General features: G+C 26.4%; 54 protein-coding genes and 2 tRNA genes (1 of these 56 running past the window's edge). 16 read left to right on the top strand and 40 right to left on the bottom strand.

The window, feature by feature from the left end:
- The 10 genes from ACQW0Y_RS00280 to dnaA form a co-directional block, all read right to left on the bottom strand.
- Positions 1–455: the 5' portion of a dimethylarginine dimethylaminohydrolase family protein gene (locus ACQW0Y_RS00280; protein ID WP_427867207.1), read on the bottom strand. 331 nt of this gene lie to the left of the window's left edge; 455 of the gene's 786 nt are visible here — the first part of the coding sequence; its start codon is at positions 453–455; its stop codon lies off the left edge, out of view.
- A gap of 161 nt (positions 456–616) precedes the next feature.
- A tRNA-Arg gene (locus ACQW0Y_RS00275) sits at positions 617–693 on the bottom strand.
- A 6-nt stretch (positions 694–699) separates the two neighbouring features.
- A tRNA-Cys gene (locus ACQW0Y_RS00270) sits at positions 700–774 on the bottom strand.
- Positions 775–942: 168 nt separating this feature from the next.
- Positions 943–1,722, bottom strand: a complete 780-nt coding sequence (gene rsmA / locus ACQW0Y_RS00265) for a 16S rRNA (adenine(1518)-N(6)/adenine(1519)-N(6))-dimethyltransferase RsmA (RefSeq protein ID WP_427867206.1) — start codon at positions 1,720–1,722, stop codon at positions 943–945.
- Position 1,723: 1 nt separating this feature from the next.
- Positions 1,724–2,494, bottom strand: coding sequence for a TatD family hydrolase (locus ACQW0Y_RS00260; protein ID WP_427867205.1), 771 nt, complete (start codon positions 2,492–2,494; stop codon positions 1,724–1,726).
- Position 2,495: 1 nt separating this feature from the next.
- Positions 2,496–3,200, bottom strand: a complete 705-nt coding sequence (locus tag ACQW0Y_RS00255) for a 5'-methylthioadenosine/S-adenosylhomocysteine nucleosidase (protein WP_427867204.1) — start codon at positions 3,198–3,200, stop codon at positions 2,496–2,498.
- Between the two features lie 73 nt (positions 3,201–3,273).
- Complete coding sequence (gene rpmB, locus ACQW0Y_RS00250) at positions 3,274–3,471, bottom strand: 50S ribosomal protein L28 (RefSeq protein WP_004416298.1); 198 nt, start codon at positions 3,469–3,471, stop codon at positions 3,274–3,276.
- A 66-nt stretch (positions 3,472–3,537) separates the two neighbouring features.
- A complete protein-coding gene (locus ACQW0Y_RS00245; protein ID WP_427867203.1) occupies positions 3,538–3,762 on the bottom strand; it encodes an RNA-binding S4 domain-containing protein in 225 nt (74 codons plus the stop codon).
- On the bottom strand, positions 3,762–4,859 hold the full coding sequence (gene dnaN, locus ACQW0Y_RS00240) for a DNA polymerase III subunit beta (RefSeq protein WP_427867202.1): 1,098 nt from the start codon (positions 4,857–4,859) through the stop codon (positions 3,762–3,764). Before dnaN ends, ACQW0Y_RS00245 begins: the two co-directional genes overlap by 1 nt.
- Before the next feature lie 12 nt (positions 4,860–4,871).
- Positions 4,872–6,233: a chromosomal replication initiator protein DnaA gene (gene dnaA / locus ACQW0Y_RS00235; RefSeq protein WP_427867201.1), complete on the bottom strand. Its 1,362-nt coding sequence runs from the start codon at positions 6,231–6,233 to the stop codon at positions 4,872–4,874.
- Between the two features lie 347 nt (positions 6,234–6,580).
- Here dnaA and rpmH point away from each other — a divergent pair, with 347 nt between their 5' ends.
- Genes rpmH through yidC form a run of 3 tightly spaced genes read left to right on the top strand, consistent with a single transcriptional unit; the run spans position 6,581 to position 9,119 of the window.
- A complete protein-coding gene (gene rpmH, locus ACQW0Y_RS00230) occupies positions 6,581–6,727 on the top strand; it encodes a 50S ribosomal protein L34 (protein WP_004416307.1) in 147 nt (48 codons plus the stop codon).
- Between the two features lie 36 nt (positions 6,728–6,763).
- Entirely contained in the window at positions 6,764–7,096 is a 333-nt protein-coding gene (gene rnpA / locus ACQW0Y_RS00225; protein ID WP_427867200.1) for a ribonuclease P protein component, read from the top strand.
- Complete coding sequence (gene yidC, locus ACQW0Y_RS00220; protein ID WP_427867199.1) at positions 7,080–9,119, top strand: membrane protein insertase YidC; 2,040 nt, start codon at positions 7,080–7,082, stop codon at positions 9,117–9,119. Before rnpA ends, yidC begins: the two co-directional genes overlap by 17 nt.
- Before the next feature lie 27 nt (positions 9,120–9,146).
- Here yidC and ACQW0Y_RS00215 read toward each other — a convergent pair whose 3' ends face one another.
- Positions 9,147–9,551 (bottom strand): hypothetical protein, encoded by a 405-nt coding sequence (locus ACQW0Y_RS00215; RefSeq protein WP_427867198.1) that lies wholly within the window; start codon positions 9,549–9,551, stop codon positions 9,147–9,149.
- Between the two features lie 107 nt (positions 9,552–9,658).
- Here ACQW0Y_RS00215 and ACQW0Y_RS00210 point away from each other — a divergent pair, with 107 nt between their 5' ends.
- Positions 9,659–10,663, top strand: coding sequence for a nicotinate phosphoribosyltransferase (locus tag ACQW0Y_RS00210; RefSeq protein WP_427867197.1), 1,005 nt, complete (start codon positions 9,659–9,661; stop codon positions 10,661–10,663).
- Complete coding sequence (locus tag ACQW0Y_RS00205; protein WP_427867196.1) at positions 10,663–11,304, top strand: hypothetical protein; 642 nt, start codon at positions 10,663–10,665, stop codon at positions 11,302–11,304. The genes ACQW0Y_RS00210 and ACQW0Y_RS00205 overlap by 1 nt, the downstream gene beginning before the upstream one ends.
- 1,009 nt (positions 11,305–12,313) lie before the next feature.
- Here the strand turns inward: ACQW0Y_RS00205 and ACQW0Y_RS00200 are convergent.
- The 6 genes from ACQW0Y_RS00200 to mutM form a co-directional block, all read right to left on the bottom strand.
- On the bottom strand, positions 12,314–12,601 hold the full coding sequence (locus ACQW0Y_RS00200) for a hypothetical protein (RefSeq protein WP_427867195.1): 288 nt from the start codon (positions 12,599–12,601) through the stop codon (positions 12,314–12,316).
- A 206-nt stretch (positions 12,602–12,807) separates the two neighbouring features.
- A complete protein-coding gene (locus tag ACQW0Y_RS00195) occupies positions 12,808–13,248 on the bottom strand; it encodes a hypothetical protein (RefSeq protein ID WP_427867194.1) in 441 nt (146 codons plus the stop codon).
- Between the two features lie 181 nt (positions 13,249–13,429).
- A complete protein-coding gene (locus ACQW0Y_RS00190) occupies positions 13,430–14,422 on the bottom strand; it encodes a DHH family phosphoesterase (protein ID WP_427867193.1) in 993 nt (330 codons plus the stop codon).
- The gene (locus tag ACQW0Y_RS00185; protein ID WP_427867192.1) at positions 14,409–15,386 is read right to left on the bottom strand and encodes a DHH family phosphoesterase; all 978 of its coding nucleotides are present in this window, start codon (positions 15,384–15,386) and stop codon (positions 14,409–14,411) included. Before ACQW0Y_RS00185 ends, ACQW0Y_RS00190 begins: the two co-directional genes overlap by 14 nt.
- A 130-nt stretch (positions 15,387–15,516) precedes the next feature.
- Positions 15,517–15,756: a Smr/MutS family protein gene (locus ACQW0Y_RS00180; RefSeq protein ID WP_427867191.1), complete on the bottom strand. Its 240-nt coding sequence runs from the start codon at positions 15,754–15,756 to the stop codon at positions 15,517–15,519.
- Between the two features lies 1 nt (position 15,757).
- Positions 15,758–16,582: a DNA-formamidopyrimidine glycosylase gene (gene mutM, locus ACQW0Y_RS00175; RefSeq protein WP_427867190.1), complete on the bottom strand. Its 825-nt coding sequence runs from the start codon at positions 16,580–16,582 to the stop codon at positions 15,758–15,760.
- A 47-nt stretch (positions 16,583–16,629) separates the two neighbouring features.
- On the opposite strand from mutM, the gene ACQW0Y_RS00170 reads away from it, so the two are divergent.
- Positions 16,630–17,097: an L-threonylcarbamoyladenylate synthase gene (locus tag ACQW0Y_RS00170; protein ID WP_427867272.1), complete on the top strand. Its 468-nt coding sequence runs from the start codon at positions 16,630–16,632 to the stop codon at positions 17,095–17,097.
- Between the two features lies 1 nt (position 17,098).
- Complete coding sequence (locus ACQW0Y_RS00165; protein ID WP_427867189.1) at positions 17,099–17,563, top strand: RpiB/LacA/LacB family sugar-phosphate isomerase; 465 nt, start codon at positions 17,099–17,101, stop codon at positions 17,561–17,563.
- 37 nt (positions 17,564–17,600) lie between these two features.
- Here ACQW0Y_RS00165 and ACQW0Y_RS00160 read toward each other — a convergent pair whose 3' ends face one another.
- The 4 genes from ACQW0Y_RS00160 to infC all read right to left on the bottom strand — a co-directional run bounded on the left by ACQW0Y_RS00160 (position 17,601) and on the right by infC (position 20,435).
- Positions 17,601–18,998: a YitT family protein gene (locus tag ACQW0Y_RS00160; RefSeq protein ID WP_427867188.1), complete on the bottom strand. Its 1,398-nt coding sequence runs from the start codon at positions 18,996–18,998 to the stop codon at positions 17,601–17,603.
- Between the two features lie 198 nt (positions 18,999–19,196).
- The gene (gene rplT, locus ACQW0Y_RS00155; protein ID WP_004416335.1) at positions 19,197–19,556 is read right to left on the bottom strand and encodes a 50S ribosomal protein L20; all 360 of its coding nucleotides are present in this window, start codon (positions 19,554–19,556) and stop codon (positions 19,197–19,199) included.
- 26 nt (positions 19,557–19,582) lie between these two features.
- Positions 19,583–19,771 (bottom strand): 50S ribosomal protein L35, encoded by a 189-nt coding sequence (gene rpmI, locus ACQW0Y_RS00150; RefSeq protein ID WP_004416337.1) that lies wholly within the window; start codon positions 19,769–19,771, stop codon positions 19,583–19,585.
- A 1-nt stretch (position 19,772) separates the two neighbouring features.
- The gene (infC, locus tag ACQW0Y_RS00145; protein WP_427867187.1) at positions 19,773–20,435 is read right to left on the bottom strand and encodes a translation initiation factor IF-3; all 663 of its coding nucleotides are present in this window, start codon (positions 20,433–20,435) and stop codon (positions 19,773–19,775) included.
- A 459-nt stretch (positions 20,436–20,894) separates the two neighbouring features.
- Here infC and ACQW0Y_RS00140 point away from each other — a divergent pair, with 459 nt between their 5' ends.
- On the top strand, positions 20,895–22,853 hold the full coding sequence (locus ACQW0Y_RS00140; protein WP_427867186.1) for a S41 family peptidase: 1,959 nt from the start codon (positions 20,895–20,897) through the stop codon (positions 22,851–22,853).
- Positions 22,854–22,925: 72 nt separating this feature from the next.
- Here the strand turns inward: ACQW0Y_RS00140 and ACQW0Y_RS00135 are convergent, their stop codons facing one another.
- The 11 genes from ACQW0Y_RS00135 to rsmD all read right to left on the bottom strand — a co-directional run bounded on the left by ACQW0Y_RS00135 (position 22,926) and on the right by rsmD (position 34,403).
- Positions 22,926–23,135: a TM2 domain-containing protein gene (locus ACQW0Y_RS00135; RefSeq protein ID WP_060823431.1), complete on the bottom strand. Its 210-nt coding sequence runs from the start codon at positions 23,133–23,135 to the stop codon at positions 22,926–22,928.
- A 152-nt stretch (positions 23,136–23,287) separates the two neighbouring features.
- Positions 23,288–26,434 (bottom strand): type I restriction endonuclease subunit R, encoded by a 3,147-nt coding sequence (locus ACQW0Y_RS00130; protein WP_427867185.1) that lies wholly within the window; start codon positions 26,432–26,434, stop codon positions 23,288–23,290.
- 30 nt (positions 26,435–26,464) lie between these two features.
- The gene (locus ACQW0Y_RS00125) at positions 26,465–27,058 is read right to left on the bottom strand and encodes a restriction endonuclease subunit S (RefSeq protein ID WP_427867184.1); all 594 of its coding nucleotides are present in this window, start codon (positions 27,056–27,058) and stop codon (positions 26,465–26,467) included.
- Positions 27,033–28,265: a restriction endonuclease subunit S gene (locus ACQW0Y_RS00120; protein WP_427867183.1), complete on the bottom strand. Its 1,233-nt coding sequence runs from the start codon at positions 28,263–28,265 to the stop codon at positions 27,033–27,035. The genes ACQW0Y_RS00125 and ACQW0Y_RS00120 overlap by 26 nt, the downstream gene beginning before the upstream one ends.
- Positions 28,258–29,853 (bottom strand): type I restriction-modification system subunit M, encoded by a 1,596-nt coding sequence (locus ACQW0Y_RS00115; protein WP_427867182.1) that lies wholly within the window; start codon positions 29,851–29,853, stop codon positions 28,258–28,260. The genes ACQW0Y_RS00120 and ACQW0Y_RS00115 overlap by 8 nt, the downstream gene beginning before the upstream one ends.
- A 25-nt stretch (positions 29,854–29,878) precedes the next feature.
- Positions 29,879–30,529, bottom strand: a complete 651-nt coding sequence (locus ACQW0Y_RS00110; protein ID WP_427867181.1) for a ribulose-phosphate 3-epimerase — start codon at positions 30,527–30,529, stop codon at positions 29,879–29,881.
- A gap of 17 nt (positions 30,530–30,546) precedes the next feature.
- Complete coding sequence (gene rsgA / locus ACQW0Y_RS00105; RefSeq protein ID WP_427867180.1) at positions 30,547–31,395, bottom strand: ribosome small subunit-dependent GTPase A; 849 nt, start codon at positions 31,393–31,395, stop codon at positions 30,547–30,549.
- A gap of 10 nt (positions 31,396–31,405) precedes the next feature.
- Positions 31,406–32,410: a serine/threonine protein kinase gene (locus ACQW0Y_RS00100; protein ID WP_427867179.1), complete on the bottom strand. Its 1,005-nt coding sequence runs from the start codon at positions 32,408–32,410 to the stop codon at positions 31,406–31,408.
- Positions 32,411–32,412: 2 nt separating this feature from the next.
- Positions 32,413–33,159, bottom strand: coding sequence for a PP2C family protein-serine/threonine phosphatase (locus ACQW0Y_RS00095; RefSeq protein WP_427867178.1), 747 nt, complete (start codon positions 33,157–33,159; stop codon positions 32,413–32,415).
- 5 nt (positions 33,160–33,164) lie between these two features.
- On the bottom strand, positions 33,165–33,788 hold the full coding sequence (gene gmk / locus ACQW0Y_RS00090) for a guanylate kinase (RefSeq protein WP_427867177.1): 624 nt from the start codon (positions 33,786–33,788) through the stop codon (positions 33,165–33,167).
- Between the two features lie 66 nt (positions 33,789–33,854).
- Positions 33,855–34,403: a 16S rRNA (guanine(966)-N(2))-methyltransferase RsmD gene (gene rsmD / locus ACQW0Y_RS00085; protein WP_427867176.1), complete on the bottom strand. Its 549-nt coding sequence runs from the start codon at positions 34,401–34,403 to the stop codon at positions 33,855–33,857.
- Positions 34,404–34,504: 101 nt separating this feature from the next.
- On the opposite strand from rsmD, the gene ACQW0Y_RS00080 reads away from it, so the two are divergent.
- From ACQW0Y_RS00080 to ACQW0Y_RS00055, 6 genes are all read left to right on the top strand, one after another.
- Positions 34,505–36,574: an MYPU_1760 family metalloprotease gene (locus tag ACQW0Y_RS00080; protein ID WP_427867175.1), complete on the top strand. Its 2,070-nt coding sequence runs from the start codon at positions 34,505–34,507 to the stop codon at positions 36,572–36,574.
- Positions 36,575–36,628: 54 nt separating this feature from the next.
- A complete protein-coding gene (locus tag ACQW0Y_RS00075; protein WP_427867174.1) occupies positions 36,629–37,483 on the top strand; it encodes a methionyl-tRNA formyltransferase in 855 nt (284 codons plus the stop codon).
- Positions 37,473–38,117, top strand: coding sequence for a uracil-DNA glycosylase (locus ACQW0Y_RS00070; RefSeq protein ID WP_427867173.1), 645 nt, complete (start codon positions 37,473–37,475; stop codon positions 38,115–38,117). The genes ACQW0Y_RS00075 and ACQW0Y_RS00070 overlap by 11 nt, the downstream gene beginning before the upstream one ends.
- A 75-nt stretch (positions 38,118–38,192) precedes the next feature.
- Positions 38,193–39,563 (top strand): M17 family metallopeptidase, encoded by a 1,371-nt coding sequence (locus ACQW0Y_RS00065; RefSeq protein ID WP_427867172.1) that lies wholly within the window; start codon positions 38,193–38,195, stop codon positions 39,561–39,563.
- A gap of 20 nt (positions 39,564–39,583) precedes the next feature.
- Positions 39,584–40,960 (top strand): M17 family metallopeptidase, encoded by a 1,377-nt coding sequence (locus ACQW0Y_RS00060; protein ID WP_427867171.1) that lies wholly within the window; start codon positions 39,584–39,586, stop codon positions 40,958–40,960.
- A gap of 108 nt (positions 40,961–41,068) precedes the next feature.
- A complete protein-coding gene (locus ACQW0Y_RS00055) occupies positions 41,069–41,938 on the top strand; it encodes an ECF transporter S component (RefSeq protein ID WP_427867170.1) in 870 nt (289 codons plus the stop codon).
- 38 nt (positions 41,939–41,976) lie between these two features.
- Here ACQW0Y_RS00055 and ACQW0Y_RS00050 read toward each other — a convergent pair whose 3' ends face one another.
- From ACQW0Y_RS00050 to trmB, 3 genes are all read right to left on the bottom strand, one after another.
- Complete coding sequence (locus ACQW0Y_RS00050; protein WP_427867169.1) at positions 41,977–43,971, bottom strand: hypothetical protein; 1,995 nt, start codon at positions 43,969–43,971, stop codon at positions 41,977–41,979.
- A 254-nt stretch (positions 43,972–44,225) separates the two neighbouring features.
- Positions 44,226–46,973, bottom strand: coding sequence for a DNA gyrase subunit A (gene gyrA, locus ACQW0Y_RS00045; protein WP_427867168.1), 2,748 nt, complete (start codon positions 46,971–46,973; stop codon positions 44,226–44,228).
- A gap of 89 nt (positions 46,974–47,062) precedes the next feature.
- Positions 47,063–47,671, bottom strand: coding sequence for a tRNA (guanosine(46)-N7)-methyltransferase TrmB (gene trmB / locus ACQW0Y_RS00040; protein WP_427867167.1), 609 nt, complete (start codon positions 47,669–47,671; stop codon positions 47,063–47,065).
- A gap of 141 nt (positions 47,672–47,812) precedes the next feature.
- Between trmB and ACQW0Y_RS00035 the strand changes: the two genes are divergently transcribed.
- A complete protein-coding gene (locus tag ACQW0Y_RS00035; RefSeq protein WP_427867166.1) occupies positions 47,813–48,427 on the top strand; it encodes a DUF402 domain-containing protein in 615 nt (204 codons plus the stop codon).
- 51 nt (positions 48,428–48,478) lie between these two features.
- On the opposite strand, the gene ACQW0Y_RS00030 is transcribed toward ACQW0Y_RS00035, so the two are convergent.
- From ACQW0Y_RS00030 to ACQW0Y_RS00010, 5 genes are all read right to left on the bottom strand, one after another.
- Positions 48,479–49,813 carry a hypothetical protein gene (locus ACQW0Y_RS00030; RefSeq protein ID WP_427867165.1) on the bottom strand — a complete coding sequence of 445 codons (1,335 nt, stop codon included), beginning with the start codon at positions 49,811–49,813 and terminating at the stop codon, positions 48,479–48,481.
- Between the two features lie 197 nt (positions 49,814–50,010).
- Entirely contained in the window at positions 50,011–52,212 is a 2,202-nt protein-coding gene (gene ftsH / locus ACQW0Y_RS00025; protein WP_427867164.1) for an ATP-dependent zinc metalloprotease FtsH, read from the bottom strand.
- A 69-nt stretch (positions 52,213–52,281) separates the two neighbouring features.
- A complete protein-coding gene (gene tilS / locus ACQW0Y_RS00020) occupies positions 52,282–53,223 on the bottom strand; it encodes a tRNA lysidine(34) synthetase TilS (RefSeq protein WP_427867163.1) in 942 nt (313 codons plus the stop codon).
- The gene (gene pth / locus ACQW0Y_RS00015; RefSeq protein WP_427867162.1) at positions 53,213–53,767 is read right to left on the bottom strand and encodes an aminoacyl-tRNA hydrolase; all 555 of its coding nucleotides are present in this window, start codon (positions 53,765–53,767) and stop codon (positions 53,213–53,215) included. The genes tilS and pth overlap by 11 nt, the downstream gene beginning before the upstream one ends.
- Positions 53,768–53,782: 15 nt before the next feature.
- Positions 53,783–56,062, bottom strand: coding sequence for an ATP-dependent DNA helicase (locus ACQW0Y_RS00010; RefSeq protein ID WP_427867161.1), 2,280 nt, complete (start codon positions 56,060–56,062; stop codon positions 53,783–53,785).
- A gap of 131 nt (positions 56,063–56,193) precedes the next feature.
- On the opposite strand from ACQW0Y_RS00010, the gene serS reads away from it, so the two are divergent.
- A complete protein-coding gene (serS, locus tag ACQW0Y_RS00005; RefSeq protein ID WP_427867160.1) occupies positions 56,194–57,459 on the top strand; it encodes a serine--tRNA ligase in 1,266 nt (421 codons plus the stop codon).
- The last annotated feature ends 212 nt before the right edge of the window (positions 57,460–57,671 follow it).

The following is a 57,671-nucleotide window of genomic DNA, read 5'->3' as shown; positions in this document are numbered from 1 at the left end:
GCTAAAATGTTATGGAATTGACGAATTCCTTCTCTATTTGTTCTTTCTGACATACCTACATAGTATGTGTCGCCAACCATCATAACATCACCACCATCTAATGTTCCTGGTGATTCAATTTTGAATAGATGGTCTTTATCAAAGAATTTTTCTAGATATGGTAACATTTCGTGTTTTTCACCATTACGTGAAGCTGCTCCGGGGTTAGATAAAATTGCAATTTCACCGGTTACAATTACAGCTGTGTCTTCAACAAAGCATGAGTCTGGGAATTGTTCGTTTTTTGGACAAACTGTAACATTAACACCACAGCTCTTTAGTGCTTCGATATATTTATCGTGTTGAACTAATGCTAAATCGTAAATTGGTTTCCCTAGTTCTGGGGCTGATGTGATTCCATCCACCATTGATGATGCTGGAACCTTAACAATAACGTTTTTAAATTTGTTTTTCATTTGTGTCATATTTTATAAATGCTCCTTAAATAATTTTGTGAGTAAAACTTTTAAAAAAGGTTTCCCACATAATTATTTTATTATTTTTTATTAAACCTATAAAATAAAAGGCAAAAAAATAAAAAAACGCAAATGCGTTTTTTCGGTCATTTTTACTGATTTGGCGCGCCCGGCAGGAGTCGAACCCGCAACCTCTTGGGCCGTAACCAAACACTCTGTCCAATTGAGCTACGGGCGCATTTATTGGAGCCACCAACCGGATTCGAACCGGTAATCAAGGTGTTGCAGACCTATGCCTTGGCCGTTTGGCTATGGTGGCAACACTTATTTTTTTATTGCTTAAATATTATAAGCCTTTTTTAAAAAATTTTAATTTTATTTTTTAGAAAAAAAAGTAAATAAAAACACACTTGTGGGTTGTGTGTTAATATATTTTTTGAGAAATATATTCAATATTATAATATATATAAAAATTTATTTTTTTATTTTATGAATTTTTAATGATTTTTGAAAATTCTAAAAACAATTGTTTATATTCCACTATGCTGATGTTCTCTGGTCTTTCTAATAAATTGATGTTTAAATCATTAAAAATTTTGATGATTGTATCTTTATTATAATCGGATAATAAGTTATTAATTAGTGTTTTCCTTTTAAATTGAAAGCACTTTTTAATGAATGAAAGAAAATTTTCTAAGTTAAAATCAAGGTTTTCAAAAAATTCTATTTTAACAACCATTGAATCAACTTTAGGAGCCGGGCTGAAATTTTTTGCCCTTGCGACTAAAACTTTAGAAACCTTTCCGACACTTTGAATTGAAACTGATAATTTGCTATAACTTTTAGTACTATTTAAGGCTATTAATCTTTCACCAACTTCTTTTTGAACCATTATAATAGCCCTTTTGATAAAGTGATGATTTTCTATTAATTTAAAAATAATTGGCGAAGTAATATTATATGGAATATTTCCAACAACCACTCTTTTAGAATCAAAAGCTAAATTTGATTCTAAAAAATCTTGATTAATAAAATTAATGTTTTGTGGTAATTTTTTCTCTATTCAAAGCTTAAAGATTTCCTTATCTAATTCATAAGCATCTAATGTTTTAACTTCATTTATTAATAAATTAGTTATTGCCCCTAATCCTGGACCTATTTCAATAACATTCTCATCTTTTACTTCAGCAGCTTCAACTATCTGCTTTTGAATCTTTTTATTAATTAGGAAGTTTTGCCCAAAACTTTTTTTTGCAATTACTTCCATATTAAATACCAAATACCTTTTTAATGTTTTTTCTTATTTGAGTTACAAATTCTTCCTCACTAAGATTTTTTAAATTAGCAATATATTGATATGTGTATTTTACATATGGACTAATATTTGGTTTGCCACGCATAGGAGTTGGTGCTAAATAAGGAGTATCTGTTTCACAAAGCATTCTTTGAATTGGGATATTTAAAACTGCTTCTTGTAAAGGTTTGGCGTTTTTGAAAGTTACAACTCCAGAAATTGAAAAATAAATATTTTCAAAAGGTAAAACTTTTTTAACAAAATCTGAATCACCACTAAATGAGTGCATAACAATCTTTAAGTCTTTGTATTCTTTTCTTGTAATTATTTCAAAAGCATCATCTAGTGCATCACGAATGTGTAACATTGCAACAATATTATGTTTTTTAGCCACTTCAAGTTGAGCAATAAAACTTTCATATTGAATTTCTTTAGATGGAGAATCATCATAATGATAATCTAATCCAATTTCACCAATTCCAATAACATCTTTTGTAATAATAGATTCTAAAAAGTCGCCATCCTTTTGGCCTGTAGCTAAAGTTGGATGAATTCCAATAATAGGATGCAAGAAATCTTTATCTTTATTACATAATTCTAAAAGTTCAACTGAATCCTCTTTTGAGGTTCCAACAATAAATAATTTTTCCATATCTTGAGTTTTTCAATCTGAAACTATTTGATAAGGATCGTCATAATATTCTTTAAAAGGGTGTGTGTGAATATCGATATATTTTAATTTCATATTATAAACCTCTAATAAGTAATTCTAAAATTTCTGTAACTTTTGATTTTCAAACTTCCTTTTTAGTTAAGTAAAAATTTTCTTTTTCGTTTAATAAATCAGACACAATTTTTAGGCTAGAAATTTCTATTCCTAAGTTATTAGCACAATGAATTAAAGAAGTACTTTCCATATCAAGTAGTGAAATATTATTAAAGTTTGTTTCAATGTTATTAATATCTTTTTGATTAAAAAAACGATCAGCACTTAATATATTCTTTCTTTTTATATTTAACCCTAAATAATTATTAATTTGATTATTTAAAGTTAAGGAAGTTTCAAACTCATATTGGCTATTTGGTAATTGTCCAATTTTATAATTAGGGATTGCTGTTAAATCTACATCATAATAATAGGCTTTATCAATTAAATAAGTTTCACCAATTTTATCTAATTTCAAAGAACCAGCAGGCCCTAAATTAATAATCTTTGAAACAAGAAAATTATTTTCTTTCAAAATTGCAAGCGAATTAGTTAATGAAAAAGCAGCATTGACTTTGCCAACACCTGATATTAAGATTGCAAATCTTTTATTTATTTTTTTGTTTAAATATAAAGATAAAACTATTGAGTTTTTCTCAAAAAGTTTTTGTTCTAATAAATTATTATCTACGTCTAAATCAAATTCTTCAGATTCAGCTAAAACAAATAATGTTAATTCTTCCATTAAAAAATCCTTATTTTATTTTTAATAATAATAAAAAATTCTTGGTAATCCAAGAACTTATTATATATATGAATTAAGCTACTAAACCGTATTTTTTTAAAGTTCTAGCATTTTTTGCTGTAACTCTAACAGTTTTTTTAGCGCCGTTTTCGGTTTTAACAGTTACTTTTTGCAAGTTAAGGTCAAATGTTCTTTTAGATGTGTTTAAAGCGTGTGATCTTTTGTTTCCACTTAATGCTTTTTGACCTGTTAATTGATCTCTTCCTGGCATGTTGTCTCCTTAATTATGTAAATAGTATGTTAATATTTTATATTAATTTAATTTTTTTTTATTTTTTTATTGTTTTTGTTCAGGTGCTTGTTTAATTAAATAAATTTGGTCATCTACTCAAACAGTATCGCCGACACGGATTGTAGCATTTCTACCATTAGCAATTCTATCATTAATTTTAACTGTATGAATGGTTAAAAAATACTTTGCCATTCCTCCAGTTCGACATAAATTAAGTTTCTTTAGAAATTGGCTTAATTTAATTTCATTTCCGTATATTTCAACCTTCATTAGAATCCTCTTTGTGGCGTAATTAAATGAAATAATTTAGGGTTAGAATCAGATGTAATTACAATTCTCATTTTGTCAGATGTGAAAGATAATTTTATATCTTCATCAAAACTTTGGATTGCATCTTTTAAAAATCTTGAGTTTAAAGCGAGTTTTAATTCGCTATCAGTATAACTAAATTTTTGTGTCTTGATTTCTGCATTTGCAATTTCTTCTCTTGTTGATGAAATTGTTAAAACATCTTGAGCAATGTGTAATCTAATTTTATTGTAGTTTTCAGAAATAATAACCGATGCTTTATTTAGTAAATTATTTAATTCTTTTTTAGTAATAATTAACTCATTAGCAAAACTTTTAGGAATAATTTTTGATACATCTAAATATACTTGATCAACAACTTTTGATTCAATGGTTGTACCATCTAAAACAAATAATATTTTTTGATCTGAAACATTTAGAATAACATCGCCGTTAAAATCAAAGTTTAAAACATCCTTTAAGTTTTTAGCTAGGATTGAAATATTAAAGTTAACATTTGAATCAATTTCTAGAATTTCTTCAGCATATCTATATTTATCGGTTGCAACTAGTTTTAATTGATTATTTTGCGCTGATATATTAATACAACATAAAATAATGTTTGTTTCTAAAACTGAAGCAGCAACACCAACATTTCTAACCATGTTTTTTAATTTTTGTCAGTTAATTTTAACTTGTTCACCATAAATTGAAAAATCTGGCATTGGATATTCAAAAACGTTATATAAATTTAAACTAAAGTGATCATTTTCAGTTATTAATTCTAAGGTGTTTTCTTTTGATTTTAAGATAATATCGTTATCTAATTTCTTAACTATGTTTCTAAATAAAGATAAATCAACTAATATTCTTCCTGGCAATAAAATTTCTGCATCTAATGATGTTTCAATATCGTGTTTAATATTAATTGAACCATTTGAACCAATTAAAGTAATTTTATTTCCTTCAGCTATCAATAAAATTCCTTTCAATTCCGGAATAAAGGGGTTAGGTTCAATCGCTTTAGCAACTCTTTCAATTGCATTATCTAATAATAATTTATTAATTTTTAATTCCATATTTTTTCCTTTTTATATTACTTTCTTTAATGTATTTTGAATTTTTTCGATAGCTATTTTTAAAGCAGAATTACTTTGTAAATTAGCATCAACTCAATTTAGTGAAGCGATAACTGTTGAGTGTGCTTGATCACCAACAAGTTTTCCAATCTCCTTAAGTGTAAAATCAAAATTATTTTTTAATAAGTAAATAACAATTTTTCTTGGTATAACAACTTCTTTTACTCTTGTGTTTGATGAAATTTTCTTTTTGTCAATTCCATAATATTTACTTACTGTTTCAATTATTCTTTCCGGGGTAATAGATTCAGTTGCTTTTGTTACATTTTTAAAAATCCCTTTTATTGTTCGAAGATCATAAGTAAAGAAATCATCACCTTCAGCAAATAATTTTATTCTGCTTATTGCTCCTTCTAATGCTCTAATTGAAGAAGAAAAGTTTCTTGCAATATATCTTAATGATTCTTCTTCTCATAAATCAGGATTAATATTATTTTCTTTAAGTTTAAATTTTAATATTGTAATCACATCATCTAATTGAAGGTCGTTAATTTCCATTATTAAGCCACCTTCAAATCTTGTTAAAAACCTTTGTTCAAACCCACCTAATTCATTTGGTTTTTTATCAGCACAAAAGATAATTTGTTTTTCATTTGTTTTCATTGTATTGATAATATTAAATAATACATTTAAAGTACTTTCTTTATTTCCGTATTGTTGGACATCATCAAACATTAAACAATCATATGAAGTAAGTTCATCAACAATTTTGTTTATTTCTTCTTGATTTCTTAATTTTAATTGTTCTACTAGTTTTCTTGTTAAACTGTCTGGATTTATATATAAGCAGGTTTTATTGCCTTTTGTAAACTCATTACCAATAGCATGTAATAAATGTGTTTTTCCTAAACCACTACCTGAATAAATAAATAAAGGATTGTAATTATCGTTATATTGAATACAAATTTGTTTTGCAGCCTTTAATGTAATCTTATTAAAATTACCAATAACATAATTATCAAAAGTTAAATTATTTTTTACATTACTTGCTTTTTGATTGTTAATTATCTTTTCTGCTTCTTCAGTATCAACAATTTTTTGAATTTCAGTAATTGAAGAAATTAACATTAAGACAACTTTTTTATCTAAAACATTGTTAACTGCCCGCTGAATACTTTGATAGAAAATAGTTTTTAAATTCTCAATTAAATACACTGGTGCTAACACATAAGCATGCCCTTCAACAACACAAACTAATTTAAGTTTTGAAAAAAATGTTTCGTATTCCATATTGTAATTAGCTGTATTTTTTAACTCAGTTTGTAACATTTGATTACTTACATTTAAGTCTAATTCTTTTTCTTGATATTTCATATTTTAAAATTATATTTTAAATAGCAATTTTTGTAAAGCAAAATTAATTATTTTTTTCAATTACTGACATTTTAATGACATTAAACTTTTTGTTTTTTTCACTTAATTTAAATTGAAAAAAAATACAAAAAATACTTAATAACATTATTTTTGTAAAAAAGAGTATTAAATGTTTAAAACTCTTATTTTAAAAGTGGAAAACTTTTTAAAAATTAATAGAATTTTGTTTAGTGATTTCTTATATTAACTTTATTAATTTATTAATTAATAATTTGGTTTTTATATTTTTAACTTTTTTGGTAAAATATTAGAAGTATTTTTAAATAAACATTTGAAAAGGAGAGATTATGAAAAGAACATATCAACCTAAAAAACGTAAACACATTAAAGTTCATGGTTTTATGGCTAGAATGCAAACAAAAAATGGCCGTAAAGTTTTAGCTGCAAGACGTGCAAAAGGAAGACGTAGACTAACTGTATCAGATGAAAAATAGTTTGATACTTTTTATTAATTCAAAATAATTAAACATATGAATAAAAAAAATACTGTTAAAAAAAATTGAGAATTCCAACGAATTCTTGGTGGACATAATCAAGTCATTTCACGAAATTTAATTATTTATTTTGCTAAATCTAATTTTTTTAGATGCGGAATTTCAATACCAAAGCAATTTGCTAATGCAGTTGAGAGAAATCACTATCGAAATCAAATTAGATCTATTTTAAGAAAAATGGACATAAGCAAAATAAATTATGACACCGTTTTAATAGCTAGAAAAAACTTTTTTTCTTTATCATGGGATGAAAAAGTTCAAGCTGTTCATAAAATCTATGAAAGGATAACTGATGGCAAAGAGAAATAGTTCTAAACATTACGATTCTTTTAGAATTAATCAAACGCCTGAAAGTAAACAACCTAAAGCTATTTGAAAAAAAATTTGGAAATGAGTAAGAATAGTTTTAATTTTCTTCTTTATTTCAATTGGGCTTGTAGGTTGCGTTCAGTCAATTGCTACTAAATCAGGTACAAAAGTCGGTTCAGGTCAAGAAATATATACAAAAAGCGATTATATTTCTCCTAATGTTGCTACATTGAGATGAAACAAAGAAAGAAACGAATTCTTTGTTCCGAACTTAAATAGCGATGCCGGTGTAGTAGCCAACACATATCTAGGTCTTGAAGATGAAAAACAAATTAAATCTTTAAGAGAACAAGATGCAAAAACTGGAGGACAATACGGAATTTACGGTGGTTCTTCATTTGCTTTACAATTACAAGCTCCAAAAGAAGGAAGTAACACTTTTTCAAACCATTCAAAAGATTGAAAAAATATTTCAAATATTGAAATTAAGGATGAAGATGGACATAGAGGTGTTATTTATGGTAATGGTGCAAACCATATTTACCTAAACTTTGGTAATGACAAGGGTGAAGGTAGAACTAAATTCTATAACCCTGTAAGTAAAATTAATGATGTATATTTACCTTATGCAATTAGTTTTGAAACTTACGAAAAACACACTCCAATTGAAGGTTCAACCGAAAGTAAAATTGAAGTTATAACAGATTTTTCACATATTAAAAATATGGAATTAGCAAAAGTTGAACTTACAGGAATTGCTGGTTCAAATATTTATAACTTATTCTTAGCTGATATTTTTACTTCATTATTAGCAGAAACATTTAAATTATGAGTAAATGATGATAAAAACAGATCTGGTTTTGCTGAAACCTTATCAGCAAAAACTGGAAAATCAATTGCTGAATTAAGACAATTAGATAAATATAGCTTAATAAAAGAATGAAATGACTTTATCATTAGTTATAAAGAACTTATAGGTCCAGGTAAGGGATTAAGTGAAAAAGATGGTGAAAGACTTAACACATTATTCCTTTCAACATCTTCTATGATGAAAAACTATGCTGGAATGGTTTCTTTAAATCAATCACTATTTAAAACTCAAGATAGTAAATTAGGAAAAGAAATTTCAACATATACTTTTTCTTCTATTAACGAAGCGGGTAACTATTCACCAGATAGTTGAAAAAATAGACTAATGTCTGCAGATGCTTTTGTACCTAATAAACCAATTACAACTTACAAAGAACATTGAGAACAAGGTCCATTCTATGGATTCTTCGTATATCCAGTAGCTCAATTTATGAACTCAATTATTAGAGCATTAGGAACCACTGGATGAAGTGTTGTATTAGCTTTAGTTGTAACTGTTATTATTGTTAGATTAATCACATTCTTCCTAACACTAAAAACTGTATTTAGTTCAATTAAAATGGAAGAATTAAACCAAAAGAAAGCTAAAATTGAAGCTAAATATGAAGCTTACAAAGGCGATAAACAAATGAACCAACGTAAGCAAATGGAAATTAGCGAACTATATAAGAAAGAGAAAATTTCTCCTGTTGCACAATTAATTTCTTCATTTATAACATTACCTATTTTAATTGTTGTATTTAGAATTATTTCTACATCGCCTGAAATTAAACAAGCAACATTATATACAATTCAACTTTCAGCAACTTCAATCTTTAGAATTTTCAAAGTCGGAGAACTACAGTACTTACCAATTGTTATTCTCTCGGTAGTAATTCAACTAATTGCGCAGTTTATGCCGAAGATTTTAAGATGACGTAAAAAGAAATCACTTCGTGCTGATGCTTATCAAAGAGCAGCAATGAAAAAGTCAAACAAGAAAGCAATTTTAATTCCTATTATCTTTGCCTTTATAGGTTTATTCTTTAGTGCTGGTTTACAAATTTATTGAATTATAGGTGGTATTTTTACGATAGTTCAACATATTGTTGTTCATTATATCCAAAAAACAAAATGATATAAAAATAAATTACAACCTTTCCTATTTAAATAAGAATTAATAAAAACAACAAGCAAATAATTAGTCTTGTTGTTTTTTGTTTTTCTTTTGTTTCTTGGTTTTTTCAAAATAATTATACATTCTTGTAGCAGAGGCGATTGTGCAATAAAATGAAACAAGGGGAATTATAAAAATAGCAGATAATAAAAAGTAATAATGTAATTTAGAATCATTTATTTCTTTTGCATATTTTAATCCATAGATTGATGTAACAATAATAGAAATAATACTTAAACTAAAAAGAATAGTAATTATAATGTAAGCTGGATTTACTATTCAATTTCCTTTAGCACTTTTATTACTTACATAAATAGCAAGTAAAACTCCAATAAAGGCAACTAATAAAACTAAATAGATCATTCCAACAAAAAATTGTGATTTACATAACTTTTGTGCATTGATTGTTTTCTTTTGCATATTGTCCATTTTAATCCTCTTTAATATTTATTTGCGATAGTTATTAATATATAATTTATATATTATATTACAATTAAATAACTTAACTTAACAATATAAGAAAACAAGAAGGTGTTATGAAATTAAAAGATTATATTTCAATTTATTTTTTTAAAACTAAAAAAATAGCTGAAAAACATCGTCGTAATGAGATTGTAACATTACAATTTTTTCAACGCCATAACAATGTTAAACTTTGCGGAATAAACGAAGTTATTCGCCTTTTATGCAAAAATACTGATACCTCTAAATATAAAATAAGATATTTAGAAGAAGGATCAATTATTCATAATCGTGAAGTAGTTTTAGAGTTAGAGGGACATTATTATGACTTTGGAATTTGAGAAGGAATTATTGATGGAATTTTAGCTCGACAAACTTCAATAGCAACAAATGCATATAACGTTGTAAAAGCAGCAAACGGAAAAAATGTTGTAAGTATGGCTGATCGAGCGGATCATTATATTAATCAATTAAATGATGCTTATGCGCTAAAAGTCGGAGGTATCTATAACCATTCAACTTTGGCATCTTCTAATCATGACAAGGCGCATACCTTTGGAAGTATGCCTCATGCCTTAATTCAAATGTTTGAAGGCGATGTTGTTAAAGCAGTTGAGGCATATCATAAAACCTTTCCAGAAGATGATTTATATGCTTTAGTAGATTTTCATAATGATGTTATATCAGACTCTTTAGCTTGCTTAAAAGTTTTTAAAAATAAATTAAAAGCAGTTAGAATAGACACATCAAAAGCCTTAATAGATAAAATGTTTAGCGAAGGTGAAGCGGAATATGGTGTAACTCAAAATCAAGTAAAAAGATTACGTGAAGCCTTAGATGCTAATGGCGGTAAACATGTAAAAATTACAGTTTCTTCGGGTTTTAATGCAAAAAGAATTAAAGAATTTGAAGATGAAAATACTCCAGTTGATACTTACGGTGTTGGCGCTTCGTTATTAAAAATATGAGTTAATTTTAGTGCTGATGCTACAAAGTTAAATGATAAGTTTATTGCTAAAGAAGGCAGAGGATATTTAAACAACAAAAAATTAAAATTATATAAAGGAGAAATAATCTAATGGATGAAAAAGCAAAAAAGAGTTTTAAAAAAGATACTATTTTTAACATCTTTGGATTTATATTTATTTTTCTTTTCTTAGTTATTGGTGTTATTCTTTTCTTAACGGCGGCTAAGGTTTTTGGAAATATAAATAAAGGCGGAGTAATATCTTCATATATTTTTGGATCAATTTTTATTATTATTTTTATTTTAATAATTGTAAAAATATTTTTAATTATTAAGTCGGAAAATAAATATGCTAAGAAGGCAGTTGATGTTAATAAAATTTTTGCCGAATGTAAGCTTAATGATGAAGAAAGAGAGATTAATAATTTATTTTTAGAAGAATATAGTAAAGAAATTCCAAGCCTAAATATATATTTTGCTGCTTTTGCCGAAATAGAACAAAAACACTATAAAAAAGATGTTGATATTAATTCACCAAAAGTAAGAATGTTAATGCAAAAAATGATCATCGATGGAATTAAAGAATTTGGATATTTTGATTTATACTTAGTCATTGATTTTTCAAAAAGCTTAAATAAGAAATTTGTATGAAAAGGTGATTTTAAGAAGTATAAAACTTATTTTGATTACATAAGACAAATTTATCATACTGCTGACGATTATATTTACGAAAAGAATTTTTTAAAAAAATAATTTTGAAATTTAAAATAATGAAAAAACCGGCCAGGGGTCGGTTTTATTTTGTTTAATGTTTAGGATTTACAAAATATCTTTTAAAAAGGTAAATTTTAAAATTTAGAAAACTTGATTTTAAAAAAAATAATGAAATTAACAATATTAAGGTTTTGATCTTTCATAGAAGATTTGTCACGTGAAAACTAAAACGTAACAGACTATAGATGAGAGGTTTTCTTATTTATTGAATATGTGTATGATAAGAGCTTATGAAAGATATTAGGAGAAAAAACTTATAACATTTATAGATTTAATTTTAATTATTTGGGAATATAACAATATTGAAAGCAAGGAGTGCTAATTATTTATGCAATAGGGAAAAATCTTGCATATTTTACGCAACAATATACCGAGATAGAAAATGGGTATTAATATTATAAAAAATCTATATATAAAGTAAAGGTTGGGGATAATAAAAAATATACAAATTATAAAATTTCATGAAATAAAACTTTGTATTAAAAAAATGCAAAGAAAAGGACAACTTAAACAATTAAATAATATATATAAGAAAATGGTGAATTTAAAAAAATGTTGAAATTAAAAAATTTAGAATTTTATAACTAGGCAGTTTTTTCAAAATGAAATTTTGACTTTAAATGAATATCAACTTTCGTTGTTAAAATCTAATCTTAATATTATATGTGTTATTTTGTTCGCTAACATTAATCAAAATTTGGAAAGAGTTTACATAAATTTAGCTTATCAGTGCTCGCTAAAGAAAACTATATTTTTCTTATCATTGTTAAACTATAATACAAATATTTATAAAAGCGGGGAACAATTATAATATTTAAGCAAACCTCTTTCTCACATTTTATTTTAAAACTAAAATCAAAAAAACCGCAAAAAAGGCTAAAATTTGTTCATTTTTGATGATTTTCAAGGGTTAAACTAAAAAATTAAAAACTAAACCGTTTCTATTTTGGGTTTAGTTTTTTAACTTAAAATATTTTATTCATATTAATTATTTAATTTGAAAGGTTTTCATATTTTGTAAGTCGTTGATTTCTTTTTGATAAGAGACAGTTAGAATTTTGGTAATAAATGAGGAAACTATTAAAATAAATAAAACAATAATTGGAGTTTGAACATCGAAAAATAAAAATAAAACTAACGAAGATATTAAGATTATAAATAATGAATTTATTATTCAAAGAGCTAAATTTAATTTCTCATTTTTTTCTATAGCTATATTTATATTTTTAAAATGTAATAAAGGAAAAACGCTTGCTTTAATTGAATTATTATTCATTTTTAAGTAAGTAAATAAAAGCGATTTTAAAAATACAAAAAGAATACCTGATAATGTAAAAATATTTATACAAATGCTAAAGTAATTATATTCTGTATCGTAAAAATCAGGGTTTGTTTTTCCTATAGTTAAATATAATGAAAGTCAAGTTATAAAAGTAATTACAAACAATAAAAATAAACTTAAGTTAATAACATTAACAATAACTAAAAATAATTTAATCTTATTTTTTTTTTAATAACTAGGCTTAATTGATATAACATTCATAAAGTTAAAATGCACATTGCTATTGCAAATTCTTCCGAATAAAATATTATTTTTCCAGTTAATTGAAAACCAGCGAAAAATAAAACTCAATAACTAGCGACAATAAATAATGAAAATACAAAATTTAAAATTGTTAATTTATGTTTATTTGATAAAAATCAGCTTTTTTTCTTAAAAGAAAAGAACTTTCTTAAATCGTCTTTATTTTGCGTGATTAAAATATTAATTGTCATTCATAATGGTATAGCAAATATTAAGCCAACGTGAGCATAATAACTAAGCATTCCGTGAAAATCTCTAAATACTAACATACTAATGCCGATGATTAAAGATATTAGTACAAATAGATAATAACTTATTTTTTGTTTAGAAATCAGCATATATATCCTTTCTAAAATTTTTTTAGTAATTTAAGCCAATTACTTACTTTTATTTTAGAACAAAATTCTTAAAGGCAAAAAAAAGTCAAAAAATTGGCATTTTTGACGTTTTTTCAAGCAAAAAGGAGAATCTTTTTTTTAAAATAGATTCTCCTTTTTTGGTTAATTATTAATTACTTTTTTAATTATTATCGTAATTTTCTAAAATTGTTATTTCTTTTTCTAAATCAGAAATAATTTGAGGAATTAGATTTTTATCTTGAATTTGCGCACCAGAAGCTCTGTGGTGCCCACCACCACCTCATTTAACAGCAACGTTTCTTACACATGCTCCGGTTGATCTAAATTCACATCTGATTTGGTTTTCTTTTTCTTGTGTAAAAAATACTCAGGCTTTATTATCATCAATTGAAGCTAGTACAAAAGGACGATTTGCTTTTAAAGGATCATTAATACCAAGTTTTATTTGATCTTCTAAAGAAAAGTAAAATGATACAACACCATTCTTAATTTTCATATTTTGTTGAATAAAAGCATTAATACGTATGTCTTCTAAGGATTTTTTAGCCATGTTTTCATGTAATAAATCTTTTTGAGCACCTTTTGATCATAATCAAGCAACTAAAAACATTGTTTTATCATTCGTTAAATTAGTTGTTAATCTTACAGAATCAGTATAAATTCCTAAATATAAATAAGTTGCTGCTTTTTCATTTACCTTTCAATTTAGACCATAGGCAATTTCAGCCACTTGTTGTGCGGCAGCAGGTGAATATCTATCAACTCAAACCAATGAAGCATTTAAATCATCATCGTTTGGGTGGTGATCAATTCTAATTACTTCATCAAAAATATTATTATCTAAATATTCACGACATTCTAATCTTTCTTTGAAATTAGCATCAACAATAATTGCTAATGAATCGTCTAACTTTTTAAGTTCTAGATTATCCATTGGAAAATCTAAATAAGGATAAATACCTTTTGTATCTCCAACTGTATAAACTTTTTTATCTGGAAAATTTTCTTCTATTAAATTTTTCATTCCAAATTGTGAACCTAAACAGTCGCCATCAGGTCTAATGTGATGAAAGATTACAATATTTTTATGACTTTTAATCTTTTCTTCAATTTGTTTAAAAATTTCAAGTCTTTCATTGCTAATTGTTATCATGCTTTAAAACCTCAGCTTTTAAGTCTTCAATTAAGGCTTTCATTTCATGTTTTGAATGACATGTTGCTCCTGAAGCCACTTCGTGTCCACCACCTGGTTTGTAATTAGCACAAATATGATTAATTCAAATACCATTTGATCTTACACGTGCCCTGATATTACCATCTGGTAAATCAATAAATAAAACTCAGATTTTGCAATCACCGATATTTGCTAAAATACCAACATCATTAGCTTCATTATCATTTAGTTTAAATTTCTTTTGAAGTTTCTTTGTAACATGGAAGTATAAAACTTTGCCATCACTTTTGTAGTTTAATAAAACATAAGCAGCAAATCTAACTTTTCTTTCGTCTCTTTTTGAAAGTTCAAAGTTAACATTTCAAACTCTAAAATTATTACCTTTATGTAAATAAGACATTACGTCAAATGTTCTTTGTTGAACATATTCGTATTGGAATCTTCCTGAGTCTGTATTAATACCTAAATATGTATATTTAGCAGCTTTATCAGTAACTACTCATTTTGATTTCATTGCAATATAAGCGATTTGTTCTGCAGCTGCAGCAAAAGTTGCATCTTCTCAAGTATAGTCATAGTTAATATCTGGATCAACAGGGTGATGATCAATTCTTAACATATGAGTAAAGTTATTATCTAGAATGTATTGTGCAAATTGAATTCTATTTGATGAATTAGCATCTACAACAACACCAAGTGAGTTTTCGAAGCATTCTTTTGGAACATCTTCAAATTTATCAAAATCTCATTCAAAGAAAGGAAAAATTCCACCGGTATCTCCAAATACAAAAACTCTTTTTTCAGGATAGTTTGTTCTAATTAATTCTCTTAAACCAAATTGCGAACCTAAACAGTCACCATCAGGTCTAATGTGATGAAAAATAAAAATATTATCGTGAGATTCAATTGCTTGTTTAGCAATTTCTCATGTATTTTTAGCCATATATTCTCCTATTAAATTAAATTATTAAATTTATGTGTTAATTATTTTATAAATAATTATAAATGATTATCAACTTGCCTAATTTATTTTAGTAAAAAAAGAAAAGCAATAACTTTTCTTCCTATCTGTTTTATTTACGATAGACTCTAATGATTGAATGATTAGAATTAATAAAATCAAATGAGTATCCTTCTTCTTCTAATAGATCACTAACAACAAATTTTAGTGTCCCTGTTCCATTTCCTACAATAATGTCGAAATATTCATAAAATTCTTCTTGTTCTAAGCTAAATAATGCATTTAAAACATTAACAATGGCTTCCTCACTAGTTTGCCCATGTAAATCAATTGTAAAAGAATAAAAACCCATGTTAGTATTCCTTTTGACAATGTGGGCATAAATATGTTCCACGTCCATTTACTTTTATTTTAATTGTTTTATTATTACATGATAAACAAGATTTAATATTGTCACTATGAATTAATAAAAAGTTTTGAAATTGACCAGTTTGCTCATTAAAACTTTCGTAGGTATGAATTGTCGAACCACCAAGTTCAAAACTTTTATCCATTATTATTTGCCCATTTTCTAAAATGTCCTTTAATTGTTTTTTAGAAATATTTTTACTTTGACTTTTAGGGTGAATTTTTGCAGCAAATAGAGCTTCATCTACATAAATATTTCCAAGCCCAGCTACATTTGTTTGATCTAAAAGTTTAGTCTTAATTGCTGTCGTACTATTTTTAAACTTATCAAATAATCTATCAATATTAACATCATTAGGTTCATTTGCAATTTTACTTAGGGGTAGAATTTGATCATAGTTATTTTTATTTCTTAAGTGAAATGTTCCAAACATTCTACTATCTAGATAAACTAACTCACTTTTGTCTTCAAAAATGAATTTGGCAATTAGATGTTTAGGTTCATCATATTTTTCTTGATAATAACGATATTTGCCTTCCATTCGCAAATGCGAAAGTAAAACTTTATCATTATCAAAATAAAAAATAATATGTTTACCTTTATTTTCTATTTTGATGATTGTTGCATTTTCTAAATTATTTTGAAAATACGGAATGTCATATTCTTTAAAAAGTTTAGATTTAATTACTTCTAATTTAAATAATTTTTTATTTAAAACTGTCTCATTTAGGTTTTTAACAACAGTCTTGACTTCTGGTAATTCTGGCATAGTATTATTATATACTTTTACTTATTATAATGTTATATAATATGAATATGGTAAACAAATATAATAAATTATTTATATCAACAACAGATACCGTTTTAGGTATTGGTGGTCCCGTTGATAGTGAAACTGAAAATTTAATTTATGAAATTAAAGGGAGAGACAGAAATAAAAAATTAATTATTTTGGTTGCTTCACTTAAACAAGCACGTATGTTTAAGCAATGAAATCCTGAAGCTGAAAAATTAGCTAAAAAGTATTGACCAGGTGCTACAACTTTAGTTGTTAATGATCAAGGTTTCAGAATGCCTAATCAACCTTTATTGTTAGAATATTTAGAAAAAAATGGGCCAGCATATATGTCAAGTTGCAATCTATCTAATGCCCCAGTATGCAAAACAATTGAAAATGCAAAGATTCTTTTTCCAGAAATAACTAACGTATATAATTTTGGGGAAATGAGTCAAAAGCCAAGTCAAATTATTAGAGTTGAAGATGGCGAAATTTTAAGGAAATAAAATGAAAAAAAATATTGTTAAGATTACAAGTGACCACGCTGGTCACAACGCTAAAATAGAATTAGCTCATAGACTAGAAAATGAAGGATATCAAGTAGAATTGTTTGGTTCTAAGAGCGAAGGTGAACCAGTTTCTTATGCTGAAGTTGGTGCTGAATTTGCTAAAGAAGTCAAAAAAGATTTAAACCGTGAAGATACTAAGTTTGTTGCTTTTTGTGGTTCAGGTATTGGAATATCAATGGCTTTAAACCGCTTTAAGAATATTAGATGTGCAAGAGTAACTAATGAAGAAGAAGCTAGATTATCAAAGGCGCATAATAATTCAAATATTTTATGTATGGGCGGAAGATTACTATCTGGTAATGAAGTTGAAAACATGTTTCACACTTGAGAAAATACAGAATTTGAGGGCGGAAGACATATTGCTCGTATTAACAAACTAGATGAACTAGGACAAGACGAATAAATAAAACCAGGTTTCATATCAAAACCTGGTTTTTTAATTATGATTCAACTTTTGAAGTGTCAAATTTTCCAATAATATTATGAACTCTTGAAACTGTCATTCAAGCATTAGGATCAGCTAATAAAATTTCATTTTTAATTAAGTTTTTTTCTAAATATAAGGCAAAAGTTTCAATTTTAACTGTTTCGGTATTCGTATAACCAGCTACAAGTTTATCAATATTGTAACCATGTCAATAATTAATTAATTTGAAACGTTCAATAATTTTTTCTGGGGTTTTACTATATATTTCAATTCTAATCTTACGGTATTTAGGAAAGATTAATTCAATAAATGAAATATAAATAAATACATAAGCAATAGAACATAAAATTCTTAATAATAAACCAGCAGCGTTAAATGGGCGATCAGCAGATATGCCAAGTAATTCAACGATAGTAATTGTTACAATCGAAAAAGCTCCAAAGATTAAAGCAACAATTGTTGAAATGTGACCTACAGATTTTTGTTTAACTCTTGAAATATAATAAACAATAAAATCACCACCGGCTGTTGAAGCTGAATTTTTTCAGGCAATTCCACCAGCAATACCAGCCATGCCAGCACCAATAACTGCGTAAACAATAATTGGTCAAGTAGGGTTTCCAAAACCATTCCCAATTAAATGTTTAAAGTGAGATAATTGTGCAAATTGAGATTGAGTTAAATAACTAATATAACCTAATTCTCGTGAAACACCCGCATGTAAAGAATTCTTTAAATCAAGAATATATAATCCGTCTGAATTAGGTGTTGGTAAAGTATTCATTCAATCAAATAAATTATGATAAGAATTAGCATATGTCCCATAAACATCTCAAGGAATTAAACTTTTGAAATCGTTGGTAAAGTTTGATTCACTTGGTGAAATTCAGTTTACGTAATAAATTGAAATTTTATGGAAGAAGTGACCAACTGGCCCAATTAATAAGACTGATTGAAATGCGACTTGTCATAATAACCAATAAGTCGTCAATATCATAAACATTCTTGAATTTTTCTTTCAAAAAATTATGATTAAAGGTAAATTTAATAAAAAGTAAATGTAAGCAAAGTATGGAGCTGTAACTGAAACCGTAAAAGTTAAAGCCTGAACTAATGCAGAAACACCAGTTGCAACGGTAGCAGCTTTTGCAAGAAATGTTGCGATAGCAACGTTATATAAAATTGCTGAAAGAAAGACCATTAACATCTTCTTGGGAAATTTTTTTCAAACATTAAAAAATGTTACGCCATATGGATTTAAATCATATGGAACATTTGAAGGTAGTTTTTTATTTTTACGTTTTTTATTTTCTTTTTTTAGTGCAATAAATTCTTCTGTTTTAAGTTGATTAGTTTTTGCAAGATCTAACCTTACTTCGTTTGATGAATTTTTATTTTTATGTATTCTCATATGTCCTCAATTATGGTAAAAATAATAACACAATTTAAAATCTTTTATGTATTAATACATAAAATTTTTAATATTAAAAAGATGTTAATTTAAAACCTTGTATTCATAATTTTACTACTTTAAAATTTGAGATTTAAAATTGAGTTAGTTTTATAGAATAAAAAAATAAACCTGGCTTTTTTGCCTAGGTTTATATTATTATTTTGAAGATAAAGCTTTTTTAGCTGATTCAACAATTCTTGAGAATGATTCTGGGTAGTTGATTGCTAATTCTGAAAGCATTTTTCTGTTAATGTTAATGTTAGCTTTGCTTAATCCTTCGATTAATCTTGAATATGTAATTCCATTTGTTCTTGCAGCAGCATTAATACGTGCTATTCATAATTTTCTGAATTCACGTTTAACTTGTTTTCTGTCTCTAAATGCATATGTTCATGATTTAACAACAGCTTGTTTAGCAACTCTGTAACCGATTGATTTGTGTCCTCAGTAACCTTTAGCTAATTTTAGTCATTTTGCACGTCTTCTTCTTGTAACTATTCCGCCTCTTGTACGCATAATATTTCCTTTCTTAAATTATAAAATTAAATTAATTCTTTGTATCTCTTGAAATCAGATGCTGATAGAGTTGATGATTTACGAGATTGACGTTTTTGTTTTGTTGTTTTGTTTTGAGCTAAATGTGAACGGTAAGCGTTTCCACGTTTAACTTTACCTGTTGCAGTTATTTTAATTCTCTTTTTTAAACCGCTTTTGGTTTTCATTTTTGGCATGTTATTCTCCTTGTTGTTCTGAAGGTTCGTTATTTTTTTTATTTAAAGCTTCAACTTTTTTCTTATCTTTTTCTACATACATATCTAGAAAACGTTCATTTACTAAAGTTGCTTCTTTTGATACTTTTGCAATGTCCTCAATTAAAACATAAAATTTGTTTAATATGTCTTCACCAAGTTCAGTTCTGCTACGTTCTCTACCTCTGAATTTAACAGATATTTTAACACGGTTACCTTCTAAAATAAATTCACGTGCTTTACGTGCTTTTGTTTCTAAATCATGTTGGCCAATTAAAGGTGTTAATCTAATTTCACGATTAATTGTTACTGATTGTTTCTCTTTGACGGCTTTTTGTTTTTTCTTCTTATCATATTTGAATTTTCCATAATCCATAATTCTAGTAATTGGTTTATTGTTTTCAATTGAGATAAGTACTAAGTCCATTTTATAATCTGATGCTTTATCAAGAGCTTCCTCTTTTGTTAAAACACCAATTTTTTCATTATCTGGGCCTAAAACAAAAACTTTTTTATAAGGTATTTCGTTATTAACAACGTGTTCTGATTTTGGTTTCTTGCTTTGATTGTTTGCAAAATTTGAGTTATCTTTTGGTATAACTTCCTCCTTAAAATAAATAAAAAGTGGGTTTAGACCACTTCCCAAAAACTACATAATAAATATTCTTTATGTGTAGCGACCCAGCAAAAAATCACTTAGGTGAGAAATGAATCTACTTATTGCTATTAAAAGCGTTTATATTATACTATAAATTATTTTTATATAATGAAAAAAATAAAATAATATTAATCAAAAAGTTTAATGAGTTTTACATTTTAATTAACAAAAAATTTAAAGTGATACAATATTATGCTTTTATTTTTTGGCTTAAAATTTCTCTTTTTTGTGTTTTATATAAAAAACAAGAAGTTTGTTTATTCTTTTTCTTTAAATTTGTTATTTTAAAAGTAAACCTAAATTCAAAAGCGATAATTTTAATATATATAAATATATATTAGAGAATTATTTATTATAAAAAATGCTCATTTTTAGACTTTTTTAATCTTTTTTTAAAAAAAGTATTAGTATAAAAAACGCATATTAAATTAAAAACGAAAGGTATTTATGAATAAATCAAAAAAAGCTAAATTATTAAATTACTTATTACCATTAGCTACAGTTGGTTTAGCACCAGTTGCAATTTTATCTGCAAGTTGCCAAAATAATACTGCATCTAATGAAGAAATAGAGAAAATTAAAAAGGAATTAGAAAAGAAAGAACAGGAACTTCGCGAAAAGAATCAAAAAATCGAAGAACTAAAAAATAAAGAGCAAGAACTTCTTGAAAAAAATAAAAAAATTGAACAATTAGAAAAAGAAAAAAAAGAAAGTGAAGAAGTTGCTCCACAAAATGATAATGCTGTTGAAGTAGAAGTCTCAGCTCACAATTTTAAAAACTACAACCCTGAATATACAATTCAAGAAAAAAACGATGTAAACGCTTATAAGGTTAAAGAAGATAAATCTAAAGTAGTTTATGTTGATTTAGATGAATTTTTAAAAGTATTAGATGGTTTAGTTGATTTAAATCTATATAGTTCATATATAGATGAAGTTAAAAATAGAAAAGTTTATTTGTCAAAAGACGAAAATGGTAAAACATTAAATAAATTAATTGTTGATTGAAAAGAAAACAAGATTTTTACAACAAGCACTTCATTCTTCTATGAAATTCTTAAACCACAAGAATTAACAGATGATAGTCAATTTTTAGAAATAGATTATGAAAGTAAAAACGAAGATGATAAAGGAGTAATGTTTGACCTTGCAAAATATCATATGGATATTTTATATAAGGATGGTAAATTATTACTTCCATTCTCAGTGTTTAACACTTTATTTATAAGCCAAACATTTAATAATATTTACTTTAATGGTAAAACATTTACAAACTTAGAAGCCGGTTTAGATTCTTGAGGTTCAATTGAAGATGAACCAAGAACAAGAATTAGACAAGATTCTGGATTAAGTGGACAAACTGCAACCGTTGAAGAACGTAAAGCTAACTTTGACCATTTAGCATTTACTATGGATTATTTCTATGGATTAAAATACTATAAACAAATTGAATCATTTGAATCATTTATTAGTCCAGAAGATAAAGCCAAATTACTTTCAACAGATCCCGAACAATATAATGAAGCATATGTAAATATTTTTCACAAACAATTGAATGAATTACACACAAGACTAAATTCATTCTCATACTACGAAACTCAATGAGATCAAAAACTAAAACAAAAATTACAATATCCAAATGACTATGGTAAATACCGTATCGATTTTGAAAGCAACAGAAAAATGTTGGTTGACAAATTTGAAAAGAAATTTGGTAAAAAGATTAGTAACTTTGGTCCAGATGATTACATTCGTTACCACGGAAATACTGCTATAGTAACATTATTACAATTTGAAGATGGTACTCAAGAAGATATTCAAGGACCAGATGCTTGAAAATACGACACATACTTCTTAATGCGTCATTTAATGTCAGAAGTAGCTAAAAAACCAGAAATTAAGAATATTGTTTTAGATATTGCTATCAACGGTGGTGGTAGTGTTAATTCAATGGTTAGAACATTAGGATTTATGACTGATAAACCAATTCTAAATCGTGAATTTGACATTTTAAACAGAAGAGGTGATTTAAGCAAATCTAAAGTAGATACTGATGGTGATAAAAACTACGATGGTGATGCTTATGAAAAATACAACTGAAATCTTTTAGTAAGCTTAAATACATTTAGTGCAGCCAACCAATTAACAAGCATTGTAAAAGAAATGGGCATTGCTAAAATTATTGGTAAAAGAACCGGTGGTGGTATGTCTGCTATTATGCCAATTGCTTTAATTGATGGAACAACAATTACAATTAGTTCACCAAATAATGCTGTTTTTGGAGAAACTAACAAGGAAATTGAAAGTGGTGTTGAACCAGATATTAATTTAGAATATGATGATTTCTATAATGATGAAAAAATAAATGAGGTTTTAGAAAAAGCTAAAACTAATCAAAACGCATAACAAGAAATTAAATATAAAAAAGTTAACATGCTGTTAACTTTTTTGTTTTTATTTTTAGGATTATTTCAACGTTTACCACTTACGGATTAATTGACCTTGTCCGTCTCTTTGAGCACCACAAACTGCTAAAATAAAGTCAACAAGTGCTCAAATTCCAAATCCTCCGGCTGTAAGTAATTTTAGTACTCCTAAAATGATTCTACCGCCGTAAAATCTATCAATTCCTAGTCCTCCTAAGAAAAATGATAAAAGTGTTAGAATTGTTCTGCTTTTTTCTGACATATTTTTTCCTTTCTAAAATCGTTTTACTTATTTTTATAATTTATTTTAAAAAGTTTTATTTTTATAATTTTTTGTTCAATTTGTGTACTTTTTAAAAAATAAAAAAACAGCAAAGAAAGTTTGCTGTAAAAAGTTTATTTATATTATTAAAATTAGTTTAAAAATTTATAGAAGAATTCTTTTAGTTTATCTGTTAATTCAACAATTTTTTGTTCTCTTTTATTACTATCAAATAAACTAAATTTAGTTTTCATTAAATCAGGAATAGTTGTGCCAGAATCATTAAAGAAGCCATTTTTAAATTGCTGATTGATAAATTTCTTGGTTTTTTCTTCATCTAAATTTAGTTCTAAAATAATCTTTTTTAAACCTTCTTGTTTTTGTTTAAGATTAAACTGATCTCAGTAAGAATAAATATCAATTTGCTCATTATCATTGATTGTAGAATTAACTTTATTTAAAAATTGTTTAATAAGTTCTTTCTTAGATCTTAGATTTGGACTAGAAGAAATAATAGTATCCAAATTATTTTTAACTACTCTATTATTTTCTATCATTGACTTAGCAATTAAATCTAGAATGTAATTTATATCAATATCTACTGATTTAATCAATTCAGTTTCAAAAACTAAATCGTTTAAAATACTTTCGCTCTGTTGTCTTTTTTGAGTTCTATGTTTATACTCTAACTCTAAGTAGGTACTTTGATAATTTTGAATTTGACGATCTTTTAGAATATCATTTTCTTTAAATTCATCAAACTGCATCAATATATTTCTCGCTTTTAAAATTTCACCAAAAATTCTAATGAAATTATGTTCCTCTTCTTCATTTAAAAATCTATCATAATCATCATTAGGAAACATTTCATTTAATCTCTTAACAAAATATGTATAACCATTATAGACGCTTCCATCATCATCTACGTATCCATTATAGTAATCAGAAAAATTTCTGCAAATAATAACATTGTTTAATTTATCTTCATCAGTAAAAAGTTGAATCGTTTTGTTAACAGAATCTTCGTTAGTTGAAAAACAAACAATATTTCCATTACTTTTAACCTCATTTAAAATACGGTTTGTTCTAGACATAGCTTGCAATAAACTATGATATATTAATCTCTTATCAAGCCATAATGTGTTTAATGTAGTTGAATCAAAACCAGTTAAAAACATATTAACAACAATAGCAATATCTAATTCTCTATTTTTTAGGCGTAGGCTAAAATCTTTATAAAAATTATTAAAACTTTCATTATTTGTTGAATAAAACACATTAAACATTTTATTATAATCAGCAATTGCTTCATCCAAAAAATCTCTTGAGCTTTGGTCTAAACCATTAACACTTTCGTTATTTTCTTCATCAAGATAATTACAATAGTTTTCGGTTATATCTTCATTTGGAGCAAAACTATATATTAATCCAATTTTTAATCTTTTTTCCTCAGGAAGATTTTCTTGTTGCTTTTTAAATTCATTATAATAAATTTTTGCTGCTTTAATTGAGCTACATGCAAGAATAGAATTAAAACCATTTAAAACCGATTCAGATTTTTTTTCTTTTACATATGAACCAATATTGCTTTTAGCTAAATCTGGAATATTTATTGTTCTATTTATTTTTATATAATCTCGATTTCTTCTTGTTAATCTATCAAAGTTTTCCAAAATTCATTTAACAATGTTAGAAATTCTTTCCTTATTTTCTAAAACTTCTAGTTTCAAAATCCCTGATATTTGTTTATCTTCAATATCTTTTTTTAATTTTATTGTATTAACATATTCAACTCTAAAAGGTAAAACACTTCCGTCTTTTACAGCTTTTTCAATTGTGTATGTGTGCAAGCAATCACCAAAAACTTCCTTAGTAGTTTTTTTATTATTAAAACTATTTTTAATTAAACTATTTTGTTCAAAAATTGGTGTTCCTGTAAAACCAAAAAGCATATAGTTTTTAAATGCTTTTTTGCTTATATTAGCTTGGAATGTACCAAATTGTGAGCGATGACATTCATCGAAAATTAACACGACGTTTTTATTAAATATAGGGTGACCACTTTTGATATTATTCTTTATAAAAATATTTAATTTTTGAATTGTGGTAATAATAATTTTTTGTTCGTTATTTTCAATATTATCTTTTAATTGATTTGAGTTAGAACTAGATACAACACAACCCTTCTTATATCTTTCATATTCCTTAATTGTTTGATAATCTAAATCTTTTCTATCAACAACAAAAAATACTTTATCTACATTAGGTATATCCTTAGCAAGCATTGAAGTTTTAAAAGAGGTTAAGGTTTTTCCTGAACCTGTTGTATGCCAAATAAATCCACCAGCGGCAATAGTGCCTAATTTATTTGGAGATGATAAAGAAACATTGATTTTATTAATTATCTTTTCTGTGGCCACAATTTGATAAGGTCTTAATATTAATAATGTTTTATCTGATGTTAAAACACAATATTTAATTAATATATTTAATATTGTATGTCTAGCAAAAAAGGTTTGGGTAAAATCAAATAAATCATTAATACGATTATTTTTAGAGTCTGTTCAATTAATTGTAAATTTAAAAGAGTTTGAAGTCTTTTTAGTTTTGATATTTTGATTATTTCTTGATTTAATTGAAATTTCCCTTGTTGTATTAGAATAATATTTAGTATATGAACCGTTTGATATTACATATATTTGTGTAAATAAAAACAAACTATCTTTTTCAAACATTGTTTTGTTTTTATATCTTTCAATTTGATTAAAAGCCTCTCTTAAATCAACACCACGGCGTTTTAATTCAATATGCACTAGTGGCAAACCATTTACCAAAATAGTCACATCATATCTATTTTTGATATTGTCTTGGCTTGTAACTTCATATTGGTTAATTACTTGTAAATAATTATTATGAATATTGGTTTTATCAAGTATTTTAATATTTTTAATACCTTTATTATCATCTAATTCAAGAGCATAAATATAGTTATTTTGAACAATATTAGAATAATCTTCTAAAGAGTTATTTTCATTTAATAAATATAAATTTAAAAATCTTTTTCATTCAGAACCACTAAATTTAAAATCATTTAATTTTTCAATTTGGCCCTTCAAATTTTGCATTAAAGAATTTTTATCTTTTATTTTTAAATATTCATACCCTTGAGAAACAAGTTTTTTTATAAATTGTTCTTCAAGGGAAGCTTCTGATTCAAAATATGTTGAATTATTATTGCTTTTAATAAATTCAGCAACAACTGTTGAATTATCATTATATGCTAATATTTTTGTTTCCATATTCATAACTCCTTATTATATTTTTAAAAATTAATCAAAATTTAAAAGTTTGTTTAAATAATATTTATATTGTTTTTTTCTTTCTTCTATTTCTTTGGGTAATCCGTTCTTAATATCTTGTATATATGTTTCTAATCTATCTAAAATTTCAACTATTTTATTTTGAACTTCTATTGTTGGGATAGGAATTAAAATTTTATTAAAATCTTTTATTGATAAAAATGGTTGACTACCTTTTTTAAATTTTTCTAAATTTTGAGTTAATAAAAAGTAGTATATAAATTTATTTACTAATTTGTTATTGTTCTTACTCTTTACAATAGTTCCGTTGTATGTAACATAATGCTTTCCAGGAGCTCAAATTACTTTTCCGACAGTTCCAATGTGTCCAACGATTACTGAATCTGAATTATTATATTCATTTGCTATACTTACCACACCATTAGCACCATATACTGGGTAAATTCCATTAATGTTTTTAGGAATTACATTACCAACTCCATATTTCATTTCACATACTTTTTGCAATTCTTCATAAATAAACAAATTATTAATCAATAATTTTCTTTCCAATTCATTTAGTAATGTAATATATGAACTACTTAACTCTCTCTGGATTATCATCAAAAGTTAGTAACATTTTGTGATAATAATCAAATTGTTCTTTTCTTTGTTTTATTTCAAGAGGTAATCCAGTTTTGATATCTTTTGTGTAAGTTTCTAATTTATCCAAAATATTTACAATGCAGTTTTGAATATTGATGTGAGGTATATCTAAAATAATTTCTTTGGCAACATTTAAGCCTAATGTTTTCATATAAGATGCACTAACAACAATTTTAGGCATTTTAATTTTTAATAAATAAAATAAAAATTTTATATTTATTTTATTTGGGTCTTTTACACTAATAATTCCACAATGGTTTGATGCAGAAAATTTTTCATCTCTATAGAAAACCGTTCCTGAATATATTCCGTCTGTGGTTCAAGTTAAAAATTGACCATTATAATCATATGAATTTATACAACCTATAATTCCGTTATTTGAAGTTTGAGATGAAAACACAGGGTATATACCGGAATTTTTTTGAATGTAATTTTTAGTATAATTTTTGCCTTTTTCAATATTGCAAATATCACCTAATTTAAATTTATCTACATTTAGGTTACTAGTCTCTAATAAATTTTCACCTAAAATGTTTTTTAATAACATTTTGTTAGTTGAAAAGTCTAATAAAGTATCTAAATAGTACTTATATTGTAAATTTCTAAGGTCTAACTCTGTTTCTAACTCTGTTTCTAACTCTGTTTCTAACTCTGTGAACCTGTCCAAAATATTAACAATTTTATTTTGAGTCTCAAGAGGCGGAACTTTTATTGACATTTCTATAATAGAAGTCATGTCCGGATGTTGAATTGAAGATCCACGATAATTATTTTGAATTTCAGATATCCTAGATTTCAAATAATGATAAACATATTTTAAATTATATTTAGTTGTATCTTTTGAAGAAAAAAGAATATTTAAAGCATCAATAAAATAACCATTATGATATTTTAAGTTAGCAGTTCCTCCTGAAGGTAGACTAATTACTTCGCCAAAATTTACCTCATTGCTTTTTACATCTACATCGGTATAAAAATCTAAATTTCCAGTAGAAATTAAACGAACATTCCCATTATCTGATTTTTTATAAGATTTTAGTTTTTCAGCTGTTATGTGTTTAAATTTCAATATTTCTTTTTGTTTTTCTTTATCAACGCCTTTAAATCTTTTATCAAAATTTACTAATTCATATAACTTGTAAGTTTTTATTTCTTTATTACTCATCGCTACCTTCTAACTGTGCAACGATTAAATCTATTTCTTCACGTAACTTATTAATTTTTAAAACAGTTTCTTTGATATCTGAATTAAGCTTTTTAATATCAATAATTTCATCATTATTATTCTTTTGAATGTAAACATTAACTGATAGATTAAAATCTTTTTCTTTAATTTCTTCTAACGAAACTAGTCGAGAAAAACCTTCTTCCTCTTTTTTAAATCTAACTGCCTCAACAATTTTAGTTATATTTTCTTCTGTTAATTTATTAGTCTTAGTTTCTTTTAAAAATTCATTAGATGCATCAATAAAAAATACATTTGTATCTGTTTTATTTTTTCTTAAAACAAAAATACATGTTGAAATTGAAGTTCCAAAAAATAAGTTGGATGGTAATTGAATAATTGTATCAATAACATTCTTATTTTCTACCATTCATCTTCTAATATCAGCTTCAGCCCCGGAACGATATAGTGTACCCGGAAATTCAACAATTGCCGCTGTACCATCTGCAGATAAATGGTTAATCATGTGTAAAACAAAGGCTAAATCGGCTTTTGATTTTGGTGCTAAAGTTGTGACTGAAAATCTTTCATCATTAATTAAAGTCGGATTAGAATCACCTTCTCATTTAATTGAATAAGGAGGGTTAGAAACAATCGCATCAAAAGGTTTTTCATCAATATGCAATGGGTTGGTTAATGTATCGCCAAGACGGATGTGAAATTTATCAAAATTAATATCATGCAAGAACATATTAATTCTTGCTAAGTTATATGTTGTTAAATTAATTTCTTGACCGCTGAATGATTCTTTAACATTTTCTTTTCCTAAAATTTTTGCATATTTTAATAATAAAGAACCAGACCCACAGCATGGATCATATACTTTATCTATTTCTGTTTTATCTTTTTTATTTTCATCGTTAAAATTAATCAATGTTAATCTAGCTAATAGTTCAGATACTTCTTGAGGTGTAAAAAATTCTCCACCAGATTTACCCGCAGAAGATGCATACATAGCCATTAAAAACTCATATGCATCACCAAATACATCTATAGTATTATCTTGGTAATTACCTAATTCTAAATCTGAGATATGTTTTAAAATGCTATATAGCTTTTTATTTCTTTCAATAACCGTTGCTCCTAAACGCGTGTTATTGGTATCCATATCACTAAATAAACCTTTTAAATCTTCTTCAGAAGCTGTTCCAATAGCCGAACCTTCTATTTCTTTGAAAATATTATTTAATATTTCATTTAAATTTTCATTATCTTGACCGTTTTTAACAACATTAATAAACAATGAAGAAGGTTTAATAAAGAAACCTTTTTCTTTTATTAATGTTTCTTTAGAGTTAATTGCATCCTGATCAGATATTAAAGCATAATCAAAATTAGCGTTACCTGCTTCGCGTTCATTATCATTGATATATTTTGTAATATTTTCGGAAATAAAACGGTAAAAAAGTGTGACTAAAACATATTGTTTAAAATCTCAACCATCTACTGACCCACGCAGCTCTTCAGCTATTTTTCAAATAGAATTATGAAGTTTTTTTCTTTCTTCTTGTTTTTTATTATCAGTCATATTGTTTCCTTTTATTTAAATAAAATTAGTCTAATAATTTATCAATTGTTTCTTTAGAAAAATTTTTCACTAAAAAAGATCCTACAACAGCTAAATTAACACCTGATTCAAAACATTTTTTAATGTTAAAATCCTTAACTCCACCATCAATTTCTATAATGGTATTTAAATTGTTTTGATCAATAAAATCTCTTAAAGTTTTAACTTTTAGATATGTATCTTCAATAAAAGTTTGTCCGCCTTTGCCAGGGTACACACTCATTGGTAGAACTAAATCAAAATTTTTAAGTAAGGGTAAAATTTTATCAACTTTTGTGTCTGGATTAAAGGCTATTCCAATTTTTACATTATCTTCTTTTGCTTGTTTTATTAATTCTTGAATTTGGTTTTCATTTTTAAAGGCTTCATAATGAAAAGTAAGAATTGCATTAAACTTTTTAAATAAATCATAATAATAATTTATGTCTTTGACCATTAGATGAATATCCATTTGATGTTTTGGACATTCATTATAAATTTGTTCTATTTCTTTATATGATAAAGCTTGATTAGGAACAAATTCTTTATCCATAACATCATAATGAACATTATTAACATTTCATTCAATTAGTTTATTAACATAACTAATTAATTGGTCTTTTGGAACATCTAATATTGATGGACTGATTTTTTTCATAATTTCTCCTTGATAAATTAATACATTGGTTCAAGCATGCGTTTAATAAAACTAATGTAGTTATCATATCTTTCTTTTTTAATTACGCCGCTTTCAACTCTTTTCTTTACTTCACAATCTTCTAATCTTTCATGATAATGTCTACAACTTCTAAATTTACAAAATGCTGAAGCTTCTCTAAATGAATTAAATGCTATTGGCATCTCATCAATTGTTAAATCAAACTCAATTGATGAAAACCCGGGAGTGTCAATTATTTCACCACCACCAAAGTCAATTAAGCTAACTTCACGAGTTGTGTGTTTACCACGGTTTAAGGCTTTTGAAATAGCTTGTGTTTCAAAATTAGTTTTAGCTAAATAGTTAATTAATTTTGTTTTACCAACTCCCGTTTGTCCAACAAAAAAACTTGTTTTATGTCTAAATAATTCACGCAATCCATCAAATCCAGTATTATCTTCATAGTTAATTTCAAAAACTTTATAACCTTGATCTTTGTAATAGTTAATTTTCGATGTTGAGGTTAAATCTTTTTTAGTTAAAACAATAATTGGTTCTACATTTTTGTTCTCAATAATTATTAAAAACTTATCAACTAATTGGGAACTAAATTCAGGTTCAACTAATGACATGACCACAATTGCTTGATCAACATTTGCTATTTTAGGGCGAATAAAGAAATTTTTTCTACCTAAAATATGATGAATTAAACCGTCTTTTTCAAATTCAACATTATCACCAACAATAGGTTTCATATCTAAAAGTCTTAATTTACCAGATCCTCTAACACGATAAACCTTTTTATCCTCAAATGATTTAACGTCATAAAAACCTGCTACTGATTTAACAATTTTGCCTTTTTCCATTTTACCTTCTTTACTTTTTAAAATAATCTGCTAAAAAAACAATTAAATAAATTAACAATCCAACTGCTGCACTAGAGCCTAAAGTTATTAATGCTATTGTTAACGCCTTACTTATTTTTTTATTTTTATTAACAACTTTATTTGATAAGTCTAAACGTTTTTCTAAAGCGGCTTGTGGTTGTAAACAATGATTTAGATCACTTATTATTTCTACACAATTCTTATATCGATCTGATGGGTTTTTTGCTGTACAACGAATAATGATATTTTCAACAGCTTGAGGTATTGTTTTACCCACACCTTCTAATGGTGGTATTTCTCCATTAATTTGTAATAATAGCACTGCTTGAGCATCAATTCCTTGATAAACTGGATGACCTGCTAACATTTCATAAAGAATCATTCCAAAAGCATAAATATCACTTTGAATTGATGCTGCTTGACTTCTTGTAGGAATTTCGGGCGCTAAATATTGAACAGAACCAACAGTTTTATTATCAGCAGTAACCCTCAAGGAATCATCACTTAAAGAAATTCCAAAGTCAATTAATTTAACAGTATTTGTTTCTGATTCAATTAATATATTACTTGGTTTTAAATCCCGATGAATAACATTAGCTAAATGAATGTCAGCTAAGCCTTCGCAAATTTCTCTTGCAATTCTTATTGCCTCTTCAACCGGTAGTTTCTTGTATTTTGCTATTAAACTTCTTAAATTAGTCCCTTTAATTAATTCCATTGCATAATAAGACTCGTTTTCACTCACATAATACCCAATCATTCGAACAACATTTTTAGAGTTTATTGTTTTTAGTACATTACATTCATTTTTGAATCTTATTTGATTAATTTCTTTTTTTGCTGCATCAGGTACAGTTAATATTTTAATTGCCATTCTTCTACCTGTTTTTTTGAAAGTTGCTGAATAAACCTCGCCATATCCACCACTTCCAATTAAAACAAAGTCTTCAAAATGCTTATTAACGTTTTCATATTTATCTAATCTTTTTAACATAATTAAAACTCCAATAATAAAACAGTGAGGTTATCTTTTGACATATTTGTTTTGGCAATTTTTATTAATTTATCACATTTTGATTCTAAGTTTAATTTTGAATCTTGTAATATTTGTTCGATATTCGGTTTATCAATATAATCATGTACACCATCTGATGTCAATAATAAGTATTTAACTTTTTCATCGCTTTTCAATAAAAAGCTATCACATTTCATTGTTTTTTTAGGTCCCAAACAACTTACTAATTTATTAGCATCAGGCAATAATTTAGCAGACTCAATATCCACATTTTTTATTTTTACAAGTTGATGTAATAAATTTTGATCAGTAGTTATTTGATGAAGTAGCCCATTATATGCATACGTTCTTGAATCTCCGATATTAAAAATATAAGCTTCCTTATTTAAATTAAAAACCAGGGCAGCTGTTAAAGTTGTCCCCATGTCTTCATATTCCTTATTATTTTCAATTATTCTTTTTAATGATTTTTTAACATAACTTAAAGCATTATTGAATCATTTGTTAATTGCTTTCTTATCATCAAACTTAACATCCTTATTAAAACGTTCATAAAAATATTCAAAAAGATAGTCAATTGTTTTTTGTGAGCATAATGACCCTCCAAAATGGCCACCCATTCCATCGCACAAAACTGCAAGACTTCAATCACCTAAAAAAGCAATTGAAGCATTATCTTGGTTTTCTTTTCGAAATTTTCCTTTATCCGTTTTAATAATATAATCCATTTATCCTATGCCTTTCTACCAGCTTCGCCTTGATCATTAGCATCAATTATATGAGCAAAGTTTTCTTTAATGATTTCTTTAATTTTATCAACCGTGTCTTCGACTGAATTATTTACAACTACATATTCAAACATTGAAGAAAGAATAATTTCTTCTCTTGCTTTATCTAGTCTTTTTAAAATTAAATCATATGTTTCAGTGTTTCTTGATTCTATTCTTCTTTCAAGTTCAGTTAATGAAGGTGGCATTAAGAAAATTGAACATATTTCATTTTCTCTTCCTTCTTGACGGTATTTTTCAATTATTTGTTTTGCTCCATTTGTTTCAATTTCTAAAAATGGAATTTTTCCAGAACTAAGAATATTTGAAATTTCTGAATATAAAGTTCCATAATAGTTATCAAAATGTTTTGAATATTCTAACAATTTATTTTCTTTAATAAAAGTTTCAAAAGTTTCAGTTGGCACAAAATAATAATGAACACCATCAATTTCACCTTCACGTGGTTTTCTTGTAGTGATTGAAACTGATAACTTTAACTTTAAATCTTGATTAGTAAATAAACTTTGTTCAACTGTACCTTTCCCCACACCTGAAGGACCAGTAAAAATAATTAACTTTTTCTCCATATTTTCTCCTTATTTGTTTTTAAATTAAGACAAATTATTATATTAATAATCAATTATACAATTTTGCTATGATTTTCTTCCAATAAAGTAAATATATATTTTTCCATATTTCTTCATTTTTACAATTTCAAACTCGTTTTTATCATAAGAAAAATCTTGTCAATCAGTCTCGACAATGATTTTTCCTTCAAAATTAATCATTTTATTTTCCGTTAAAATATCAATACATTTAAGCAATAATTCTTTTTCTATAAATGGTGGATCCAAATAGACAAAATCAAGCTTTTTATCTAGGTTTTTTTGTAAAAAATATAAAGCATCAGTATTAAAAACTTCTAAATTTTCTTCTTTTAAACTAGCTTTATTTTCCAAAATAATTTTGTATGCAGCGCGATCTTTTTCAACACAAGTTGCTTTTTTCGCCCCTCTTGATAATGCTTCTAAACAAAAAGAACCTGATCCTGAAAATAAATCTAAAAATTCTTTACCTTCAATATCAAATTGAATTGAAGAAAAAATTGCTTCCTTAGCGCGGTCGACAGTTGGTCTTGTTGTAGTTTTTGAAGGTTGTTTTAATATTCTTGAACGGTATTTTCCTGCAATAATTCTTAACATAATAATAATTATAATAATTTATAAAAATAGTGTAATATTTAATTTATTAAATATTTATAATTTTTTTATTATAAATAGGTAATTAATGAAGGGGAAATAATATGGCAGAAAAACAAAAATCAAAATTTGGAAAATTTTTATTAGGACTATTTATTAGTGCAGCAACTTTGGGTTTTTTAGGTACTGCTGGTTATTTTACTTATAATGCAATTTTTAAGAAAAATAAAGCTCAAGACTCAGATCAAGGGGGAATAACTCCCTTAAATCCTGATGAAAATCAAGATGATGAAGATAACATTGAAATTAACAAGAACAAAAATATCATAATAGAAAAAAGAAATTCAGATAATGCACTAATTTTCAATAGAAAAGATGTAAATAATTCAAACGAATTAAATAAAAACTTTGTTATTGGAAACTTATCTTTTTTAGAAAAACCAGTAGCAAAAGATGAAAGCAATAATCCAATATATTTTTTAGGTCAAAAAGGTTTAAAACTATTAAATGATATGTTTAAAAAACGTGCAATTTTTGGGCCTGAAATTAATGCAATTAAACTTATAAATATCAATGTTAATAATTCTTACATTTCTGAAGACAGAACTAATGGCGCATATTTTCCATCATCAAAAGAGATATTTATCTTTTTAAAAGGAATTCTAGACCAAAATCTAGAATTACTAAAAAAACCTGTTGAAAAAAGGGTTGAAATGATCTTTGGTGTTTTAATGCATGAATATACTCACCATATTGATAACATGTATAATAAATCAATAAAAAAGACTGATAATTTAGCAAATAATGATTTAATTGAATATGATGGTGATCATGATCATAAACACTTTGAAGTAAACAATGAAAAGTTTTTAAGTGAATTTAGATTTAATCTTAATTACATTGGAAAAGCTGGGGATAATCGTTTATTAAGAAGTAACGAGGATTTTTACTACGATAAAGATCAGATTCCCGTTTATCGCTTTTTTAGTTCTAATGATTTATTTAGAGCTGCAAATGTTAATATTGATTTAAATGAAAAGAAAAAATATGAAATTTTAGATAGCAAGAAATATTTTTTTAATAACAATAAATATCAAGGGATTAGTTTTTCTTCTCCAACTTCAATTAAAACTATTAGATATACATTTTCAATGACTGAACTTTTTCCAAGAGAAATTATTAAATTATCTTTAGGACCAAATGCTCGATTTTATAATCCTAGTCGTAGCTTGGCTGAAAACTTCTTTTACTTTCAAAAAGAGAATAAAAAATTACCAGGGTTAATTTTTAATGCTGCTGGTGATGATATTTTAAAAAACTTGGCTTTTTTACAAAAAACTCCTTATCATCTTAATCGAGAATTAGTTACTTTTGCTTCAAACTGAGTTTTTAAAGATCAAATAGAGAATTTTAAATCTAATATTTTAAATCATGAAACAAACACTTACGAAAAACCTTTTAAAAATGTTGGTGATTCTAGACAAAAAGGATTATTTAAGGCCTATATTGATTTAATGGGTTGAGGTGAATTAATAAGCTTTACAAACTATAATTTAAATAATAATAAAAAGGATTATATTAATTTCGGTGGTTATTTTCAATTACCTAAAGAACTATTAGAAAGTAAAAAAATGGATAATGTAAAATCAAAAATCTTTTTAGTAGATAAAGATGACAAAAACAACTTTATGTCACTTGATTATAATATTAATGATTATAACTTTATAAGTAAAAAGAAATGAAATTCAATTTTTCAATATCATAAAGATAATACAAAACAAGAAGATTACTGAGATGAATCTTGAATTTATCCTGATTTATTTAATAAAGATTATCAATATGTTTCTTATTTTATAAATAACATTAATAAAAATACTTTAAAGTCTAAATTTAATAATAAGAAATTTGACATTAAACTTTGAATAGATTTAGATAATAATGGAGAATATGACTTGAATCTAAAAGAAAACAATGAAATATTCTCATTGTTAAATGATAATAATTGAAATAATACAGGTAACAACTTCTTTGCAAGATACCAAAATAATAAACGCCGCACAACAACTTATAGAAAATCAGAATCACCACATATTAACTCACTAGAATATGAAGTGTTTAAAATGTCCTTAGACACTAAAGATAAAAAATATTATTATTCAATTTGAAATTATTAAGCCAATACTGATTGGCTTTTTATTTTAATTTTATTTATCAAGTATAATTTTTTTATGAAAAAAATTAGATTAGTTTTAGCAGGAACAGGTGAATTTTCAAAAACAATTTTTAAATCATTAATTCTGGATTCAAGATTTGAGGTTCTTTGTTTAATAAGCCAACCAAATAAAAAAATGGATAGAAATAAAAATATTATTTTGACCCCAATAGCACAATTAGCTAATGAGTTTGGTTTAAAAATTTTTCAACCAAATAAAATTAAAGAAATTTATGAGGACTTAAAATTATTAGAATTTGACTTTTTTATAACAGCATCATTTGGTCAATTTATTCCAAATAGCATTTTAAGTTTACCTGAAAAATTAGCATTAAATGTTCATGGTAGTTTATTGGAAAAATATCGTGGGGCATCACCAATTCAATATACTTTATTAAATAACGATCAAATAACCGGAATTTCTCTAATAGAAATGATTGATAGAATGGATGCCGGTGATGTTCTTAAATCTTTTCAAATTAAAATAGATGCAGATGATACCGCTTTAGAACTTTTCAATAAACTTGCAAAGAAAACATCATTGGTTATTGGCAATTGACTTGAAGAAATTTACAACAACGATTTTGAGCGCAAAATTCAAAATGAAGAATTAGTCACTTTTGCTCCTAAAATTCAAAATGAAGAAGCAGAACTTTTTACAAATCTTACCTGCCAACAAGCATTAAATAAAATAAGAGCTTTTAATGATCAACCGGGTGCTTTTATTATTTATAACAATAAAAGATTAAAAATTTTTAGAGCTAGCTTATCAAAAATAAAAACACCAATTAAAATTGAATTCTTAGATGGTTTTTTATACTTAATTGAATATCAATTCGAAGGAAAGAAAAAGGTTATTCATGAAGTTTAACTTTATAAATTTTTTATCTGCCCAAAAGAAAGAAAAATATTGAAAAAATATTGAGAAAGTGATATCAAAAGATAATTTTGTACCAAGCAAAGAATTAATTTTTGCTGCTTTTGATAATTTCGATTTTGATAATTTAAAACTGGTTATTATTGGTCAAGATCCATATCCAACTAATAATAATGCTGATGGCCTTGCTTTTTCTACCAACAACTTAAAAACTCCAGCTTCACTCAAAAATATTTTTTTAGAAATTAAAAACTCATATCCAAATTCAACTTTTTTAACCAATAATTTAAGAGCCTGAAAAAATCAAGGTGTTTTACTTTTAAACACAATTTTAACAACGGAAAAGGATAAAACTCTTGCGCACAAGAATATTGGATGAGAAATATTTAACATTAACTTATTAAAAAAAATGATTTTAATAAAACCTAATACTTTGTTCTTAGCTATGGGAAAAGATGCTTTTGATTTTGTAAAAAAACTTAATGCAAATGAAGATTTAATTTTTAAAACTCCTCATCCCTCACCTCTTTCTTGTTGAAGGGGTTTTATTGGAAGTAATGTTTTTAAGAAAATAAATGATAAACTAAAACAATTAGGTAAAAATGAAATTGATTGATCGACAAAATAGAATAATTAAAATAAAAATGTTTATAATTTAAGAATACTATTTAAAAATAGTATTTTTTTATTAGAAGGAGACTTTATGATATCAAATTATGAAACAAAACGTAATAGTAATATGTTATTAAAAGTTGCTTATGAAGGACAAGAATTTTGTTCATGTGTTGCAACCACTCATAAGTATGTAACAGAAAACTTTGATAAAAATGTTGCTTACATTTACGTTTCAAAAGAAGTAAAAGATTATTATGGTTTTTTAAAAATTGTTGACCATATTATTAATTTAAAAAGAAGAAACTATCAAATTGATATTGCTTCATTTGCAGAATTACCATTTTTAACAACTGAAGAAGTTTTAAGAGCTTTTATTACAAGAATGGCTTTCTTTGATGCTAAATTATTTTCAGCAAAAAAAGAAGATAAAAAATCTAAAGAAAACAAAATTGAATTATCACTATTTTTAGAAGATAAAAGTTATGTAAAGTTTGTTAAGAAATTGATTTTAATTTCAGAAAATGTTACAAAAACTCGTGATTTACAAATTACACCTCCAAACATTGCAACAAGTGAATGAATCGCACGTGAAGTTAAAAAAGACTTCGCAAACATTGAAGGTTTAACTGTTAAAGTATTGAACAAACCAGAAATTGAAAAATTAGGTATGGGATTATTACTAGCAGTTAATGCTGGTTCATCATATCAACCTCGTGTTGTTATTGTTGAATATAATGGAAATCCAAAAAGCAAAGAAAAATTTGTTTATGTTGGTAAAGGAATTACCTTTGATACTGGTGGTTATAATACTAAAGGATACCATATGGAAGGTATGAAATTTGATATGTCAGGTTCAGCTATTGTTGCTTATGCTGTTAAAGCAATTGCTCAATTAGGAATTAAAGCAAACGTAGCTGCTATTATGATGTTAACAGACAATGCTATCGATACACATGGTACAGTTCCTGAATCAGTTGTTAAATCAATGAGTGGTAAAACAGTTGAAATTACAGACACTGATGCTGAAGGTCGTTTAGTATTAGCTGATGGTATTTTCTATGCAGCTAAGAAATTAAATGCTTCTTTAATTGTTGATGTTGCGACATTAACGGGGGCTATGTTAAGAGCGTTAGGTAAAACATACTCAGGAATCTACGCTACAAATGATGAAAGATGAAACGTATTTAGTGAAGCAGCTCAAGTAGCACATGAAAAAGTTTGAAGACTTCCAATGCATGAAGACTTCCATAAAACAAATAAAGCATCATTAGTTGCCGATTTAAATAACTACAACAATTCTTCAAAAGCGGATTCAAACTCAGCAGCAATGTTCTTAAATGAGTTTGCTAACAAAGTTGATTTCATTCACTGTGATGTTGCTGGAACTGCAGATGCAAATAACACAGGTTTAGGTATTTTAGTTTCTACATTAGTTGAATTAGCCGAAAAACAAAAATAAAGAAAGTAAGGAGAAATATTATGGAATTAATTAAAAAAATTGATACAAAACGTAATGATTATTTACTACTAAAAGCTGTTTTTAAAGGCGATGAATTACCTACTAACCTTGTTGAAAAAGAATTTACAATTACAGAATTTTTAGCACAAAATATTGCTTATGTTTACATGGGCGATAGAGAAAGCATGGGATTTGACAAAATGTATGATTTTGCTAAATCTTTAGCCTTAAATGCTGCTAGAAATTATCAAATTGACTTACAAACATTTCCTGTTGATAAGAAAATTTGTATTTATGACACAACTGATGCTTTTACAAAAGGAATTAACTTTTCTGCTGCTAAATTATTTAATAAAAAAACTGTTTATAAAAAAGAAAACAAAAATAATCTTTCATTATATTTAGAAAATCCACAAAAAGATTTATTAAACTACTTCAACAAGGCTGTTATTCTTTCAGAAGCACAAAACTGAGCAAGAGATTTAGGTGTTACACCTCCAAATGAATTAAACTCAGAACAATTAGCTGCAATCGCTGAAAAAGAATTAAAACAATACAAAAATTTATCAGTTACTGTTTTAAATAAAAAAGAAATTGAAAAATTAGGAATGGGTTTACTTCTTTCAGTTAACAGAGGCTCTGTATTTGAACCAAGAGTTGTTGTTATTGAATACAACGGAAATAAAAAATCAAAAGAAAAAACTGTATTAGTTGGTAAAGGAATTACCTTTGACTCAGGTGGTTACAACATTAAAACTGGTCGTCACATGAATGGAATGAAATATGACATGGGTGGATCAGCAGTTGTAGCAGCAGTAATGAAAATTATTGCTCAAACTAAACCTGAAACAAACGTTGCTGCTATTATGTGTATTACTGATAACAGAGTTAATGGTGATGCTTCATTACCTGACTCGGTTTGAACTTCAATGAGTGGCAAAACAGTTGAAGTTAACAACACTGATGCCGAAGGTCGTTTAGTTATGGCTGATGGTCTTTACTATGGTGCTACAAAACTAAATGCTACAAGATTAATTGACGTTGCAACATTAACTGGAGCAATGATTATGGCTTTAGGTGATACATACACCGGGGTTTGAAGTACAACTGATAAAGGTTGAGAAGATGTGCAAAAAGCAGCTAAAATTCAACACGAACTTGTTTGAAGAATGCCACTTGATGAAGAATATGCTGAATACATTAAAGGGTCAATTGTTGCTGATTTAAAAAATACAGACTTCACTGGAAATGCTGGTTCTTCTTCGGCTGCAATGTTCTTAAACGAATTTACAAATGGTGTTGAATATATTCACTTTGATATTGCTGGAACATGTGATATTAATGAAAAACCAATGTTTGCAATGGTTAAAACTATTTCAGAATTGGTATCAAAATAATTTAACTTAAAAACAGGTTTTGCCTGTTTTTTTGTTTGTATTACTTTACTTTCTATAATCAGTTTTATTTGTTATAATTGTATTCACTGCAAAAAGGAGGTTAATACTTTGTTTATAAATTGATTACAGAATATAAGACGAACAATTAAGACAAAAACATATCGTCTTTCGATTTTTGAAATTGCTTTATTTGGTTTATTGCTTTCTTTATATATGATTATGGCTTTATTCGAGAGATTTGTTTTTGTTGGAGCTTTTAATATATCAATTACTTATGCAGTCTTTATTGTCTTCGGACTTGCTCTTGGGCCTTGAAAAGGTGCTATTATTGGAATCTTATGCGATACACTTAACCAAGTTATTTTCGGAATATCTACATGAATGCCAGAATACGCTCTTATACCTGTTTTAATTTCATTTTTATCTGGTTTTTTTATGAATGGTTTAACTAAAAGCAACGATAAAAAAACATGAATTATTGGCTTTATATTCTTAGCAATTATTACAATTATTTTTATCGCAATTTTAGCTAAAGAATACAACTCACTTCCACTAAGTGAAACTTCTATTAAAAGAAAGAAGAAGTATTCGCTTCAAGCAGTTATTGGAATATCAACATTTGGAATAAGTTCTATCTGAATACTTTCAATTATTTTCCTTACTTTATATATCAAAACTAAAAGTATAAAAACTAAATACTCTTCTTACCTTTTATTTAATATTTTAATTACTGTATTTGCAATTATAATAATTACAAGATGATTATGAGGTCCTTTTGCCTATATAAATTATCATAATCGCTTCCGTGGTGGGACATGAAAATATAATGAATATTATTTCTTTTTTATGGTTCCTATTATTTTTAAAAGTTTAATTGAGATTCCAATTTACACATTTTTAATTTTTTCAATTTATCCAATTATTCGAATTATTAAAAATAAGATAAACTATACTTCTAAAAAAATAAGTGTATATTAAAAACTGGCCTTATAATTTAGCCAGTTTTTTTATATTAATTATTTTACAGGAAATTCAGTAACAAAAGCGTATGATTCAATACCGTCTTTTTGGTATCTAACAACAACAGAAATTTTTGTTCCTTTTTTATTTACTGTAAATTCCGTTGGTTTTACCATTGTATAACCTTCAGGAACTTCAGTTGTATATACTAGATTTTCAAGATTAAAATCGGTTTTAGTATATTCACCGTTGTATGTTAATTTTCTATCAAAACCTTTGACTTTAATTTCTTCAGTTAATTCAAGTTTTTTAAGATCTGCCTCACCGTATTTTGTCGTATCAATTTTTACTCTTGTTGAACTTAATTTAGAATAATCTTTATTGGTAATGTCTTGTAGGCTTCCAAATGTAATTTTAATAGATTTTAGTTTTTCACCTTCAAATACTGGTTTTGAAAAGATTAATACGTTTTGAGTATCAACAAATGTTTTTGTATAGTTATAGAAGAATAGTTCAGAATCTCTCTTGAATGTTTCTCTGTTAAATACAAAATGCTGTGCTTTAATAAAGTTTTCTCCTTCAGATTTAATCAAGTCTTCAACTTCTTTGTTTAATAATAAAAGTGCTTTTGATTTTAGGTTTTTTAAAGCTTTATCATGAATTTGTCTATATCCAGCCACTTCTGTTAAATGTTCATCTTGAGGCGTATCTTGAAAATCAACAAGTTCAATTTTACTGTATTTTACTTCATCAATTGTTGCACTTGGAGCCTCGTAATCTTCAACAGGGTCTTGACCTTTTTCTTTTCTGATTTTATTTAATTCATCGACACCAAGTTTAGATAAATCAATTGTAATTTCTCTTGAAGTTTTTGGACTTTCCAATCAATTTTCAAAAGAAACTTCCACAACAACTTTTCTAATTTCCTCTTCAGACTTTACTTCTTTAAATAAATAAAGTAATTGATTATTTTTCTTTGTTAATCAATATGACTTATCAGTTAATTTAGCGTAATCTTCTCTTTGCAAGAAAGTTTTATCTTTTGAATAAAAAGGATAGATTGACAACTCTTCAAATTGGGCATTTAAGTATGCGATTTGTTCTTGTTCACTTAGATTATGAGGATTAATTGAATTTTCTTTTGAATATCTTTCTTTATCAATTAAGATTGTTGCTTTCTTACTAATTTCTTCATTAGTTTTTGAAGTTAATAAAACATCAATTTTGAATGTATTTTCACCTTCTTTAACAAGGTTGGAAAGTTCAAAATTATATAAATCTTTATTATATTCATCAACAACGAAATTTGGTTTATCTTCAAAGTTGTTGATTGTTAAATTAGTGTTAACATGTTGGTAAGCTTTTTCATTTAAGAATCTTACTTTTAAAGATAGTAAATTTTGATTTAATTGTTCTTTTTTTTGGTTTTCTTTTTGAATATCAGCTTCTGATTTAGCTCATCCTTTTAAAGTAAATGATTGGTTTTTAGTATGTCCAAAATCTGAACCAATTTTTTGAAGTTTATAAATAATTGTAATATCTGATGTCTCTTCATTTTTTACTGCTTTATATTTGCTAAACTCAAATTCTTTTGGCAAAGTATAAACAATTTTTTCTACATCAGCATCTGCTAGTTTTGTTTCTGAAATATTTGGATAAGTAAAAGTTAAGTATTCTTCTGCTAATGTTAATAATTCTTGATCAGTTTTTGAAGAAAGGGCAGTAATATTAGCATTCATTTCTTCTTTTGCTTTTGTAATTAAAACAGTAATCGCTTCAATTTCGATTGACTTAGTTGAATCTGCCAATATTTTTTTAGCATTACTAATAGCAACTTCATAAGTTTTTGCTTGTGCTTTAGCGAAAGCTAAAGAAGTTTTATTTGCATTAAATAATTTTTCAATTAATTTAATTTCACTTTCTAATACCATTTTTGCTTTAGTTGTATCTTCTTGATCTACTTTGTCATTGCAAGAAATAGATAACATAGGGGCAACCATTGTGGGTGCTATTAAAGTAAGAGATAGTAAAATTTTTTTACTTTTAGACATTTAATTTCCTTTCAATTTTAAAAGAAAAAGGCCACAAAAAATGTGGCCTTTTATCCTTAATTTATTTTATTTAAAATTTGCAATTTATTTTGTTTCATTTTATGCCATAAATTATAACACAAACCTTATTTTAAGAAGAATTTTAAAAAATAAAAGCCCGGATTGGGCTTTTTTATGCAACTATGCGTATTTAATATATAGCAACATCTAGTGCTTCTTTTTAAATACACTTATATTATATTATTTTTAATAAATTATTCTTCGTTTTGATCTAAATTTTGGTTTACTAAATCTATATCTATATCTTGTGTAACTTCTTTTAATTCATTTTCAGTTAGTTCACGTTCTTGTGATTCCTGTTCAGTTTCATTAACTATTTTTGCTACACCAACAATTGAAGAATTTCTTTTCTTTAAATTAATTAATTTAACACCTTTAGTATTTCTTCCGGTAATACTTACTTGTTTTAATGAAAATCTAATTGAGACACCTTCATCGGTAATAACAATAATATCTTCAGTTCCTTTAACGGCCGCTGAGTAAGCTAATTCACCAGCTTTATCTTCGTTCAAGGCTAAAACACCTTTTGAATTTCTTCTTGTTTTTCTAAAGGTATCAACAGGACTTAATTTACCAAAACCATTAGCTCCTAAACTAAAAATATATTTACCTTCAGAAGATGTTGAAACTGATACGACTTTTTCATTATCAGAAAGTTTAATACCAATAACACCAGCTGCAATTCTTCCCATTGAATTAATATCAGCAATATCAAATCTACACATTTTTGAGTTATTTGCTGCAATGTAAATTTCTTCACTATTTGTTGCAACTAAAGCATCAACTAATGTATCACCTTCTTTTAATCCAAATGCTAATTTACCATTTTTATTAATTAATTTATATAGAGATAAACTTGATTTTTTAATAATACCTTTTTTGGTTGCGGTAATTAAGAATTTTTCTTTTTCATAATCACTATCATCAACACTTAGTATTTTTACAACCTTTTCATCTTTTCCAAGTGAGCCAATAATATTAACAATTGGAACACCTTTTGATTGTTTTGTTCCTATTGGAACTTCATATCCTCTAACACGGTATACTCTTGCATCAGTAGTAAAAATTAATAAGTCGGTATGAGTGTTTGCTACCAATATATCTTGAATATCATCATCTTGATATGTTTTAGCCGTTGAAACTCCAACACCACCACGTCCTTGCTCTTTATATTCATCTAAGTCCAGACGTTTTAAATAACCATTTGTTGTAACTGTAATAACAACATCTTTTCTAGGTATCAAGTCTTCATTATTGATATCAGAAACTTCTTCTCAATTAATTTCTGATTTACGTTTATCACCAAAAGCTTCTTTTAGTTCTTGTAATTCTTTAATAATTAAATCAATTAAGGCATCTCTATCGCTAAGTATTCTTCTATACTCGGCAATTCTTTCATGAAGTTGATTTAATTCCTCATTCATCTTTTCAATAGCTAAACCGGTTAATCTTCCTAATCTCATATCAACTACAGCTTTAGTTTGAATTTCTGTTAAATTAAATTCTTCACCTAGTTTCTTTTGAGCCTCTGCATCCGTTTTAGATTGTTTAATAATAGCAATTACACGATCTATATTTTCAACACAAATTTTTAGCCCTTCTAAAATGTGTGCTCTTGCTAAATCTTTTTCTAAATCAAATTGTAATCTTCTTGTTACAACATTTATTTGGTGTTGTAAATAAACTTCTAAGGCTGATTTAAGATTTAACTTTTGAGGTTCATTATTAACTAAAGCAACCATGTTAAATGAAAATCTAGTTTGGAATTCTGTTAATTTAAATAATTTATTTAATATAACTTCAGGAACATAGTTTTTCTTAATTTCAATAACAATTCTAATTCCGTCACGGTTTGATTCGTCCCTAAAGTCTGAAATACCTTCAATCTTCTTATCCTTAATTAAATGACTAATGCTTTCAATTAAAGAAGACTTATTTTTTCCGTAAGGAATTTCGGTAATTAAAATTTTAGATTTACCATTGCTTAATTCTTGAATTGTCGCTTTTGAACGAATAGTTACACGTCCAACTCCAGTTTCGTAAGCTCTGATTAATCCTTCTTTATCAAAAATGATTCCGCCAGTTGGAAAATCTGGCCCTTGAATATATTGCATTAATTCTGCAATTGTAATGTCTGGGTTTTTTGCTAAAGCACAAACGCCATCAATAACTTCGCCTAAATTATGAGGAGGAATACTTGTTGCCATACCAACAGCAATTCCATATGATCCTGAAACTAATAAGTTAGGAAATCTTGAAGGTAAAACAACAGGTTCTTTTTCAGTACCATCATAGTTATCAATAAAATCAACTGTGTTCTTTTTGATGCCATCTACCATTGCTCCAGCAATTTTAGACATTCTTGCTTCAGTATAACGCATAGCAGCTGCAGAATCCCCATCAATAGAACCAAAGTTACCATGACCATCAATTAAAGGATAACGTAAAGAAAAGTCTTGAGCCATTCTGACCATTGCTTCATAAACAGAACTATCCCCGTGGGGATGGTACTTACCTAATACATCCCCAACGATACGCGCTGATTTTTTATGTTGAACATTATGAAACATACCAAGTTCACTCATACCGTATAGAATTCTTCTATGAACAGGTTTTAAACCATCTCTGGCATCTGGTAAAGCACGTGCAACAATAACACTCATTGCATACTCTAAAAATGAGTTTTTCATAACTGTTGCTAAATCAGCAGGTCTTAATCCATTTTCTTCACTATCTAAAATTTGACTTTGAACAGTATAACCTTCTTTATCTTGTGGAATATATTCTTCATCTTCATCATCAATTATTTCCTCCTTAGTTTCTTCATCAAAAACTCTTTGGATTTCATCATTAATAATATAAAAATCTTCTATTTGTTCCTTTTTATCTTCGGGTTTGTCTTCTAATTCTGGTTTTAGTTCTTTATCATCATCAGTTAACATAAATGTCCTCCTATAATATATTACAAAAGTAATATATTAATTATATCAAAAAGAAAACAAAGTAAAAATAAAAACACAGCACGCTGTGTTTAAAATTGGAAAGCTATAAAATATATATTTTTACCTTCGTTTTTAAATTTTTGTTCATAATCGGTTAAACAATTTTCAATTTCTAAATTGCAATTATGTAAATCAGTTGTTTGGTAAACAATTTTTGCGCCTTTAAATTCTTTTAATTGTTCTAAAGCAAACTCATAAAGTCCTTGATTATCAGTTTTAAAATATACTATTCCGTCTTTATCTAAAATTCTTTTATACTGTTCTAAAAAGTCCTTATAAACTAATCTTCTTTTAAAGTGTCTTTTTTTAGGTCAAGGATCTGAAAAAGTTAATCATATTGTTTTAACCTTTCCTAAAAAATATTTATCCAAATCAATTGCATCCTTAACAATTATCTTCATATTTTTTAAAGAATTTTTTTCTATTTTCTTTAGTGCAGATAAAGCAGGAGTAGAATATTTTTCCATCCCAATATAGTTAATTTCCGGATGTAACAAAGCCAGTTCAGACAACATTTTACCTTTTCCCATACCGATTTCCAGAACTGTATTTTCTTTTAATTCATAAGGAAAATTATTGATATAAAATTCACTGTCTTCAAGCAAAATAATTGCATTTTTATTATGTCTTAATCTCATAGTTTAAATTGTATCCAAAAATATGATTTTAATTTTTTAAAATACTTCTTTTTTTGCATGTTTTTGTTTATAATTTAAATCGATAAATTACTATTTAAATAGTTTTTTATAACATTTATTTTTTAACAAGAATGAGGAAACATGAATTCTAATAAAGAAATTAGAAGTTTTCATGATTTAATTCAACAAGACAATTGAGAAAAACCTGAAGAAAGAAAACCGAGAAAACTGTATCAAATGGGTCAGTTAACAACAATTCAAGCCTTCAAATATGATGGTACTTTGTATCGTCAATATGAAGGATGTAAAATTGTTGCTAATCTTGATGATTTTGTTGTTGTTTTATTAATGAAAACTAAAGTTCAAGAAACATCAATAAATTGAGTTGTGTCAAAACCAATTTTATTTTTCTTTGCCAAAAACAGATTTTATAATGCTTCAATTACATTAAATGAAAACGGACAAAATCATATTTATATTAACCTAGCAAGTCCTTTTTTCATTGAAGATGAAATTATAAAATATATTGATTTTGACTTAGATATCAAATGCTACAATGATAATGAGTTTAACGTTATTGATTGACATGATTTCAAAGAGTCAATAACTAAGCTAAATTATCCATTAAAATTGATTTATCGTATTTATAATGAATTAGATTTTTTAGAAGAACAAAGCAGATTAAAAAGAGGTGTTTTTTCTAAAAAACTAATAAATGATATTAAGAAAATGTTAATTAACTCTGGTGATATTTAATTTTAAGAATTAAAAATAGTGGATTAATTTCCACTATTTTTCTTTTTAATTTTAAGCGATTTCTAATTCTCAAGTAATTTCTTCTGTACCAATTTTTGGGGCTTGACCTTTAATAAATTCTGCACCTTTATATTTTAGAACTAATATAAATTTTCCGTCTTCTTCTTTAACTTCGTAATCTAGTTGAGTATTAATATTAGTAAATTTACCTTTTTGATATGTTGGATTTGTTGGGTGAGCTAATTGATATTGTTTACCACCTGGTTGTCAATCAAAACCAGTTACAGGTAATAATACAAAATCATTTTCCTCTAATGATTTTCAGTTAGGGTGTGCACCTTTAGCAACTTTAGCAACTTTAAATGTTTTATAGCTAAAGTATAAATCAATGTTTTTTGCTTTTAATGCTGTTTTAAATTCTTCTTTATTTATTGCTGTATTAACAGTAAATTGATTTTTAGTTGTCTTAGCTCATTCATTAATTGTTTGTACATCTGCAGATGGAGTGTCGGTGTTATCTGATGTTCCGCCAGTATTTCCTCCTGAAGTAGATCCTTCATCGATTTGTGTTGATTTAGGAACAGTAACTGTTATCTCAACAACTGATTTATTTTGCTCTTTAGAAATAGCATGGTTTCCGGTGTTGCTAAATGTTGCGGCTTTATATTTAATAATAACTTCATAAACAACGGTTTTAGTATTTTCTACACCATCAGTTTGACTTTTTACCTTAATGTCGTAGTCTAATTGTGAAGATAATGCTACTTGGTTTTTCTTGTTTGTGTATGTTGGTTTTGTAACGTTAACAAGTTGAGTACCATTTAAATCAGCAGTTGATTTAATATCAAAAAGATTTGTCTTTTCACCTTTTCAATTTGGTGTTTTACCTTTATCTGTAACAACTAATTTATTGCCAACTCTGTCATATCATAATGAAACTTGTTTTTGTAATAATTTTCCTGCATAATTTGCTTTTTGATCTTCTACAATTGTAAAAATATTTGAAAGTGATTTTACAACTTGGTCTTCTTTTGAAGAAGTTCCTGGATTTGGTTGTGGATTTGGTTGAGGTTGAGGATCAGGTTTTCCATCTGATAATTTAATTGCAGCAACTTCTCTAATAAATGCTTCTTTAGCTTGTTTTATTTGCTCATCATTTTGAGCTGCTGCTAAAGCTTGTTGTGCAGTTAAAACAGCTTTAGATAGTTTAACTTTTGTTGATGCTGTAAATTCGTTTGAAGTTGATTTAATAATATCTTGAACTGATTTAATTTCAGCTTCAAATAATTGTCTTTCTGTTTGAGCACATGAAAGTGCACTAATTGGAACAATAGTAATTGATGCGATAGCACCTAATGGTAATAAAGTTTTATAAATTTTTTTCATATAATAATCTTTCCTTATTTTGTTTTTTTAGTTAAATTACTTGATTTATTACTTAAATCCTTTTTAATTATAATATAAACATTATTTATTAATAATTTATTGATAATTTAATAAGTAAATATAACTATATTTAGCAATCAAGTGTAAAAACTGTATTTAAAAATTACGGCCATTTTAGGTCGTAATTTTCTAAATTATTAATTTTCGTCTGATTCTTCTTTGCTTTCTTTTACTTCTTTATCTTCTTCATCAGAAACAGAATGTTTTGCTAATTCCTTTTCAAGATCTTTCTTATATTTATCTTCAAAAACATTCTTTTGACCAGAAACCTCATTAAATAAGATATTAAAATCTTTTTCAGAATATTCTTCTTTTAATGTCTCTTTAGTTTGAGTTAGATTTTCTGGTAATTTCATATTCTCAGCAATATATTCAATTTCTTCAGCAACGATTGTTTCTTTTATGATTAAAGCGTCTTTAATTAATTCTAGTAATTGACGATTTTCCGAAATAATTTTGTGGGCATTTTTTTCTGCTGTTAAAATAATCTTTCTAATTTCCTCATCAATTTCTTGGCCGACCTTACTTGAAAATGAAGCATTTTTCATATAGTCTCTACCTAAAAATGGATTAGAAGTATCTTCTTCATATTTAATAGGGCCTAAATCAGATAAACCTCATTCAGTTACCATTTTACGAGCAATGTTTGTAGCTTTAGCTATGTCATCGCTTGCGCCAGTAGAAACATTATCTTTCCCATAAATAATTGCTTCAGCAACACGACCACCCATAAATGAAGTAATAATTGCTATTAATTCAGATTTAGAATGGTTGTACTTTTCTTCTTCAGGCATCATTAAATTATATCCGCCTGCTTGACCACGTGGAATAATAGTAATTTTTTGTACTTTGTTTCCACCTTTAATTTTTAAACCAACAACAGCATGTCCAGCTTCATGATAAGCAACAGCAATATTTTCTTTTTCAGAAATTGTTCTTGATTTTTTAGCAGGACCTGACATTACTCTATCAATTGCTTCATCAATTTGATCTAATGTTATAAATTCAGTTTTTTCTCTAACACTTAGTAAAGAAGCTTCATTAATTACGTTTTCAAGTTGAGCGCCTGAAAAACCAGGTGTTCTTCTAGCTAGTTGGGCAAAATTGATTGATTTATCAATTCTTTTTCCTCTAGAGTGTAATTTTAAAATCGCTTCTCTTTCTTTAATATCTGGTAAACCAACAGTAATGGTTCTATCAAAACGTCCTGGTCTTAATAAAGCAGGATCCAAAACATCGGTTCTGTTTGTAGCGGCCATTATTAAAACACCGCTATTTTCTTTAATACCATCCATTTCAACTAGTAATTGGTTAAGTGTTTGTTCTCTTTCATCATTTCCACCACCAATTCCTGCACCTCTTGATCTACCCACAGCATCTAACTCATCGATAAAGATAATGGCAGGTGCATGCTTTCTTGCATCTTCAAACATATCTCTAACACGTTTAGCACCAAGACCAACAAACATTTCAACAAAGTTTGAAGCAGAAATAAAGAAGAATGGAACATTGGCTTCTCCAGCAGTTGCTTTTGCTATTAAAGTTTTACCAGTTCCTGGAGGGCCTCCTAATAAAATACCTTTAGGAATTCTTGCTCCGGCAGCGTCATATTTTTTAGGATTTTTTAAATAGTCAACAAGTTCAAAAACTTCTTCTTTAACTTCTTCATTTCCAGCAATATCTGAAAACTTTTTATCCGAATAAACTCTTTGAGCTAATGATCTATTTCCAATTCCAAATTCACCGCCCATTCCTCTTTTAGCCATTGATCTAAGGCTAAAAATAATTGCAATAATAATAATTCCAAAGAAAATTACATTAATTGCTGGGCTTATATATTTATCAAAAATTCCCGCTTTAGGAACTGGTGTTGATATAACACTCCCCATTGCGCCATTATCACCAGTTATTGTTCTTTGAATTGCTTCATAATATGTTGAAGCACCGGTTCAACTTAACATCGCTTGTGGTAATTCTCTTTCTAATAAACCACTTAAATTAATTGTAAAAGTATACGATGTAAAAGGATAACTTGGATTATTTAAAATGTTCCCAATATCTGATGCCTTACCAACAACTGTAACAGTTAAAGTATCTCCATAAGTGTTTTCGATTCACTGTGAAATATAAAAATCATCGTTTATATTTTTAGTAGATTCTCTTACAACTCTTTCTAAGAAGTTCAAATTTTCATATTTTACTGATGCAGCTCTAATTTGATCAATGGCAATCATGATCAAAATAATTAAAGCTATCACACCAATGAAAATGCCAATTACTCCAAATAAACCAATTGATTTTTTTTCTTTTGGTTTAGGAGATTGATTATTTGCACCCATATAAAACTCCTTTCCTTGTTTTATTGATTATTAATTTAAAATTAATAATGTTATATTATAGATTAAAAGTTAAATTTTATCTACTTTTAATTGTCCTTGATCCTTATAAACATAATTTTTGTCATTAATTTTAAAATGCTTAAAATTTTTTGTTGACTTTATGTAGTTTTTAAAAAGATTTAATTTATTCTTGCAAACTTTAACATTTTCGATATTATCATGCAAAAATTCAAACAAAATTTCATTAATAAACTCGTGCTCTAAATCTAATAATTTGTAGTTGTAATCAGAGTTTTTAAAATTTAAATATTTATCTTTAACAATTAAATTTTTCTGTTCTAATTCTTTATTTATAAAATTCATTTCATCAATGAGTGTTTGCTTTTCAAATTTTGTTTTTTCTTTCAATTCTATTCTAATTTTATTTCTTGTATAAATGGGTAAAAAATTAGTATAATCAAGTGCGTAGGGAATATTAAATAAATTACAAAATGCTAATATTTCATCCTTAAACCATAAATTAATCATTGGACGAAAAATAGTCATTTCTAATAATTTATTAATATTGGCTATTCCATAATTTTTAGGCTGTCTTTTACTTTGTTTTTGAAATAAATAAGTTTCTAAATTATCATCTTTATGATGGGCTAAAATGAGAGCAGATGCTTTATATTTATTATAAATTTTTTGATAAAAATCATATCTTTGATCACGGGCGATTTTTTGAAAATTACCATTATATTTTTGTTCTTTATCCAAAACTAATGTTTCACATTTTATCTTATTTTGGAAGCAAAAATCTTCGACAATTTTTTGATCATTTCAAGCATCTTTTCTTTTATTGTAGTTAACACAAGCAACAATAACATTTAAATTTTTCATTAAATTTAGCAACCACATTGAATCAGGCCCACCACTAATTCCTAAAACAAAAGTTGAACTTTTATCTATATTATTTTTTTCAAATTCAAGTAAAAATTTTTGCTCTAAATTTTCAAAATTATTTTCCATAAATTTTACCTGAATAGTTATTCATTACATATCTAATATCATTTCCAATAAATTGAATTAAAGCATCAGATGCGGCATCAACAACTTTTTCAATAATTTTCGAATCAGCAAAACTAAATTTGCCTAAAACAAAATTAATTGCATTCTCATTTCTACCAATACCAATTTTTAGCCGTTTAATGTCTTGAGTATTTAAATGTTGAATAATGCTTTTAATCCCATTATGCCCGCCTGAAGATCCTGATTGGCGAATAGTAACTTTTCCTAATTCGGTATCCATATCATCGTAGACAACAATAATATCATCAATTAAAACGCCATAATATTCAACTATTGCTTTAACAAATTCTCCACTATTATTCATATAAGTTAATGGTTTTGCTAAAATAACATCTCTATCTTTATAAAAAATTCCATTAAACTTTTTTTCTTTTAAAGGACATTCTAGTTTTTCAGATAGTTTATCAATTACCATAAAGCCAACATTGTGTCTGGTTTTTTCATACTCAATTCCTGGATTCCCTAAACCAACAATTAGTTTCATATTTTCTCCTTTTTACTACTTGTTATATTTCTTTTGTCATAAATATTGAATATTAGTTATTCTATTTGAATCATTATCATTATTAATTCCAAACTCTAAGGCTTCTTTTTCACCAACAATAACACTATACTCTTTTGCTCTTGTAATTGCTGTGTAAATTAATTTTTTACTTATTAATCTTTTGGCCTCAGAGAATAACACGACAATAACTGCTTTACATTCGCTTCCTTGATATTTGTGAACACTAGTACAGTAAGCCGGATATGTGTTTTCAAGAAAAGAATTTCTTGAATAAGTAACAGATTTATTATCATTACCATCAAAATCGACTGTTACATGCGTCAATTTTTTTTCTTTTTTAGAATCACTAGAATAAATAAATTTTGAAATATATCCTATTTCCCCATTAAAAACTTTTAACTTAGAATCATTGCTTAAATTGATAATTTTATCGTTTAAGGCTAGAGTTCGGTCACGGTATGTCGCTAATTCGGGTTTTTCTTTTTCTCTAAAATAAGTAGATAAAACACTGTTTAATTCATCTATTCCTGTTTCATGCTTATACATTGGACTTAAAACAGCAATTTCTTTTTTATCATATCCTTTTGCTAAAAGTTCTTCAATTTTGTCAATGATTTTATATTTTAAATCTTTTCTTTTAGTAGGATAAAATTGCGAGTTTTTAGAACTAAATTCAGGAAAAAGTCCATCATTAATTTTTAAAGCATCATTTACAATTTCATAATTTCCTGCTTGACGGTAAATTTTCTTTAATACTATTGTGTCAAAAATATCATTTTCAATAAAGTCTTTAATTAGATAACCACTACCAATAGCTGGAAGTTGATCTTTATCACCAACTAATATTATTTTTTCTAAAGTATATTTTGAAATTCCTTTTAATAATTTATAAAAAAGACCTAATGGCACCATTGAAAACTCATCAATAATTAACACACTAACATCAGAAGGTGCATTTTCATTAACAAAATATCTGTTTGTGTCTTGATCTCATCATAAGAAACTATGAATTGTTTGAGCTTTTTTTCTTTCTTGGTTAGCATTAATATTTATTGTTGCTCTTCCAGTTGGAGTTAAAATGGCAACGTCTTCTTCATGATAATTATCTAATAATTGGTCGATGATTTCATTAGTTATTAATGTTTTACCTGTTCCAGGGTTTCCGGTAATTAAAACTAAGTCTTTAGTTAAAGCTGCTTTAATTGCCTTACCTTGATCATCATCAAATTTTGAAGGAATACTAAAGATTATATTTCCTTTATTTTTCTCTTTCTTCTTTAAATAAGCTAGACGTTTTAAAATATATTCTTCCATATAAATGGTGTCACGAGTTGTGTAATAAGATTCACCATCATAATCTAGTTCAACTAAAAGACGTTTTTCCAATAACAAATTAATTGCGTCATAAAAATGATCAATATTAGTTACAAGGTTTTCTTCTTTAGAATATTCAAGCAATATTTTGTAGCAATTTTCTTTTTTTATTCTTGTATTACCTGAGTTAAAAAAGTAATCTTCAAGTATGGCATATAAATAAGTTGAATTCTTTTGAAATAGTGAAGTTGGGTTATATTCTTTAACAATTTTATCAATATCAGATAATTTAATTTTTTCATCTTCATCAATATCAAAATAAAAATCGTATAAAGAATCAAAATATTCATCTAAAAAACTTTTTAGACTATCAAATTTATTTAAGATTAATTTACATCCTGAATAAGAAACATTAATCTTAAATAAGTGAGTCATATCAACTATATATTGATAATTGTCTTTTACTATTTTTACAAACTGTTTTCATTTTTCTTCTTCAATTCCAAAATCAGGACCAAACATTTTTTTTGAATCATATATTCTTTGGAAAACATTTTCTCCTAATTCCTTAATTAAAATATTTGTCTTAATATTTTCTACATCTTTAAAAAGAGGTAATTTAATTACCCGATTTATATAATTTAAGGACTCATTATTTGTTATTTCACTTTTAACAATCTTAAGTGGATAATCATAGTTAATTAAATAACTATCAGAATATTTTGATGAATCGTTTTTATAAATCGTTATTTCATAAGTCTTATCATAAGCTTGAATTTTAAGTTCTTCAAATAAATTATCTTTAATAGTTATTGAAATTGAATTGTATAAATTAACATTAACTGGATTAATTTTATCATTTTCAAGAACGCGAAAAGCAACAATCAATGTTCTACGATCTTTTGATTGTCATAATCTCTTTTCAAATGTGCCAATTACTTGCGAATGTTGTCTCTTCATATCTTTTTAATTGTAGCACAAAGCGACATTTTATATTTTTTTTGACACCTATCAACTTTTAAGACAATAACTATTTTACTTTTTATAAAAAAAGTATAAAATTATTGATAGTTTTAAAAGGAGAATTGAAAATGATTGAATTAAAATATCTTTTAAAAAATAAAGAAGAAGTATTAAAAAAACTTGCACATAGAAACTTCGACCATTCAGCTTTAGATAAAATTTATGAATTAGGAGACAAAAGAAATCAATTAATTCATAACCTTGAAGTTCTGCAAGCACAAAGAAATAAATTAAGCGAAGAGATTGGGATCAAAAAAAGAAGAAACGAATCTTGCGATTTATTAATGGAAGAAGTAAATAAAATCAAAAATGAAATTTATGAAATTGAAAGCAAAACAAATGAAATTGTGAAATTAGTTGATGATTTAAGACTACAAATTCCTAATATTCCTTATGACGATGTTCCACTTGGTTTAGATGAAAATGATAACGTTTGCATTGGGGAATATCCAAATCTAGGTCGTGGGTTAGTTAAAAATGTTTTACCACACTATGAAATTGCAACTAAACTAGATATAGTTGATTTTCAAAGAGCAGTTAAATTGGCTAAGTCTCGTTTTGCTTTATATAAAAATGATGGAGCAAGATTAATTAGAGCACTAGAAAATTTCATGTTAGATACAAATATCCAAAATGACTATAAAGAAATTATGCCTATGCATCTTGTAAATTCTAATATGCTTTATGGTACAGGACAACTACCGAAATTTGCTGAAGATTTATTTAAAATTGAAAACACTGATTTATGATTAATTCCAACAGCTGAAGTTCCAGTAACAAACTTTCACTATGATGAAATTTTAGATTTAGAAAATCCTATTAAATATGTAGCTTATACAAAATGTTTTAGATCAGAAGCAGGAAGTGGCGGAAAAGATACTAAGGGTTTAATTAGACAACATGAATTTCACAAAGTTGAATTAGTTAAATTTGTTAAAGAAGAAGACGGCTTAGTTGAATGACAAAAGACCGTTAATGATGCTAAAAGAATTTTAGAATTATTAGAAATTCCTTTTAGAGAGTTAGTTTTATCAACTGGAGATATGGGTTTTGGTTCAGCAAAAACAATTGATCTTGAACTGTGAATTCCTTCTGAACAAAGATATCGCGAAACAAGTTCAATTTCAATATATAAAGATTTCCAAGCAATTAGAGCAAAAATTAGATATAGAACAAAAGATAATAAAACAAAATATGCTTACACAATTAATGGTTCAGGTCTAGCTATTGATCGTGTTGTTGCTGCAATCTTAGAAAATTATCAAAATCCTGATGGTACAATCTCAATTCCAAAAGTTTTAATTCCTTATATGGGAAAAGAAATTATAAAATAATAAAAATTAATGACCCCTGTCTTTTAGAGGTCATTTTTATTTTAAGAATTATTTTGAGTTGATGTTAAATTATCTTCATCAATTGATTTTTTTCTATACTTATAAATTTTATACTCAGTTATTGAAATAACAATACTTGCGCCAATAATAAATAAAGTAAAATTTAAAACATTGGCGTTCCAGTTATTTCTGTTTTTGTAAAAATATATATT

The sequence above is a fragment of the Mycoplasmopsis arginini genome, from assembly GCF_965278885.1.
GTDB classification, from domain to species: domain Bacteria; phylum Bacillota_I; class Bacilli_A; order Mycoplasmatales; family Metamycoplasmataceae; genus Metamycoplasma; species Metamycoplasma arginini_B.
The sequence above is the reverse complement of the archived record's forward strand: the minus strand, read 5'-3'. Positions and strand labels throughout refer to the sequence as shown.